The sequence below is a fragment of the Psychrobacter sp. SZ93C1 genome (assembly GCF_015864635.1).
GTDB classification, from domain to species: domain Bacteria; phylum Pseudomonadota; class Gammaproteobacteria; order Pseudomonadales; family Moraxellaceae; genus Psychrobacter; species Psychrobacter fozii.
Window position 1 is genome coordinate 57,672 of the sequence record NZ_JADYWY010000010.1, and the last position, 57,671, is coordinate 115,342.

Below are 57,671 nucleotides of genomic sequence, written 5' to 3' on the forward strand. Positions count from 1 at the left end.
TCGCTGACAACTCGTCCTGTCAATACGCTAGCATTGGTAGCTGTTTGATTGTTATCGCTCATGAGTCGCCTCGTTGTTTCTCGTTAATCAAAGTCTGAAGCTGTGCAATCGTACGACGATTGCCACGTACTTCATGGGTATTACCCAACTGACCAGTTGCTTTAGCCATACGAATACGGAAAGCATCAAGTTGCTTTTCATCAAGTAACTGGGTCAGTTCTTCTAATGATTTATCACGTAATTCACTGATCTTCATTACATTATCGTCCGCTTAACAATGGTAGTTTTAAAGGGCAATTTTGCTGCAGCAAGTATAAATGCTTCGCGAGCAAGCTCTTCTGAGACCCCTTCGATTTCATATAACACTTTACCAGGTTTGATTTCGCATACCCAATACTCGACTGGACCTTTACCTTTACCCATACGTACTTCTAATGGCTTGTTGGTAATTGGTTTGTCAGGGAATACACGAATCCAAATCTTACCGCCACGCTTAATTTTACGAGTGATGGTACGACGTGCTGCTTCAATTTGACGGGCAGTCATACGACCACGAGTCAAAGATTTTAGACCAATTTGTCCGAATGCAACGGTGCTTCCACGATGAGCTAGCCCAGTGTTACGACCTTTGTGCATTTTACGAAACTTGGTACGTTTTGGCTGTAACATAGTTTAACCTCTGTCTGAGTTTCGACGATTTCCGTTTCCACGACCACGGCGTTTTGGCGCACGAGCCTGCTCTTCTTTAACGGGATTATATACACTGTTCATACCGTCAAGGATTTCGCCACGGAAAATCCAAACTTTAACACCGATAGTGCCGTAAGTTGTCTCTGCACGTACTGACGAATAGTCAATATCAGCGCGGAGTGTATGCAGTGGCACACGACCTTCACGGTACCATTCAGTACGAGCAATCTCAGCACCGCCAAGACGGCCAGACAACTCAACTTTAATACCTTTAGCACCAGAGCGCATGCTGTTCTGTACAGCGCGTTTCATCGCACGACGGAACATAACACGACGCTCAAGCTGGCTACTGATACCGTCTGCTACCAAACGTGCATCAAGATCAGGTGACGTGATTTCTTCAATGTTGACCTGAGCAGGTACGCCCATGATTTTGGTCAATTCTTTTTGAAGTCTTTCGATATCTTCGCCTTTTTTACCGATAACAATACCAGGGCGCGCAGTGGCGATGGTAATCTTAGCAGCGCCAGTAGGACGCTCGATCATGATGTTGCTGATCATAGCGTTGTCTAGCTTTTTGCGTAGATATTCACGAACTCTAATGTCGTTGATTAGGTATTCTGAGTATTGTTTAGGGCTAGCATACCAGTTTGCGTTATGCTTTTTTACAACACCAAGACGAATTCCGATTGGATGTACTTTTTGACCCATAACTTATTCCCCTACCTTAATAGTGATGTGACAGGTACGCTTACTGATACGATCAGCGCGGCCTTTGGCACGTGGTAGGATACGTTTTAGCGTAATGCCTTCATCAACGTAGATAGTTGATACTTTAAGAGTATCGATATCTAGACCGTTGTTGTTTTCGGCATTGGCGATAGCTGAGTTAAGACATTTCTTAACAAACACAGCGCCTTTTTTATTACTATACGTTAGGATATCCAAAGCACGCTCGATAGATTTGCCACGAACTTCATCAGCAACGAGTCTAACTTTTTGTGCCGATATGGCGGCACCGCGTAATTTTGCAGTTACTTCCATGATAAGCACCTTATTTCTTAGCTTTTCTGTCAATGCCATGACCACGATACGTACGAGTCGGGGCAAATTCACCTAGTTTATGACCAACCATCTGTTCGCTCACGATAACCGGTACATGAGTACGGCCGTTGTGAACAGATAAAGTTAGGCCAACCATTTGTGGCAAAATCATCGAGCGGCGCGACCAAGTCTTAATTGGCTTGCGTGAGTTGGTGTCTAATGCATTCTCAACTTTAGCAAACAAATGCGCGTCTATGAATGGACCTTTTTTCAATGAACGAGGCATGAAATTCTTCCTTTATTTCTTCTTGGCGCGACGGCGGATGATCATGTTGTCAGTACGCTTATTGCTACGCGTTTTAAGTCCTTTAGACTTCTGACCCCAAGGGCTAGTTGGATGGCGACCTTTGTTACGACCTTCACCACCACCATGTGGGTGATCAACCGGGTTCATAGCGACACCACGAACTGAAGGACGAACACCACGCCAACGTGAAGCACCGGCTTTACCAAGTGATTTCAAGTTGTTTTCAGTGTTAGAAACTTCACCGATAACAGCACGGCAGTTCACGTGTACGCGACGAGTTTCGCCAGAACGCAAACGTAGAATAGCATAAATACCGTCACGACCTAATAACTGAACACTAGCACCCGCTGCGCGAGCCATCTGTGCACCTTTACCGATTTTAAGTTCGATATTATGAATCACAGTACCCAATGGGATGTTTTTCAGTGGTAAACAGTTACCTGGACGGATTGGTGAAGTTTCACCTGACATTACTGTATCACCAACTGCTTGTTTTTTAGCAGCGATGATGTAACGGCGTTCGCCATCAGCGTACTTAAGTAATGCAATATGTGCAGTACGGTTAGGATCGTATTCAATACGCTCTACCGTGGCTGGGATATTGTCTTTAGTACGTTTGAAATCGATAATACGATAATGTTGCTTATGACCACCGCCAATGTGACGAGTAGTAATGCGGCCATTATTGTTACGACCACCGGTCTTGCTTTTTGATTCTAGAAGCGCTGCAAACGGACGACCTTTATAAAGGTGTGGATGCACTACTTTTTCAACAAAACGACGGCCTGGTGATGTTGGCTTTGCTCTTACGATAGGCATGAGTGTAATCCTTATTCGTTATTCGCTGTTTCACTAGTAGAAGCAGTCGTGTTCGCGACCTCTTCACCAGCATCAGCCATTTGTACATCTTGACCAGCTTTTAAGGTAACATAGGCTTTTTTGTAGTCATTACGACGGCCGATGCTTTTACCAAAACGCTTTGTCTTACCTTTAACATTCAAAGTGTTTACTTTTAATACTTCAACACCTTCAAACATCATCTCAACTGCTTTTTTAACTTCAAGCTTAGTAGCCTTAGAGTCAATTTTAAATACCTGCACACCAAGTGAGTCGCCAAGCATTTGAGATTTCTCTGAGAATACAGGTCCTCTTAGGATCTGATAAAGTCTTGCGTTATTCATGCTAGTGCTTCCTCAAATTGTTTCGCAGCTTCAACTGACATGATTACTTTGTCAAAAGCAATCAAGCTCACTGGGTCAACTTCACTTGTATCAAGTACGTTGACATGTGGAATGTTGCGAGCGGCTAAGTATAAGTTTTCGTCAACTTCTTTAGTGACGATCAATGCACGAGGTGCACCAAGCTCATTTAACTTTGCGATCAGCTCTTTGGTCTTAGGACCAGAAACGCTCAACTCTTCTACCAAAATCAGACGCTCTTGGCGAATCAATTCGGCTAGGATGCACTGCATCGCACCGCGATACATCTTACGGTTTACTTTCTGTGACCAATCTTGTGGTTTGGCCGCAAATGCACGTCCGCCCCCACGCCAGATTGGGCTACGAATAGAACCCGCACGAGCGCGACCAGTACCTTTTTGGCGCCATGGCTTAATACCACCGCCAGAAACTTCGGCACGGGTTTTTTGTGCGCGTGTACCTTGGCGAGCACCAGCCAAATAAGCGGTGACGACTTGATGCACTAGTGCTTCGTTGAATTCACGACCAAATGCCGTATCAGAAAGCTCAACCGCAGCACCTGTAACTGTTTTTAAATCCACGTTAATCCCCTTGCTTAGGCTTTGACTGACGGACGTACGATAACATCGCCACCGGTGGCACCTGGGATAGCACCCTTGATGACAAGTAACCCTTTTTCGGCATCAACCGAAATCACTTCTAGGCCTTGAACGGTAACGCGTTTGTTACCCATCTGACCCGCCATCTTTTTGCCTTTGAATACTTTACCTGGTGACTGGTTCTGACCAGTTGAACCATGTGCACGATGAGATACTGAGTTACCATGAGTCGCATCTTGCATACTAAAGTTGTGACGCTTTACAGGACCCTGAAAACCTTTACCTTTACTGTTTCCTGTAACATCAACCATCTGACCTTGTTCGAACAAGTCAGCAAGAATCTCACCACCAATCTCACGACCTTCAAGATCGCTTTCGTTGGCACGAAATTCCCAAACACCACGGCCAGCGGCAACGCCAGCTTTAGCGAAGTGACCTTTTTGAGCTGCTGTTACGCGGCTGTCACGACGAGTACCTGTGGTGACTTGGATGGCTTGATAGCCATCTACATCAGTATTTTTTACTTGAGTAATGCGGTTAGCACTGATCTCAACCACTGTTACAGGGATAGATGCGCCTGCTTCAGTGAAGACACGGGTCATGCCGCATTTTTTACCGACTAAACCGATCGCCATTTTAGACCTCTTTATATCTTATATTAATGGGTTGGGTGTTTATGTGCATTAACCCAAAGCAATTTGAACGTCAACACCCGCCGCTAAATCAAGCTTCATTAGCGCATCCACAGTTTTATCGGTAGGTTGAACGATGTCAACCATACGCTTATGAGTACGGATTTCGTACTGATCACGAGCGTCTTTGTTTACGTGTGGTGAAGTTAGAACGTTGAAGCGCTCAATGCGAGTCGGCAACGGTACAGGACCACAAACTTGCGCACCGGTGCGCTTTGCAGTATCAACAATCTCTTGTGCAGATTGATCAATCAGACGATGATCAAAAGACTTAAGACGGATACGGATTCTCTGGTTAGCCATGCCAGCAAGCTCCTAATATGTGCTTTTGTCATTCTTGCTTTGCAAAGATATGATCAAAAGCCGTTTGGTTAAATATTTACTTAAAGCTGCCTTCTGTTCTTAACCAGAATGAGTTCTTTATTGGAACTTATAGCCTGCTAAAAGCAAAATAGTTTAAAGCCCCACCAACCCTTCCATTATCGGATGTTAGTAGAGGCATAATGAAATAGTGCTAGAAACGATGCTCTAGCTGTCATAGCGCCAGCTGTTTGATTGGCTGCGCATATATAATTCAGTGGTGTATATTATACATAGTATTTCGTTCATTGCAAGGGCTATATCTATAGCGAATCCAGATATTACGCTTGATAAACAAAGCTATCTATTTCTAATAATTACTTTTATCTCTGTCAGCAGTAACAAGAGTATCAATCCAAAACGATGTCGTATTGCTCTTGAGTGTAAAGATTTTCTACATCAAAAGTGATAACTCTACCTAATAAATATTCTAAATCTGCGACTGTGTCCGACTCTGAAGTTAATAGCAAGTCAATAACGGCTGCATGTGCCACTACGGTGAACTTTTTGGGAGAATTATAAGTACGGGCACAACGCATAATTTCACGGAATATCTCAAAACAGACCGTCTCGGCAGTTTTTACAAACCCACGACCTTGACAGGTCGAACATGGCTCACAAAGCTGCTGCCCTAGTGATTCCCGTGTGCGTTTACGGGTCATCTCTACCAAGCCAAGCTCACTAACTTGCGTAATCTTAGTCTTGGCATAATCTTGCGTGAGCTGTGATTGTAAGCTCTCGAGCACATCATCTTTATGCTGTTGTTCAAGCATATCGATAAAGTCCAAGATGATAATGCCACCTAGATTCCGTAGGCGCAACTGACGGGCAATGGCATGAGTGGCCTCTAGATTGGTTTTATAAACCGTGTCTTCTAAAGAGCGGCCACCAACGAAAGACCCTGTATTGACATCTATCGTCGTCATTGCTTCAGTCTGGTCAATAATGAGATAGCCACCCGACTTTAGGTCGACACGGCGCTTCAAAGCATCCTTTAAGTCATCTTCGACACGGTGTACATCAAAGAGTGATTGCTCAGCGGTATAGTGTACGATTCGGTCATACACAAAAGGAACAAACTCTTTGGCAAAGTATCTGACTTGCTCATAGATTTGCGCATTATCGATGATGACTTTTTCGGTATCGGCATGTACCAAGTCACGGATTGAGCGTAATGGTAATGCTAACTCTTGATAAATCAGCTCTGAGCTTTGATGGTGGTTAATCTCTTGGCGACGGGCACAGATAGTACGCCAAAGCTGCAATAGGTAGTAAATGTCTTCTTCGAGCTTATCAACAGGAACACGTTCAGCAGCAGTGCGAGCAATCAGTCCACCTTTTAGATTGACCGTCTGCATCAAGCTAGTCAGCTCAGTCTTTAGACGAGTACGTTCCTCTTCACCATCGATGCGCTGAGATATACCGATATGTTCACTTGATGGTAGATAAACCAAGTAGCGTGACGGTAGTGATACATTGGTGGTTAGACGAGCGCCTTTGCTGCCCAATTGATCTTTTGTCACCTGTACTAAGATACGTTGGCTTTCGTGTAGCCGATGCTGAATGAGTGTTTTAGAAGCCTGTATAACTTCCGTACTCTGAGTGTTGGCTATCGGTAGTGTGACGTCCAAATCATCAGTAGCACTTTCTGTCACGGCACTAGTTTGATTTTTGGCAGTGTCAGTCGCTTTCTTTACTGCACGAGGCTCACGCTGCATATCGTTGACATGTAAGAATGCTGTGCGCGACTGGCCGATATCAACGAATGCTGCCTGCATTCCAGGTAAGACACGTACGACTGTACCTAGGTAAATATTACCCACCAACCCCAGTTTATGATGACGTTCAATGTAAATCTCGCCCAAGATGCCGTTGTCTAATACTGCGACACGGGACTCCATTGGACTAATATTAATCAGCAGCTCTTCGGACATAATGTTTTCTCTTATCTCTCAGCTTTCTTGTTAGACGTTCATCGCCTATTATCTTTATAGTGTAACAAATGCGGCTTGCTCTCGCCCATTACTCTCACGTGTCATTATGTGCAGAGAGTTAGCGACTGATTTCTCGCTAATAAAACCTCTCTACACAGATTTATCTTATCTATTTAATCGAGATTCGCATCGGTAAGCGTTTTAATTAATGCCAGCGTTTGCGAAAGCGGTAAACCAACAACATTGGTATAGCTGCCATTGATACGGCTGACCCATGCCGCACCCAAGCCTTGAATACCATAACCACCGGCTTTATCAGCAGGCTCACCACTATCCCAATAGTTACTCATCATCTGTGGTGTCAGCGGGATAAAGCTCACTTCTGTACGTTCAGTGATTTGCTGCTGCTTGATAATCTGGAAAGCTGGGTGGGTCGTTGATGCATTATGTTTTGACACATCGTACTCTGATGTTATGGGCAACAGCTGTATGTGAGTTGCTTGAACCGCGGTCCATACTTCATGAACACTATCAGACATTTGCTGCCACATACTATAAGCATGCTCGCGATCGATTGGTTTGACCAACACCGTTTTACCGTCTGGCAGTACACCAATGGTGTCAGACGTTAAAATGAGAATCTGCTCAGCAAGGTCGCTCTTAGTTGCATTGCCCGTCTCATTTAGCTTTTGTATCGCAGCCTCGGCTTTGGTGATGACCATACGCTCGATATAGTCTTTTGGCGACTCATTATCATATTGCGTTTCATCAATATCCACGCTCAAGATGCTAAAATCCAGTTGCGCTATTTCTAATAGCTCACGACGACGCGGCGAACCAGATGCTAAAACGATATCCATCGCAACTCTCTTTATATAAGTTCATGTGTATTGAATACTAAAAATTTTTATTAATAGGCGTGTCAGAATCGGCCTGAACAATCGCTATCGCTCTATGAGTTGTGAACGAGCATTATTATTCATAAGCACTGTTGTTCATAAACGTAGTGATTAACGCGCAAACTTACGTAGAGCGAATAGAACCAGCGGCCAGCTCAGGATGCTCATTAATAATGATAGGGTGGATTGAGCGACAAAAACATTTTGGATGAACATCTGTAGCATCCACAAGTTCAATTGATAAATAATCAATCCAAAGCTAGCTACTAGCCATGCACTAGCGGTGTTCATTTGTCTGATATATACACTGGTAATTTTGATAAAGAGAGCGACGACCACTGCGGCAAAGGCCTGCTCTCCCAAATGGGTATCCATCAGTAGATCAGCAATAATACCGATGATAAATGCCGTAAAGATGCCAACATAGCGCGGTTGAAACAACAACCAAAAAATCAGCACCATAATCATGACCATAGGACGCAGCGTGGCCATACTAGGGCTCAATGGATATACATTAAGTGATGAAGCAACGATAAAGCTTAGAATAATCGTAACAATGAGTACTACCGTTGCATTCTCAGAATCAGGATACGACATGAGTACTTACCTTAGCGGGTGTTAGCGGCGGCTATTAGAGCATAGCTAGGCATTAATGGGATGAACACTGTGATTGAGAATATACCGATACATAGGCTATTCGGTGGGTATCAATGAGTGAGTAGATAAATGATGCTTATCTAGCGCTCATCGAGAACAATATCATTGCTGTTGGCTCGTTTGTCTTGCAGTATGAGAACATACGCATTGTCAATAAAGTTAGCTGCTGGCGTGACTTCTATGCTTCTAAAGTTGTCCGCTTGTCCATCTTTGACATGAGCGACACGGCCGACACGGTAACCCGCTGGAATACGACCACCGAGCCCTGACGAAACCAACTCATCCCCCACACGCACGTCTGAGGTTTTGAAGACGTAATCGAGGCTCAATGACGTTGGTATCCCTTTTCCTGTAACGATAGCACGTTGGCCTGTACGCTTAACAGTAACGGCAACCGATTGCTGTTCGTCAGTAATCAAAAGTAATCGACTGGTATTAGGATAAACATTAATAATTTGTCCTAAGATACCTTTTTCGTCAATGACCGTTTGTCCGACTTGCACACCATCTTGTGCGCCTTTATTAAGCATCACAATTTGTCTGAGCAAATTGGTATCTGTGCCGATAACTTGTGCAAGAGTGAGGTCAAACTGCTCAGGCTCGGTGGTCGACAGAATACCTTGCAGGCGCGCGTTTTGTGCCAAAATATAATCTTGCTGCTGGAGCTTGGCTTGCGCGTGTATCAATTGAGACTTCAGCTGTATGTTTTCGCGGCGTAGGGCTTCTTTAGATTGCAAGCTTCCACTCGCCCAATGCTTGGCATAGCTCGGTAATAACGACAACTCATAGATAGGCTGCATAGCAGCATGGCTAGTATTACGTATTGGCTTAAACCAGTCTGAGTTTTTGCTATCGAACCACATCAACACTAAGGCTACTATCAATACGATGGCAGTCTTGCGAAGTGCTAATGGCTGGCGCGCAAAAATACTTGGAATCATAAGTCGTCTAACTCAGAGGTTATAAAATAAGCGGTAGCCAGTACGGAATTCTAGCATTGAATAATGTGATTAAAGGTAGCGCAGCGGGCTACCTTTAATTTTATATCTTTATAACCTGTTACTTCATTTTAACGATAACTAAGCACTGTGTACTATCAAAAACGATAGGACTTAGTTAATGTAACTTAAACAAAAATCATGTTTAAGCTTTTGTTGTTGATAAAGTCAAGAGCAATACCACCACCACGGCTGACACAAGTCAGTGGATCTTCGGCAACAGTCACAGGTAGACCTGTCTCTCTTGAAATCAACTTGTCTAAATCACGTAATAAGGCGCCGCCACCCGTCAATACAATACCGCGCTCTGCGATATCAGATGACAGCTCAGGTGGTGTTTGCTCAAGCGCTGCTTTTACTGCGCTAACGATACCACTCAATGGGTCACTCAGTGCTTTTTGCACTTCTTCTGAATTGACTGTGAACGTTTTTGGCACGCCTTCTGCCATGCTACGACCACGCACTTCTACTTCTAACTGGCCTTCTTCGTTCAATGCAGAGCCAACTTCTTTTTTGATACGCTCAGCAGTCGTCTCACCAATGACACAACCGTGCGTACGGCGTACATGGGTAATGATTGCTTCATCAAAAATATCGCCGCCGATACGGATAGACTCAGCGTAGACGCAACCAGATAGAGCGATAACAGCAATCTCAGTCGTACCGCCACCGATATCAACCACCATAGAACCACTGGCTTCGTGAACTGGCATACCAGCACCAATCGCTGCCGCCATTGGCTCCTCTAGCAATAATACTTTGCTAGCGCCTGCTGATGACACTGCCTCACGAATCGCTTTACGCTCAACTAGAGTAGACTTACAAGGCACACAAACGACCACATTAGGCTGTGCCATAAAACGCTTGGCTTTTACCTTCATGATAAAATGCTTGAGCATCTTTTGGGTCACTTCAAAGTCAGCAATCACGCCGTCTTTTAGTGGGCGAATCGCCGTGATATTGGAAGGTGTACGACCAAGCATCTGCTTGGCATCGATACCAACAGCAGCAACAGTAGGGTTTTGCGTACGATTACTTCGTAGCGCCACTACCGTAGGCTCGTCAAGTACGACACCTTTATTAGGAATAAAAATGAGGGTGTTCGCAGTACCGAGGTCGATAGCGATATTATTTGATAAAAATCCAAACAGGTTCATGACTAATATATCCAGCGTCTTACGAATGAGGCGAATGAGATTGACTGAGGTGTTACTCGTCAGTGTTGAGCAGGTCGTCATTAGACATTACCTGAAGCGAAAGCTGAACATCGCAACAAGCCAAACCTAAGCAATAATGATGAAATGAAAAAATCGAGCTAAATTATACCTATTTAGCTCAAAAAAAACACAGGTATTTGCATCAATAAGTAAGGAATTTAGTCTTAAACGCTAAAAGTTGTTTCAAAGTTTGAAATAGCAGTCTCTATCGCTCAATCTAATGAAACACCATTTAATTCAATAACTAACAAGGGTTCTACAGGCAGATGAGGTTTTGCTTAATAGCACAAGTGCATACTGTAACGTATTTCAGAACATAATGGGGAAGCAATTGAAAATCTACCGTGAATTATTCAGTCAATTTTGCAAATCACTTGCTCTTGGTTGATATTGTGCATCAATCAAGCGTCATGCTCTGTAAACTTAGGTCAGATGCTTTATAATAACGTAACTCTATATCAGATTTTATCTTAGTACCTGTTCAGTATCTAATCTATTATCTAAATCTAACTAGTACCCAAATCTAACAAAAACTGTCCTTCACTGGAGAAACTATGTCACAGCAACCAACAACGTCTGACAGCAACGTCAGTCGTGAAGAAATCCTAGAAGTTGCCAGCCTTGCGCGTTTAGGTGTCGATGAGACTACGGCCGATAACTATGCCGACGACATCAGTAAAGTACTAAAGCTTATGCATACTCTTGCTAACGTAGATACCACTGATATCAAACCATTATCGAACATCCATGAAGCCTGCCAAGAGCTGCGTGTCGATGTGGCCAAACATGATATCAACCGCGAACGCAATCAATCGGTCGCGCCAGCCGTTGAAGACGGTTTGTATCTGGTACCACAAGTGATTGAATAAGCGAACGGTTATCTCTCTTCCTTTATTCCATTCGATTTTATGTTATTAACATTTTGACGGACGACACCTTATGTCTGAACTTCATTTATTAAGTACTCAGCAGCTTATTACGGGCTTACAAGACAAACAATTTAGTAGCCTTGAGCTGACAGAACACTATATCAAGCGTATCGATGCGCTAGACAGCAAGATTAACAGTTTTATCACTCATACCTCTGAGACTGCACGCGCGCAAGCAAAAGCGGCAGACGAGATGCGGGCACAGGGCGATCAGCGTCCATTACTCGGCGTCCCAATGGCACACAAGGACATCTTTTGTACCCAAGGCGTACTGACGACTTGTGGCTCAAAGATGCTCCATAACTTCATCTCACCTTATAGTGCTACTATCGTCTCTAACATCGACAAAGCAGGCATGATTAGCTTAGGCAAGCTCAACATGGATGAGTTTGCGATGGGCTCAGACAATAGTAGCTCATACTACGGCACAGTACAAAACCCTTGGAATCTAGAACGTGTCCCTGGTGGCTCGTCAGGTGGTAGTGCTGCCGCTGTTGCCGCTGGTTTCGTCCCTGTCGCGACTGGTAGTGATACTGGTGGATCTATTCGTCAGCCTGCTTCATTCTGCGGCTTAACCGGTATCAAACCTACTTATGGCCGAGTGTCACGCTTTGGTATGATTGCCTACGCTTCAAGTTTGGATCAAGCTGGTAGCATGGGACGCAGTGCTAGAGATTGTGCTTACCTGCTACAGCCAATGATTGGTCACGATCCACGCGATGCGACTTCTATCAAATATGACATGCCTGACTATGTACAAGACATCAACGATGCAGAAGCTGCTGCTGGTGACAAACCATTTGCTGGCTTGCGTATTGGTGTGGCTAAAGAATACTTCGGTACAGGACTTGATAGCGAAGTTGAACAAGCAGCACGTGCGGCTCTGAAGAAATATGAAGAGCTTGGCGCAACGATTGTAGAAGTAAACATCACTGATCCTGAAATCACGCTTGCCACTTACTACATGCTAGCCCCTGCCGAAGCATCATCGAACCTATCTCGCTTCGATGGCGTACGTTTCGGCTATCGCTGTGAAAACCCAACGGATCTGATTGATCTATACACGCGCTCACGCTCTGAAGGCTTTGGCCCTGAAGTACAGCGTCGTATCTTGACCGGCACTTATGCGCTCTCGGCAGGTTACTTCGATGCTTACTATACGAAAGCACAAAAAATTCGCCGCTTAATCGTCAAAGATTTCGATGAAGCCTTTGCGAGCTGTGATGTGATTGCCAGTCCAACCGCACCAACCGCTGCATATAAGCTCAGTGATAATCTTGACCCTGCGACCATGTATTTAGGTGATGTTTATACCATCGCGGTCAACTTAGCGGGTCTGCCTGCGCTTAGCCAACCAGTTGGTTTGACTACAGAAGGTCTACCAATTGGCTTACAATTAATCGGTAAGCATTGGCAAGAGAGTCAACTGCTCACGACCGCGCATCTGTTCCAGCAGCATACGGATCATCACCTACAACACTCTGCCATCGCAAAGGAGACGGTATAATGAGTACAGCTACTACTGATAACAACGCCGTCCGCGAGCACGCTGTTCGTAAAGAGCTGTTCGTTGATGGTTATGAAGTCGTCATCGGCATCGAGATTCACTGCCAGCTCAATACGGAAAGTAAGATATTCTCAAGCGCGCCGACTGACTTCGGTCACGAGCCAAACAGCCAAGCAAGTATCGTAGATTTGGGTCTACCTGGCGTGTTGCCAGTACTAAATGCTGGCGTGGTCGATCGTGCCTTAAAATTCGGTATCGGCGTCAACGCTGAGTTAGGTCTATTTAATACGTTTGACCGCAAAAACTACTTTTACCCTGATCTGCCTAAAGGCTATCAAATCACTCAGATGGCCAATCCTATCGTCGGCGAAGGTTACATCGATGTCGTGGTCAATGAAGGGGATAAGAACGAATACCCTAAACGTATGGGTATCACCCGCACGCATTTGGAAGAAGATGCTGGTAAATCTGTCCATGATGCCGTCGATGGTATGACTGGCGTCGATCTCAACCGTGCTGGTACACCGCTGATTGAAATCGTCTCGGAACCTGATATGCGCTCGGCTCATGAAGCACTTGCCTATATTAAAGCCATTCATCAGTTAGTCACTTGGCTCGGTATTTCTGACGCTATCATGGCAGAAGGCTCGTTCCGCTGCGATTGTAACGTCTCTGTGCGCAGACCAGGTGATGAGCTTGGTACGCGTACCGAGCTAAAGAACTTAAACTCGTTCCGCTTTATCGAACGCGCCATCAATCGTGAAATCGAGCGTCAAATCGATATCTTAGAGGACGGTGGTAAAGTTGTCCAAGCGACGATGCTATATGATCCAGAGCGCGATGAAACTCGTGTGATGCGTACTAAAGAAGATGCCAACGACTATCGCTATTTCCCTGATCCTGATCTGCTACCTGTCCGTATCGAGCAGCATACGGTTGATTCGATTAAAGCCGCCATGCCTGAGCTACCTGTAGCCCGTCGTGCGCGCTTTGAAGAAGCGCTTGGTCTATCAGAATATGATGCTCGTATCTTGACTGGTAGCCGTCAAATTGCTGATTACTTCGAAGATGTGGTCGCTGAAGTAGGACAATCAGATGCCAAAATGGCAGGCAACTGGGTCATGGGTGATCTACTGGGCGCTCTGAATAAAGACGACAAAGACATCGTCGACTCCCCTATCAGCGCCAAGCAATTGGCTGGTATGCTGAAACGCATCAAAGACGACACGCTATCTGGCAAACTGGCTAAGAAAGTCTTTAGTGCTCTATACGAGCGTGAAGGCGGCGATGCTGATGATGCAGCCGATAAGATCATCGAAGAAAAAGGCCTCAAGCAAGAAACCGACACTGGCGCTATCAAAGCCATCGTTGAAGAAGTCATTGCGAAAAACCAAGCGATGGTTGATGAGTATCGTGGCGGTAAAGAAAAAGCCTTCAACGGTCTAGTCGGTCAAGTGATGAAAGCCAGTCGCGGTAGTGCCAATCCGCAGCAAGTAAACCAAATCCTAAAAGAGTTATTGGGTTAAGGCAAGCTACTGGTTGGTTCAGCTGACTGTAATAGGCAAAATAATGTGATAGATTTTGGCTACTATAAATAGCCCTTGCAATATGCATAATTTTGCGTAAAATAGTCAGTCATTCGGGGCGTAGCGCAGTCTGGTAGCGCACTACACTGGGGGTGTAGTGGTCGCAGGTTCAAATCCTGCCGTTCCGACCAAACATAGTAGTAAAGAGAAAAGCCAATCATTGTTTTCAATGGTTGGCTTTTTTTTGTGCTAAATTTGGAAAGTGATTTTGTAATGATTAAACAAAGACATAGTAGAATTTGGGCAGGGCTAGGATTCATTACGTAAAGGTAAAGTGCAGCTATTTACACTCTTATACTTTCGTAGCTTCTTATTTATTTTGATTTAAGAATGTTAAGGTCTGAATTGTGAACGATAACGATATAGCGTTAAGCTTTGATACTGCAGAATATTATAGCTTGCTAGAAGCTTGTGACTACTTAAATAGGAAGTATAAAACTGATAATTTAACGCCTAAGAAACTACTGAAGCAGATATACAGTAGGAAAATAAATGCCTTTATTCATTTCTGTATGCATGACCTATCTAAACAAATATTGCGCTTTCAAGTAGAGAGTTATGGCTCAAATATATTTACAAAAGAGATTTATGAATTACATAAAGGAGAATTAGAGTCGCTTATCGAAAAGGTAGAGCAGGTAGAAACCATTATATCTAATCGTCTAATAGATGGATTATCTATGGGCTTGGTGTTATTTAAAATATATGAGAATTCTTTATTCAATATGTCATTAAGCAGCAAATCGAACAATGAAAGTCGATTGCTATTACTAGATGGCTTTGTTTATATGCCCAATATCAATGACGATCCATCTAAGCCCAGCCAACTAAGTGAATGGACGATAAATAAGGATGGTAATGAGTATTTTTTTACTGAAATTGGAGCAGTTACCCTAGTCATTGATTCTACCAATGATGATGATTTAGCCGAATTTTCCGAAAAATCACCTTTTTTATGTTCGTTTGATAAAAGAGATGATTTCTCTTTCCCTGAACTCAACATCAAACTCAATGACATAATAGTCTTACATAAAGACTTATTAATTCTTGAAAGAGAAATACTGAATAACAAGTCTATTAAGGATAAAAGCAAGTTTGAAACTAGAAAAGGCATCAGTCATAAGAAAATATTAGCAAAAGAATTTGCCAAACACGTAGCGGACGAGCATTGGAAGCAAGATATTGAAAATCAGATAAAAATTGGTGAAATGTGTGAAATAGTATGGGCTAAATTATTAGATTCTAGTTTCGACAAAGAGTTACCTGAACATAGAGAGAACTTAAGACCATGGATTAAAGAAGTAGCACCTAGCTATGCTAGTGAAGCAGGCAGACCAAAGTCATGACTTGAATGCATTTCAACCTAGCTTAATCTGTATAAACCTAAGTTAAGGGAATTTTCTTAATCAACTCTATTTCATAAAATAGCTTCATACCAACCGTATCAATCCAGTTACGGCAAATATGGAGCTGAATAATGACCCAGCAAGATCCTACCCCACCTAATCTAGAACAACAGCCACCGCATAGCGTACCTAGCAACTTCTCAAAGTGGATACTGCCAATACTAAAAACGGTACTTAGCATTCTATTGCCTTACTTACTATCACCACCTGATATCAGCATTCACATTCATCACATTAATATCATGTTTTAAAGCCAAAAAACTGAGGACTACTCTAGCCGATACTCGTATCCTATAGACTTTTATAGAGCGAGCCGTTAGGGTAAATGCTACAACGTTACGACGGTTTACCTTATGTCCGAGTCTATCGCTCAGCCCACACCTAACTGCCTGATAGCTGATGCCCCTTGGGAGCGTTACCGCCGACCTTATGTGCGGGATTTGGCTTATGCGCTTGTTTGTCCTAACGTATTAACTCAGTGGATAGACTTTGCACCGCATGAAAATACACATGCTATTTCAGTTCATAGCGCTCACTTTTGGCAAGCACAGTTTGAGGCGTATGAGCAGCGGTTAACAGAGCTGGATACCACTAATGACTATCAAGCGCTGACCCGTTATTTACTCAAGCGCCCAAGTCCCAATCGATTGGGTTTTCATTTTGAAGGGTTGCTGTCATTTTGGTTAGAGGATGGGTTTGCACGTAAGTTGCATCCGTACGAGACGCTCGCTAATAACGTACAGTTATTTAACGGCAAGCAAACGACTGGAGAAATAGATCTAATTTTATACAATCATCAAGACAAGCTGATTGAGCATTGGGAGCTGGCCATCAAGTTTTTTATGGGATCAGCCCCTTTTGAACCTGTGAACTGGGTTGGCATTAATGCCAAAGACAATCTACAGCGCAAGATGACGCACATGCAGACCAAGCAATTCCGGACAGTGTGGGTAGATACGGAAAATCATGGGCAAGTTAAAATTGATAAGCGTTATGGCATTATAAAAGGGCGATTCTTTTTGCCAATAGGCATCAATAACTTTAACTACCCTACTTGGCTAGCACCGAGCTTTCCGATGCATGAATGGTGCGATAAGAATAATATAGCTAATCTCGCTAGCATCGACATGACACAATTACGAGCCGCGCATTATATCGAATGGTTTACCAAGCGCGGCTTTTATGATGCGTGTCAAACGCAAACAGCTTGGTCAGATAGTGAGCCGCCTGCGACAGGATTATATTTTGTGGGAGATAGACCAATCGTGATTTGTCCCAAACAACCAAACCAAATGGATGAAGCGTCTTAGCTAACCTAGGGCGTGTCATCAATTAGCACATTAATAAATTTAGTGGCCTTAAAATGGCTAAATTTTGCTAAACATCGTCAGCAATTTTGCCAATATGTTCATATTGACGGCAATTTCTTCCTTGTTTATCTATAATTTTTCTCATTTTAAGCCTCACAATCTAATTGATAACACGCCCTAGATACTTAAAACGGAAAAGCTTAATAATTTTCAATCACCTGCATCAGCTCATATCTAAGCATATCTGCACTGGGCATACGCTCCGCATGAAAGCGCACCATCGCAATACCTGCACTGGCAAGCGCCTTATCCTTCTTGTCATCCGCTTTTTGGCGCGCTTTACTACTATGCGTCCAGTCATCCAGCTCGATGGCAACTAGCGTGGTCTGTGCATCGACATCTACGAGCACGTAGTCAACGCTTTGGCGACAGATACGATTAAACCAAAAGCTACGTTCTGATGTCTCACCACTATTGGCTTCAATGATTCGTGATAGCTGAACTTGGACAAATATGTGATATTCAGGCAGCGCGTTTTTTAACTTATTAAAAAATATCACTTCAGTATCCGTCATAATCGGCATCGGTGCAAACGGCCAAATAGCCAACTCATCGCCGCGTACAGGCTTTGGATCAGGCTCGACGACTACACGTTTTTCTAACAGCTTTGGTACGGTAATTAGCCCTAAAAATCCAACGGCTAAGATTAAAAATATAACACCAAATGACATGGTTTTACCTTATACATGATTAAAGCGGTCAGATAGTTATGGTGACTCTGTGAAGAGTTGACACATAACTGACCACGGCAAGGCAGCCCTTATAGACTGACAGGTTATAAAAAGAGAAGTAGAGAAAAACGGTGCTTATCGTAACCAAGCTTACCTAAATCAGCAAACGATAAAACAAAAAACACGACAATAGATGTCGTGTTTTAATGATAACGGTATGGTCAATTCTATACACTGGAATACAGACTTAGTAAACCAGTTATAAAGCTATCACCAGTATAAGACCCAAGCGCCCGTTGTATTCACTTTAGGGTCACTATTAATCTTATCCTTTAGCGCCAAGGCTGCGATTTTACCACGCTCAGGACCGACGACGACTCGGACACCGCGACTGGTACGACTGGTTTTAACCTGATAGCCTGCTGCTTGGAATTTTTTGACCAAATCATCCGCTCTGTTCTGATCGTTCGCCAAAGCCACTTGTACCCCAAAGCTACCCTTCGCATCGGTCTCTTTGACTTCTTTACGAGCTTCGCTGAGTTTCTGCTGTGCTTCACGCTTGGCTTCTGCTGTTTTCTTAGCTAAGGCAGCTTCCTTTTGACGCTGGGCTTCAGCAGCGGCGGCTTCACGTTCTAATCGCTGCACTTGAGCACGTGATGGAATCGTTATATTTTGACCCAATTGTAACGAGGACAGTGGCGAGATATTATTGGCTTGAGCCAATACTTCTACCGGCATGTTGTATTGTCTTGCTAGCTTAATGAGTCCATCACCTCTTTTTACTTCATAATCAGAAGGTGATTTTGGTGGCTCTTTTTTAGCCTTGGCCGCTTCGGCAGCTATTCGCTTTTGCTCTGCTAGTGCTTCAGCCTGCTTTTTTGCCTCTGCTTGTGTTTTAGCTTCTGCTTGTTTCTTTGCCTCAGCCGCTTTTTTACTATCAGCTAACTTTTTAGCAGCGGCTTCTGCTTTAATTTCAGCTTGTCGCTTTGCTTCTTGTTGCGCTTGAGCAGCTTTTTGCTGTTCAGCATCACTAGACCTCTTATCATCAGCAGCCGATTCACTATCCGTACGAGGTTGGACGGTTAGGTCTTTAGCGACCTCTTTTGCCGCTTCTGTACTTTCAGTCTCGTCAACGACTGGTGCACTATTGGCCACATATTGTTGGCTTTCAGCACGTGCTTTCGCCAATGCTTCTGCTTCGGCAGCTTCTTGTTCTGTCAAAAATTGCTGTGCACGCTTTTCTTGTTCTGCGACACGGGCAGCACGCTCTTTTTGTTTCTGTGCCAAGATGCGTTTTTCTGTCTCGATGTCAGTCGTTAACGGTTGTGCGGCTGCTTGTTCAGTACTTGGTGTATCTACCATCGCTGAGGTTGGCGCAGGCTGCTCATTGCTGCTGTCGCCAATCTGTTGCACCATAGCGTATAGCATCACGCTACCGCCTAAAATCATCCCAATGCCCAATAAGGCTTGTCTCGAAAAATTCATCCGTTTACGTCTCTTAGTTGGTAATAAGGTTGATTGAGCGGCGCAGCTGTCGTCTCAAAGTTATATCGTAGAGAGCTATATCATAGAGAGCTTTGATGACTAGCGATTGCCGCGGGTTACATGTATCAATTTTCAAATGCACTATCGATCTTTTAATGTCAGTGCTCTTAGTTTCAATGCTCTGAAGCATTTTGATTATAAAGCATATTTTCTATACTGTCTGCCATCACGCTACCGTTAAGATTAACATTAAATAGCGGCTGGTTTAACTTAAATTGTCAGCATCCAGTGCAGATAGCGCCTCTCCTATTGTATGGAAAGAGCCGCATACTACGATTAAGTCTTGCGGTCGACTGGCCGCTCTCACTGCATAAGTCGCGGCTTGTAAACGCTCAAATTCATGTACTTGAGCATCATCGACATGATTTACTAGTATACCCTGCAAATGCTCAGTACTGGCTGCCCGTGGATAGTCAATTTCAGCGATAAACCATTCACTAATTGGCAATCCTGCCTCGGTCAAGCGCTGTACGACTTTTTCAATGTCTTTATCAGCCAACATGGAAAACAGCATTTTAATGGTGGCAGGCGTGCTATCAGCATGTTCAGCAGTATTTTGGTCTGCGACATGCTGCTGCCAAAGCGGTAGTAATTGCGCTAATAAAAACTCAACACCTTGCTCGTTATGCGCCACATCAAATAACCAATGACGATTATCTATCTCGCGATAATCAAATCGACCTGCTAACTTGACCGTTTGCAACGCTGCCTCGATAGCATGGGTATCGACATTCAACGGACTTGCGAGTACTGCTGATAATGCATTAGCAGTATTGGTCAACGATAATGCTGGGCGCGGCAGTTGCATAGTGACAGCAGCATTACTGTATTGCCACGTCGCTGCATCAATGTCGCGGTGGCTAAAGTCTTGCCCTACTTGATAACAGTTTGCCTGATGCTTATCAATCGCTAGCTGAACGCTATTTGGCATTTCGATAGCACCATAGATTAGGCTGATATCATCACGCAATATACCTGCTTTTTCCGCGCCGATATCTTCCACATTGTCACCTAACCAGTCGACATGATCGATTGCAATATTGGTAATCACGGCCATGTCAGGGTCAATAATATTGACCACATCTAGACGACCACCTAGCCCAACCTCTAACACCCACACATCACAATCTGCTTCAGCAAATATTAACAATGCCGCCAGTGTCGTCATCTCAAAAAACGATAAGGTCAACTCACATTGTAGCCGTGCCGCTTCTACTTTGCTAAAGGCAGCAATCAAGACTTGGTCACTGACCATCTCGCCATTGATGCGCACGCGCTCATTAAAGACACTCAAATGCGGTGATTGATATAAGGCTGTTTTATAACCTGCTGCTTGACACATTTGTGCGATGACAGCGGTCGTCGAGCCTTTACCATTGGTACCTGCCACCGTAAACACGTAAGCATCATCTTTAGCTGACTGCACTACACCTAATGCTTCAGCAACTGGCAACACGCGCGACAACCCCATGTCTATCGCCGACACGTGTATCTGCTGCATGTAATCAAGCCATTCGGTCAAACTGGCATTGTCATTAGGGCTATTCGGGTTAGCAAGTGAAGTGTCAGACATAGATTAAACCTATATTGAAATATTCGAATAGAAAATTGGTGATTAGAAAGCTATCGATTAGAAAGTCATCGATTAGAAGATATGCCCTAGTATATAACTACCTGACCAAAACCAAAAATAGCATTTACCGTTATATGACGATAAATGCTATTAGGGAGTTCTGCATATTTTAGAGATAGTAGCACGCTACTAGGCAGTTATACTAACCACCTGCTTATTTGGAAGGAAGCATCTAGAATGTATTAAGCATCAACATTAGGCATGCGGCTTAACTTTGCCAACAAGCGATAGATCGTTTCAATCATCTGATGACGATGTACCACTTCATCCACTACGCCATGCTCTAACAGAAACTCTGCACGCTGGAACGGTTCTTCCAATGTCTCACGTACCGTCTGCTCAATCACGCGCTTGCCCGCAAAGCCAATCATCGCCTTTGGTTCGGCTAAATGAATGTCACCAAGCATAGCAAGTGAAGCAGTCACACCACCATAGACAGGATTGGTCAAGACAACAATATACGGAATACCGGCAATTCTCAAACGCTCAATCGCAGCAGCCGTTCGGGCCATTTGCATCAATGACAGTAGGCCTTCTTGCATACGTGCGCCACCAGAAGCAGCGAAACATACTAAAGGTACTTTATCTTCTAGCGCTTTTTCGGCAGCTTGCACGAAACGATCACCAACGACTGACCCCATAGAGCCACCCATAAAACGGAAATCAAATGCACAAGTGACCACATCGAGGTTACGTAGCTTGCCATACAGCACAATTAGTGCCTCAGACTCACCTGTTTTTTCTTGGGCTTCAGCCATACGTGCAGGATATGGCTTACTATCCACAAAACGCAGCGGATCTTTGGCAACGAATTCTTGTCCGAGTTCACCGTTGACCTGATCAAGTAGCCAGTTTAAACGCTCACGAGCACTCATCGGTAAATGATGATCGCAATGTGGGCACACGTAACTGTTAAAAATCAGCGATGTATTGGTAATCATCGAATGACAGTTACTGCATTTGGTTGATGGTTCAGTTTCTACTGCGCTCAATGGTGCGGTCAATTGCTGCTTAACGCCTGGTATCGGGCGATTAAACCAAGATTGCCCAGCAACGTTACTGTTAGGCTCAGCATTATTAGAAGTAGTCATATCAGGTTTTGTTATCGTATCAGTCATATTATTCGCCATTATCAAAGGCTTATCGACAAGCTGGCTCATTCACTTGTCCCTAAGAGTAAATTTAAAAGTCACATACAGTCATAACATGAGCAGTTATAAGGCACGCCTACGCGAAACTGTAACAATTTATGTGTGAGGTTAGTTTACACACGTAAACTAACTTTAGCAAAGTCATTTGACAGTGTCTTTATAAACATTGTTATTTATAAACGCTACTGTTTATAAATAACGCTATTAGCACTATAACGAAAACTTAAATAACGATAATTTAACGTTGCTTAACTCAGGCACTCAAACTATCAAGCGCACTGCGTAACTCGTCCATTTTTACCATGATTCGTTGCTGAGCAGCTGCAACAGTATCGGCATCATTAGCATCTATATCAGCAAAGTTCTGTACCAGCGCACTGCCAACAATCACACCATCTGCATGAGTACCAATAGCCTTGGCAGAGGCACCATCACGGATACCAAAACCGACGCATACCGGCAAATCCGTCTCAGCTTTGATGGCTTTGACTTGAGTCGCAACAGCGTCAGTATCGAGCGTGGCAGAACCTGTCACGCCTTTTAATGACACATAATAGATATAACCACCACAATGCGTCAATACTTGCTCACGGCGCTCAGGCAAAGTCGTTGGCGATAGCAAGAAAATCTCATTCATTGAATGATCAGTCAAGTGCTGCGTGAAGCTACCTGCCTCGGCTGGTGGCAAATCAACCATCAAGATACCGTCAACGCCTGACTGCTCACATAGCGCGACGAAGTTATCATAACCGATGATTTCAACTGGATTGAGATAACCCATCAGGATAATTGGCGTCTGCGTGTCTGTTTGACGAAACTCTTCGACCATTTTTAGGGCATCACGTGTACTTGTACCGGCAGCCAATGCACGCTCACCAGCCAAAGCGACCACAGGGCCGTCAGCCATTGGGTCAGAGAATGGCAGACCAACTTCGATCATATCTGCGCCGTGCTTGACTAAGTCATGCAACAGACCTACGGTAGTTGTTGGATTAGGATCGCCTGCCATCACATAAGGGATCAGGGCTTTTTTATTTTGTGATTTTAAAGTTGCAAAAGTGCTTTCAATTCTAGTCATAGTGGTCTCTTAATTATTAAATTCATATTGAAATAACTGTCTAATATTTTGATTGCCTCTATAAGTACAAACAAGTGTAAGCAAGACATTGATCTTAGAGTATCCAAAGATAATTCGCGGCTTAATATTCTCATTGATAAAATCCCCTAAATGGGAAGCTATAGCCTCTATATCTAAATGCTGACGTTCAAATGCAGGTATTATTAAAATAAAATTAATCCTATTACAAGAATTTAGCTGGCCAGACATAATTTTCAATTTTTTGAGGATTGAATTTTCTAATGAGTTATATCCAGTGTCATCTAAGTACTCTAGACTTATAAGTTCTTTTCTTTCCCAGTCATCTACAGCTAAAAAATCATAGAAATACTCTTGATTACTCTCTTGGATATAAAAATAATTCTCTTTTAACCATCTGACAACCTGCTCACGTATATGAAAACCTTCTATATTTTTTTGGATATTGCTATTAACAGATGATTCCACAAAAATACTTTGAATATCCTTGATAGTTTCATCCTGAATATCGGTTTCAAGGTATTCTTTAGAATAATCTAAGAAACCTTTAGTGTCATATATATAGAAATTTTCTACACTGGCTTCTTTAAATATCTCAGATACTAGCTCTGGTCTAGCACTAATTGTCTTTTTGCCATGCGAGTTTATGATTCGCATCCAGTCTTCTTTCTTATCATCAGTAACGAAGATAATATTTTTCTTCTGGTTTTCATGAGCAAACTCAATTATCTGTTTCCAAACGATAAGGTCACCAAATCCTTTCTTATAGTTTAGCCCTTCAAAAGCATAATACTCTTCATCGCTTTTTTTCTTTTGAGCTTCCAAAATATCTTCAAAGCTTGGTGGAATCTTATTTTTTGCTCTAAATTCTCCATCCTTATATATAGTCTCCAAGACCTTTTGGTCTTTAGGAGGAGAACCTAAACTTCCCTTATTGGCACTAAACAATTTTGTTAATTCAGTTAGAACCACATCTTCATCGATGTCGTTAGTCAGTTTTTTAGCCTTAATCTCATCTAGCTCGTTAATAACACTTTCAGATAATTCTCTGAACCTTTCGATGAAAGTTGATGTTTTAATCTCACTATGCCTTTTATCTAAGTCTAAATCTTTGCACTTTTTCTCAATACTATTTATAGAGTCTCTAATAGAGTTTTTGATAGTTGATAAATTAGAATTTTGCTCACCTAATACAGTCAATCTATTTCTATGAAACTCCAAACCTACTTGGTAAGGTATCCAAATCCTACCTTCTATTTGCCTAATGACATTTAGGACTTCCTCTCTCGACTCTATTTTATAGCGGTATAGATTGAGAAGTACGTTTGTATCAAACACAAACGTACCTTCTTCCCATAGCTTTTCAAACTGTTCAGGCGTTGGTTGATAATAGCCTTTGAATAAGCTTTCCATAGTTTAGTCTCTACAACTCAATCCCTTCTGCTTTCATCACTGAATGCAAATCTTTATCACCGCGACCTGACATATTAACGATGATCGTTTGATCAGGTGTCATTGTCTTCGCTAGCTTTAGTGCGTAAGCAACGGCATGAGCAGATTCAAGCGCAGGAATGATGCCTTCTTTGCGCGTGACTTCATGGAAGCCTTCTAACGACTCTTTGTCCGTACAGCCCACATATTCAACACGCTTCATGTCTTTTAGAAAGCTGTGCTCAGGGCCCACACCAGGATAATCCAGTCCGGCTGAGATAGAGTGAGTTTCTTGAATCTGACCTTCGTCATCTGCCATTAGGTAAGTGCGGTTGCCGTGTAGCACGCCGATACGACCAGCCGCTAGTGGCGCTGAATGGCGACCTGTTTCGATGCCATCACCTGTTGCTTCGACGCCGTACATTTTGACATCAGTATCATTTAAGAAATCAAAGAACAGACCAATCGCGTTTGAACCACCACCGACACAAGCAACCAAGGCATCTGGTAATTTGCCTGTTTTTTCTACATGTTGAATGCGTGCTTCTTTACCAATGATTGCTTGGAAGTCACGCACCAGTAGCGGATAAGGATGCGGACCTGCAACCGTACCAATGATGTAGTACGTACTATCGACGTTGGTGACCCAGTCGCGCATGGCTTCGTTCATCGCGTCTTTGAGCGTGCGTGAGCCAGAAGTCACTGGCACTACTGTCGCACCAAGCAAGCGCATGCGATAGACGTTCATCTTTTGACGCTCAACATCGTCCGCACCCATATAAACGATACACTCAAGTCCTAAACGGGCTGCAATCGTCGCCGTCGCTACACCATGCTGTCCTGCGCCAGTCTCAGCGATGATTCGTTTCTTGCCACACATTTTGGCAAGCAGTGCTTGTCCGATGGTGTTATTAACTTTGTGTGCGCCAGTATGGTTTAAATCTTCACGTTTAAAATAAATCTGCGCACCACCAATCTCATCGCTCAGGCGTTTGGCATGATAAAGCGGCGTTGGGCGACCGACATAATTGACCAAATCATTGTGATACTCTTCCCAGAATGCAGGATCGGCTTTTACTTTGGTATATAGCGCCTCTAGCTCTTCTAGGGCTGCCATCAACGTTTCAGAGACAAAGCGACCGCCGTGCACGCCAAAATGTCCACGGGCATCAGGGTATTGATTGAAATCCTGTACGTCCGCTGGATTGGTAAAGGTATTGATAGCTTGTGCGGTAGCAGATAAATTATTGTTATCGACATGACTCATGGTAATTCCTACTGTAATAAGTGGTATTTTTTAGGATAAATCAGGGAGAAATAGTTTAAGTAACGAGCTATTGAGCTGATATAAAGCTAGTTACTTGTGTTCGAAGGTTCGCTAGGCGTCGCGTTTTGCCATCGATCGCGTTTTACCGCTTTCATAAAGGCGCGCATTTTTGCAGGATCTTTTTTACCTTTATCTATCTCAATACCGCCGCTGACATCGACTGCATAAATGGGCAGCTCTAAAGTCGCAGCGACATTATCAGCAGTCAAACCACCCGCTAAGATAATTGGTAGCGAGCTGTCTTGCGGTATGAGACTCCAATCAAAGCGTGCACCTGTACCACCATACTTATGCTGATGGTAAGCATCTAATAAGATACTGCTCGCCCCTGCTTTGGCAAACTCATCAATCTGAGCGCGCACGCTAACAGCACTATCCGTATCAGCATTGACACGCAACGCTTTAATCCAGCGTTTATTGACTTTACTTGCCAGCTGTTGACATTGCTCAGGGCTCTCATCGCCATGGAATTGTATAATATCAAAAAGCACATTGTCTGCCAGCTCGACCAACTCATCTTGAGGCATATTGACCACCAACGCCACCACGCTCACAAAAGCAGGCAAGGCAGTACTTAATATCTGGGCTTGCGCTAGCGTCACGGCACGCGGACTGGGCGGATAAAACACCAAGCCGACCGCATCAACACCTAACTGTGTCGCAGTCTGTATATCACTAAGCTGAGTAAAACCGCAGAACTTGACGTGCATTTTGTGACCTTGCATTTCATGATACTAAATATGACACCGATTATAACGGCATCAGATAGGTTCAAGCTAAAGATAAATCGTTATATGTGATGAGGTTTTGTTAATCAAACAGCAAAGCCATTGCATCCAAAAACTTATCCTAGCATACTTTTATTCCCAGTTTTGTTTATGATTGCGATTGATTAATACAGGAATACTTGAATGTCTAAGACTGCATCGGCAACGGCCAATCCAACTGACTGCAACGACAGTGATAGTGGTAAAGCAACTAGTGCAAATCCGCCACATTACTTGATGTGGTTTCGTCGTGACCTACGAGTTCATGATAATACCGCCTTGGCTGCGATTTGTGAACTGGCAAACGAAGATAATGCTCAAGTCAGTGCTGTGTTTTTTCTCACGCCTGAGCAATGGCAAGCACATGATACATCGCTTGTGCAAGTCGATCACATCGCCCGTACCTTGCCTATCCTCGCAAAAAAACTGCAAGAACAGTTAAACATCAGCTTAACAGTACAAGTTAGCCCAAACTTTTCTGACTCAATTGACGCGCTATTAACTATCTGCAATGCCAATCATGTCAGCGCTATCATGGCCAATCATGAGTATGAAGGTAACGAAATCGATCGTGATGAACAATTAACTGAGCAACTGGCAACAAGCGATATTGAGTTTGTACGCTGGCATGACCAATGTATCTTGCCACCACAAACGATTACGACCAACGATGGCGACAGCATGTATCAAGTGTTTACGCCGTTCTACAAAAAATGGCGACATACGTTGGAGGTGAGCGAGATACAAATGCATGAAGCACCCTCTATTATTAACAATAATAACGTGACTTTCGAGCTAGCAAAAAACACTGCAAACACGGTAAAAGAGATAGAAAGTCTCAGCACAAAAACGGTCAACGCCTATCAGAAACAGTTAAACAGCAATGAAACTGATAATAATACAGATGCAAGCACCCAACTCGAACATGCTCGTGACGCCTATCCTGCTGGTGAAACAGCGGCTTGCCAGCGTTTAGAGGACTTTATCGCTGAGGATATCAATAATTATGATGTGAGTCGTGACGTACCTAGCTTGCATGCGACCAGCCAGCTATCCGCTTATCTCACTATTGGCGCAATCAGCCCCAGACTTTGCTATCTACAAGCACATAAAGCCCAAGAAAAACTGCACGGTAATGATAGCGACAACAACGACATCAATCGCTGGATAAGTGAGCTAGCATGGCGCGATTTTTATCGTCATGTCTTGGACTATAAGCCAGAGCTGATTCGCCATCAAGCGTATAAGCATGAGACCGATACTAAGATTAATTGGTCATACAACACTGATGACTTTAATAAATGGTGCAAAGGCATGACAGGTGTACCGTTGGTTGATGCCGCGATGCGCTGTCTAAATGCAACAGGGTTTATGCACAATCGCCTGCGAATGGTGACGGCGATGTTTTTGACCAAAGACCTATTAATTGACTGGCGCTGGGGCGAGCGATACTTTATGCAGCAACTGATAGATGGTGACTTTGCGTCTAACAATGGCGGCTGGCAATGGAGCGCTTCTACGGGCACTGACTCAGCACCCTACTTCCGAATTATGAATCCCTTTAGCCAAGCCAAGACCCATGACACAAAGGGCGAGTTTATTAAGACTTGGCTACCTGAGCTAAAAGACATCCCTGCTACTATCCTGCACTCAGAAGAGAAAATGCGTAAAACACTCAGTAAAAAAGGAGACTTTGCCGATACGGGCTACCCTGTGCCAATGGTTGAGCATAAAGCAGCACGCCTATTGGCAATCGCCGAATTTAAGAAAGAAGGCTAATTTGAGGGAAAATAAACAGTAGATTAGCCATTCGTAACCGACGGAAACTGACATGCACCTGCACCTTGTGTGGTCACTGTAACGACTGCACCTGTCAGGGCAAACAGTTGCTGCAACTGCGTCTGCGCATTTTGTAGAGCCATCGTCATTACATCACCGCGGCAGGCACGCTCTAAGACTTCTTTTTTAGCCATGCTCTGCGCTTGGTCAAATATCTTTGGATCGACTTGCATCATACCAAACGCACCAGTCTGCCAATCATAAATCTCAATATCATCTAAATACACTGAGAATATCTCTGATGGTGGCAAGGTGATATTGATTTGTGGCATGGTCGATGCTGTGGTGTTAGCTTCCGATGTTTGGTCATCATTTACATCAGGAGCAACAGGCTGAACCACTCGTACCATCTCAGGCGTCAATGCACTTAGGTCAACCCCTGCCTCGACACGTCCATGCGCAATAAATAATCCTTTTTGCTCATCTTGCCACAGTTTTTGCCAACTACCACCACGCTGGCTGGTGATAACGGTATCGACACTAAACGACACCGTTTCTAAACGATTTAGGTTTTGGATTTGAGTAACCACGCCTTCACGAGTGATGGTTTCTATTGGCGCTTCTTTGGTACTGTTTTGAACACTATAAATCGCAAAAACGATAGCTATTAAACCGATAAGCAACACAATCCACGACATCGTTGCGATGGGTTTTTTGCCTTGTGAATTGGTCTTATTAGCATTAACAGAAGATCGATTATCAGGACTATTCATCTAAGTATCCTCAAAGTTTTGTCGTATGAAGCACATGACAGATTGGTATATAAAATATAAATGCTATATACGCGGAGTAACTTCAAGTAATAGCTACCAATACCTTACATAATTACTGATGCGTTGCTAGTCAAAAAATTCGTCAAGATTTACTAAAAATAGGCTCAAAACTGGTAAATAATCGAGTTATAACAACCTCATCGCTACCTTTATGCAATGTTCGGTCTTAAAAAACAGAAAGTCATTGCGTCTTAGGCAAACTTTACCTAACATAGTCAGATTGTATGAATAAAATGTCAGTATCAAAGTATTTATCAGGCTTTTGGCCTGAATATTTTGTATTTCAGCATACTGATGCATCAATCAAGATTTCCCCTCTTCTATATTATTAGAGTGGTTTTACTAAGATGCTCTTTATAAGCATTTTATTCGCTAAATGTTAGTCACTAGGAAATGCCCTAGATTATTGCTAAGTTATAAAGGTAAGCTTGCGGCGGCCATGAAACGATTAGCCATACGCTCAACATCCTACTATTTCTTCTTATTTTTTATCGTTGATAAGGTTACGCTTTATTTATGAAAGCCAGTCAATTTTTATTTGCCACACTAAAAGAAACCCCAAGTGATGCCGACATCGCCTCAAGCCAATTGATGGTGCGTGCTGGTCTTATCCGAAAGATTGCTTCTGGGTTATATATTTGGCTGCCCATGGGGCTACGCATCTTGCAAAAAGTCGAGCGCATTGTTCGTGAAGAGATGCAGAATGTCGGTGCACAAGAAGTGCTCATGCCGATGACTCAGCCTGCTGAACTTTGGCAAACGACCGGACGTTTTGACGATTATGGTCCTGAGCTATTACGCTTCAAAGACCGTCATGATCGTGATTTTGTGCTTGGTCCAACGCATGAAGAAGTCATTACCAATCTTGCCCAAGGTGAGCTACGTAGTTATAAACAACTACCGATTACTTTCTTCCAAATTCAAAACAAATTCCGTGACGAGATTCGTCCACGCTTTGGTGTGATGCGCGCGCGCGAATTTACGATGAAAGATGCGTATTCATTCCACGTTGACCAAGCCTCATTGGCCAAAACGTATCATGATATGTATGACGCTTATACACGCATCTTTACCCGTTTGGGTTTAGATTTCCGTGCAGTACAAGCGGATACAGGTTCTATCGGTGGTTTTGCTTCTCATGAGTTCCATGTATTGGCAGACAGTGGTGAAGACGATATCGCGTTCTCAGATTCTTCTGATTATGCAGCTAACGTTGAGCTGGCTGAATCGGTAAGCACTGCTGAGCGTCAACCGCCAAAAATGGAGCGCGAAGACGTCTTAACAGAAGATATGACCAGCTGTAAAATGGTAGCTGAACATCTAGATGTGCCGTTAGAGAATACGGTCAAAACCTTAATCGTCCACGGTCATACCGAAGATGATGAGCCACAACTGATTGCTGTCGTGTTGCGCGGTGATCATCAGCTCAATACTATTAAAGCTGAAAAAATTGAAGAGGCCAATGTGCCACTGACATTAGCTTCTGATGAAGAGCTAAAAGCGGCTGGTTTGCACAAAGGCTATATCGGTGTTGACCTAGACATGCCTGTCTTTGTCGATCGTTCTGCAGCTACGTTGTCAGACTTTGTATGCGGTGCCAATGAAGTGAACAAACATACCATCGGTATGAACTGGGCTCGTGATACACGTATCACACGTATCGTCGATGTTCGCAACGTGCAAGAAGGCGATCCATCTCCTGATGGTAAAGGTACGCTAAAAATCAAACGTGGTATCGAAGTCGGTCACATCTTCCAGTTGGGTGATAAATACTCGCAAGCCATGAATTGCCGCGTTTCTGGTGAAGATGGCAAACCAGTCACGCTAATGATGGGTTGCTACGGTATTGGTGTAAGCCGTATCATCGCTGCTGCTATCGAGCAGAACAACGATGAAAACGGTATCATGTGGCCAACCACGCCAACGGTTAATGATTCAATTGCTCCTTTTGAAGTCGCTATCATACCGATGAAGTCAAAAGAAGAGACCGTCATGCAGACAGCAACAGCGCTGTATGAAGAACTCAAAGCGCAAGGCATTAACGTGCTATTGGACGATCGTAACGAGCGTCCAGGCGTTAAGTTTGCTGATCTAGAATTGATTGGTATTCCACATCGTATCGTGGTTTCAGACCGTAACTTGGCTGAAGGCAAGTACGAATACGTCAATCGCCGTGAAGCAGAAAAGCAAATGCTAAGCCGTGAAGAGGTCATGGCGAAAGTAAGCGGTAAATAGTTCTAATCTTAAAAACTGTGCCATAAAAAGCGCCTATTTCATTCAATGAGATAGGCGCTTTTTTCGCGTATGATTTAGCTAAAAAAACTACTTAATATTATATCTTTTGGCCATGACCTTGCTACGTTTCTGTGTCTCGTTAGCGGTGCAGACATCAGAATTAATCATGGCATATACCACGGTGTTATTCATGGGGCTGTCATGCTCAAAGTCACACTGCTCGCTGCGAGCTTTTAGCCATGCTATCTGTTCTTTATCTAACTGCTCTTTTTCATGTTTATCTAAAGTACGATATGCAGTCATGTATATTTTATTAAGCCTCTTTTTTTCTACTATAACGGCCTCTATCGCACAATCATATGACTGCTCCATGTATAAGCTTTCACAAACATAATCTCTGTCAGCCGCTGCTGCATGCGCTGATGATATCGTAGACAAAGATAGCACAGCTACGCCCACTACCGTTATAGCATAAGTTATCAATTTCATACTGGTATCCTTACCTTAGATGAAGAAAGTTAATTGATTATAGGACGTAACCGCAACTCATGAAATCGATATTTATTTACTGACGAATTAAACGGCTTGGCTTAGGCAATAGACTGATATCACTAACACGGCAAGGGTTGATATCAATACCACCACGGCGCGTGTACCATGCGCGAACCATCAATGCGCTTGGCTCATAATATCGACTCAAATCAGCAAATATCTGCTCGACACATTGCTCATGAAAGCCATTGTGCTGACGGAAACTCAAGATGTAGCGCAATATATTAGCTGTATTAATAGGCTTATCCGTCGTAATCGACACTGCTAATGTACCCCAGTCTGGCTGATTGGTCACCGGACAGTTACTACGCAGCAAGTTAGAATAAAAAGTATAAGGCTGAGTGCTGTCACTTATCATGCTCTCGCCACTCGTCTCTGCTTCATTATCACGCAGCAGTGATGCATCAGGATGCTCACACAGCGCTACTTTTTCACTGCTATTTGCCAAGGCATCATCAATACAAACGCCTTCAGGCTGTGCAATTAATAATCCCGACTTCTTATTGCCTTGCTCATCATCTAAGCCAAATAGCTCAACAGTGACTTCTGCTTGTACACAAGCGGATAAGTCTTTGGCAATCAACGCCTGCACCTCTGCCCAACTGGCAAATTCGGTAAAATTAATACTGTTTAAATATAATTTCAACGACTTTGATTCCACGATAAACGGTGAGCTAGCAGGAATCGCAAAGCGCGCGATGGCCACTTGCGAAATACCTTGCGTATTCAACCAAGACATCTCAAATGCCTGCCACCAATCAACGCCAACCGTTAATTTATCATCTTGCCAGCCAATCACATTACGCCCCATGCTTCGAGCGATAGGATATAGCGTCTCTGGGCTATACTCAGTTGGATAGTCCGTAGTTTGCTCACCTAAAATACCGTGGATACTCATAAGTTACTTACCTTTCATGCCTAAATACAATGAAATAAAAACCATTCATTTTACAGCAATGGGTTATTTTATGGGAATCATTTGCCAGTCTGAGGCAGGCTCTGTCCTCACGTAATTAAATCGTACTCGATAAGCAATAGTGTCATGTTCATTCATATTAAAATAAAAATCTACTAATAAGCTATCATCGGTAACCCATTCAAGCTTTACACTATAAGGCCGTAGATTATCCTCACGACTGTTATAAAACTTGAAATGTTGCCTAAATTTATCATAATCTATATTGCTTTGATCATATTGATAGTTACCGTGTTTGTCTTTTTTCCAAATGAGAACATCTTCTTCTCCTGGAAACTCATCCTTAACAGTGGCTGCATAAGTCATATCTGGTGAAAATGTCAAATGCGATCCCTCAAAATCTTGTGTAGCGCCCGTGTTTAGATCAACAAATACTGTGTTGTTCGTTTCATAGACTTGTCCAGATAGATAAAGCCAGTTTTTATCCTCATCGTAGCGATTTATGAGATAAACATATCTAAGGCCGTCCCCGTCTTCATCTTGTACAGGCTTATCGGTCAATATGATAGGCGCTTCATGATTGGGTATCGTAATAGTGGTTTGGTTTAGCTGACGAGAAACATATTTTGATAACTGTAGTTTTTCGATTAGATTTTGATTATAAATCATCGCACTCTGATCCAAGCAATCTCGATATTTCAGCTCATTTTTACTATTACAAGTCTCACCCAAGTTAGGATAAATAGGGGCTTCTATGACCTCCCAAACATAATCATCCATTGTTGCAAATGGGGCGGCGATTGCAATGCTTGTAATTGTACTTAATAACGTGGCTGTGAAAGCCTTACTCATACTTCTTACAGAAATTTTAAGCATAAAAAAAGAGCCCAACAATATTAGGCTCTTATGATAAGGTTATCAGTCTATTGATTACAAGCTAACTATGACAAATGACGACTCATAAAACTAATGGCTATCATATTATAAACGTACAATTTACAAGCGCACACGTGAGCCATTACTGAGTAAGCGATAGGCGATAGTATAGAATATTGCACAGAATACGAAAATAGCAGCCATCGAGTACCAGACATTCACATCAGAATAACCAAGGATACCGTAACGGAATGAATTGACCATATAAACAATAGGGTTTAGTAATGAGATGTTTTGCCAAAATGGTGACAAATTTTCCATCGAATAAAATACACCACCAAGATAGGTAAGTGGCGTCAATACAAAGCTTGGAATGATAGAAATATCATCAAATGAGCGAGCAAACACGGCATTGATAAAGCCACCAAGCGAAAACAAGATAGAGGTGCCCAGTACCGTAAATATGGTCACGAACACATGCTCAATACCGAGGTCAGTAAAGAATAGCGCAACGATTGAGACAATAACCCCAATGGCCAGTCCACGGAAGATACCACCGCTAATATACCCCATCAGAATCGCATGTTTAGATACGGGGGAGACCAACAGCTCTTCGATACTAGAGGTGAATTTGGCACTAAAGAAGCTCGAGACGACGTTTGAATAACTGTTGGTAATGATCGACATCATAATCAGGCCAGGCACGATAAACTGCATGTATGGCACCCCGCCCATCTCACCGACACGCGAGCCAATCATTTTACCGAAGATGACAAAATAAAGACTCATAGTAATAACTGGTGGCAGCAATGTCTGTGGCCAAATACGCAAAATCCGGCGAACTTCTTTCAACAATATAGTGCGAAAAGCAATCCACTTTTTGCTCCATGACATGGTTTTATTAGGATCTATCATTTCTTGACTCACAATCCCGCCTCCTTCATGCTGTCTGCACTTTGAATATTTTTGTCTACCAAACGCATAAATAGCTCTTCTAATCGATTGGCTTTGTTACGCATGCTTCCCACAGTGATGCCTTGCTCTGACAACTGGGCAAAGACATTATTCATCGACTCACCTTCCGTCAAGGTCACTTCAAGTGTCTGATCATCCGGCTGGGTTATTCCTGTCACACCTGTCAAAACCAATTGACTAGTAACGGGCACTTCCAAATCAAAGACGAATGTTTCCACCGAGAGCTGTGCTAATAAATCTTTCATTTCTGTATTGATACGAATTTCACCATGATCTAAGATAGCAATGCGCTTACACAGTTGCTCGGCTTCTTCTAAATAATGAGTGGTTAGAATAATCGTGGTCTTTTCTTCGATATTAATCTGCTGCATAAACTCCCACATAGAGCGGCGTAGTTCGATATCGACCCCTGCCGTTGGCTCATCCAAAATTAATAATTTTGGCTTATGAATCAATGCGCGTGCAATCATCAAACGGCGTTTCATACCACCTGATAGCTCACGCGATTTACTATCACGCTTATCCCATAGACCAAGCGCTGTTAGTAGTCGTTTCGCTCGTGGCTTGGCTTCTTTGGCAGGAATACCGAAGTAACCTGCTTGGGTAATCAGAATATCTTCGACTTTTTCGAACATATTAAAATTAAACTCTTGCGGTACGATACCAAGGTACTGTTTCGCGACAGAAGGGTTTTCCAACAAGTCAGTACCGAAAATATGCACGCTGCCTGTGGTCGGCTTAAACAGCGAACTGATGATACCAATCATGGTTGATTTACCTGCACCATTGGGACCCAATAATGCAAAAAATCCACCTTGTGGCACAGTTAAATCGACTCCTTTTAGAGCCGAAAACCCATTATCATAAGTTTTGGACAAGTTTTTTATCGTAAGTGCTGGTACTTCTGACATGAAGACCTCTTTGTTTGTTATAAATGTATATAAAAATATTTTGAGACGACGAATAGCTAGAATAGATGCTGTAAAGTCATAAAATGAGGCTACTATTGACGAATTTCAACTACAATGCAGCTGAAGTCTCATATTGATAATATTGATGATGAAAAAAGCGCCTATCCCATTGAATGAGATAGGCGCTTTATAGATATCTATCGTAAAAGCTTAGCTAAGCACTTGTTAAAGATTAGCTTGCTGCTTCAATCATATAATCTACAGCATTCTGAACTTCTTCATCAACGATATCCGCGCCACCTTTGGCAGGCATTGCGTTGAAACCATTGATAGCATGGGTATATAGAGTATCTGTACCTTTTGCTATGCGTGGTCCCCAAGCGCCGGCATCAGCAAAGACAGGAGAGCCTAGCAAGCCCGCTGCATGACAAGTATGACATACGGCATTGTATACAGCTTTACCATCGCGAGGTCCATCACCAGGTGCTGGGCCAGCAACACGTGCCGTCACATCACACACTTCATCATCTTCGAAGCAGACGGTAGCAACAGGGTGAATACGAGCAATCAGGTTAGGATATAGTGCAATCAGTTTTTGCACTTGTGGCGTATCTTGTGGAATCGGCTCTTCAACAGCAGCAGGTGCTGCAGCGGCTGTTTCTTCAGCAGCTTCACCATCTACAGGTGCGGCTTCATCAGCAGGAGCTGCGCCATCTGTTGTATCTGCAGCAGCTTGGGCATCATTGCCTGACTGCTCAGGCGCATTTTCTACGACTTCCTGTGTGTCTGCGACAGCAGAGACAGTTGCAGGAGTTTCTACAACACTTTCAGCTTGGCTCACCGCGATACTAGCGATTCCTAGAATGGCAGCTGCCGATAACATAACTACTTTTCTCATTCGTCACGTTCTCTTATTACGTATACAAAGGCCTGCACAGCTCAGACATTCTGTCTATCCTCCTTTGATAACCTTTGGTCATCAATAGCAAACAGCCATCCCGCGTGCCAGCACACTTGTAATCGGTGATTATAAATATGAATTCTCCATGACATTATAAGGGAAAAGACAGGTAAATTGCCATGCCTGTTTAATGACTATCTTGTTTTTTCTTAAAAAACATCAATCGCTACCGTCATTTATTGGCTTTATGGTTTTTATTTGTTAGACTAAGCGGTCTTTATTTTTCGACAGTTATTCGATACTTAGGAATACAGCTGATTATTCATATCATTGATTAATATGTCGTGTTGGTTAGTGCAGTATTCATCTATCACGTGTCCGTGAATAAAGTCGTTGGTTCAGCATATTATGCGCTCGTAGCTCAGTTGGATAGAGTATCGGTCTCCGAAGCCGAGGGTCGTGGGTTCGATTCCCGCCGAGCGCACCAATCATTATGTTCCAACCTTGCTCCACCCTTCTTTAGTATTACCCTAAATTGCCCATACTCATCAAAACTACACTTCAATATGTTTGCGGCTTTTCTGTGCCCATATGCTTCTAAATCTCTCACCTATAACAGTACCTTACTCTGCATCTTGCAAATCAGCAGTCAGCTGAGCGCGGCTGGGTACACGGTGATAGTTAATAACAGGCACATCTCCCAAACGACGTTGACCAACATCTATCTTTTTATCAATCGTAATCATCGCAATTTTTTTATCTTGCTTGCTGAGTAACAAATGATTTGCCTTACGGTTTACGCGATAATCAGGGAAATACTGCTTTAATAGTGCTGAGGTTTTTTGTAGGCTGTCATTAATAGGTTTATTCGCCTTTGCACCCATTTTGTGGCTGTGTCTGTGGCTATGTTTTTCGCCCGCTTTAGCACCACGCACCTTTGCCAACATCCATAAGACCGCGATAACGGTAAACAGTATGACAAGCCACCAAATTCCATCTATCATAAGAAAAAACATCCATCATTAGCAAGGGTTGGCTCATGTTAGCAGAATTATCACCAGCGTTAATAGCAGAAGTAGCACTTGCCATTAAGTTATTGAAATCGAAACAGCGTATTTGCATTTTGACAGGGGCTGGCATTTCTGCAGAAAGCGGTATTCCAACGTTTCGAGACAAACAAACAGGGCTATGGGAAAACTATGGCGTAGAAGATTTAGCCACGCCAGATGCGTTCATCCGCGATCCAAAGCTAGTATGGTCATGGTATCAATGGCGCCGGCAAGTGGTCGCCGATAAAAAGCCAAATCCAGCACACGACGCCTTAGCACAGTGGCAGTATCATGCTCAGTCTTCCGATCAACAAGTGACACTTATCACCCAAAATGTCGATGACTTGCACGAACAGGCTGGTAGCACAGTTACCCATTTACATGGCAATCTGTGGTGCAATCGTTGTAGTCAGTGCGAGATGCCCTACCCAAACCAAGCAAGGAGCTCATATAGCGGCGAAAATGCGCTTAGCTTTGATGAAACGCTAATAACCTGTGAGCATTGCGATGGATATATCAGACCAGACATTGTGTGGTTTGGTGAAGCGTTGCCTGTAGATGAGTGGCAAACAGCTGAAAATGCTGCGACTAACTGCGAGGTGTTTATTAGTATTGGCACCTCAAGCCTCGTCTACCCTGCCGCTGGATTATCTCAGTTAGCCAAACAAAATGGCGCCCAAATTATCGAGATAAACCCAGACCCGACACCGAATACACTCGTTGATATAACGTTAGCAGAAAAAGCGGGTATTATTCTGCCACTATTAATATAAGAGATTACTGCGCTATAGCCGTAACGGTATGACAGATACTGACATCCAATATAAGGTGCTACTCAGTATTATCTCTCTTGACTGTTTCGTTGACGGCTCTCCAGTGTCACAATAAAAAAGGCTTAACGATTTATATAAACCGTTAAGCCTTGGATACTAAAACCTGATCACATTGAATTTACTGTAGTGCCAGATCCACTTTCGCTAAATATACTGCTTTTAACTCATCATCTATAAATGACGATCTAAACGAATTCTTTACTAGAGTAACGATATCAGCTTCTGTTAAAGGTAAGTTTTCACAGATATTTATAAAGTTCTGATTGATATAGCCTTTGAAATACGCTGGATCATCAGAATTGACACTGATGTTCAGACCATAATCTAGCAGCTCTTTTATATTGTGCTCTGTGTAGTTCCCGAAGACCTTAAGTTCAATATTAGAGTTTGGACAAACGGTCAGTGGCATTTGCTCATCTTTAAGCCTCTGCATCAGCTCTGGGCTTTTTATAGACTGTACACCATGATCTATTCTATTAATGTTCAATAAATCCAGTGCTTCGTAGATATAAGAAAAATCAGCCTCTTCACCAGCGTGTGCGACCAATTTAAAGCCCGCTTCTTCTGCCGTTTTAAAGACATCTTTGAACTTTGAAGGAGGGTTGCCCAATTCTGAAGAATCAAGACCGACACCGATAATGTCATCTTTAAATGCCATTGCTTCTTCTAGCGTTTTAAAAGCTTCTTCTTGTGATAAATGTCTTAAAAAACACATGATAATGCAAGAAGTGATGCCGTATTTTTCCTTGGCATCCGCGAGTGCTTCTTTGATACCTGTGATTACCGCTTCAAAAGGCACGCCTCTTTCGGTATGAGTTTGTGGATCAAAAAATATCTCTGTGTGAATGACATTGTCTTCAACACACTTAAGAATGTATTCCCATGTTAAATCATAGAAATCATCTTTGGTGATAAGGACGTTGGCACCTGCATAGTAGATATCCAAAAACGTTTGCAGATTGGTGAAGTTATAGGCGTTACGCACATCTTCTATGTCTTTATACGGAATCTCTATCTGGTTTTTTTTTGCCAATCTAAACATCAGCTCAGGCTCTAATGAGCCTTCGATATGTAAGTGCAGTTCAGCTTTCGGTAGTTTCTGTATTAAATCAATCATAGTGTTCCAGTAGTGACTTTTCATATTAGGGTGTTATCAAGAAAGGCTTTTATAAATGCGGTATTTGTATATATGCTTAAGTTATATCTCAATCGCTCTCTTTCTAGAAACGCTATTATATTTCAATTGAGGCTGAAACCATAGAGAAGCGATAAAATCTAAAAAAACGGCTATCAGATACGATGATAAACATTACTTTAAAAACACCACAGTATCAGACAACTCATTACCCGCTGGATCATGCTCAAGATGATAATACTGGCGCATTACTTGTCCCACTTCATCCAATAATTCAGCCAGACTTTCTTCTGTTTTTTGATTGGCAATGCCTGACACGGCTTTGTCGCACATCGCGCGCCAGACAGTTGGGCTAACGTGAGCACTGATACCACGATCCGCAACGATCTCTAACTGATGCTCGCAAACATTGACATAGATTAAAACACCTGTATTTTCTTCAGTATCCCAAACACGATATTCACTAAACAAATCAATCGCACGTGCGCGGCAGCCAACATGATAAGCATCTTGGATAGGCAGATGGTTTTCTACAATCAAAAACACCTCACCGCGATGCCCACGCTCTGCCTGTGTTACCTTTTCTGTGAGACGAGCTTTGGCCTCTTCTGTCAGCCACTTACTATGCAAGAGAGGGACAAACAAAACTTGACGCCACCAGCGAGCAAAACTGGGATTTGAAGTGTTGTTTTCTGCCATTATATTATTTCCTCAAGTACGTCATTGCTAATGGGGAGTTAGTATCTGTTCTTATCAAGAGTTCTAGCCAGCGTCTACCATGATCCGCCAGCACCACCGCCGCCAAATCCACCACCGCCACCGCCAAAGCCGCCGCCACCGAAACCACCACCGAAACCACCACCGCTAAAGCCGCCGCTACTACCACCGCCCATGCCAGGCAGGAATATCATGCCACCGCGTTTACGACCACCGCCAGAGCCACCTTTACCGCCACCGCCGCCACGTGAAATCAAAAACAGCCACAAAAATATCGCCATAATCACGGTCATGAAAAAGCCACCACCCAATGCGAGTGAGCCAGCAAAGAAGCCACCTGTCGTCAAGATAGAGCCAAACACACGACCGAAGATATTAGTAATAAAACTACCGAATATCATCGCCATGATAAATAAGAAAATAGGCGACGGCACTTCGTCAGAGTCCTGCTGTGTACTACGTTCAGCTGCTTGCGCATCAGCACGAGCCAAGACCTCAGGATCAGCAGTCAAGCGCGCCTTTAACGCCCCAACACCTGCCAGTATCCCAGCACCATAATCGTTTTGCTTAAACAACGGTGTAATATCTTCACGAATAATTCGGCTGACCGCAGCGTCTGGCAACACACCTTCTAATCCGTAACCTGTCAAAATATACATATCACGGTCATTAACAGCGACCACCATTAGTAACCCATCATCGATATCTTCATTACCTAGCTGCCACTTTTCAGCTACTTCTAATGCATAATCAAATATTGGCACACCATTCGTGGTAGGAACGATCACCACTGCGGCTTGGGCAAAACCTTGCTGATAAATGCTTCTAAGCTGTGCCTCTAATCGCTGTTTTTCTTGCGGGTTTAAGATATTGGCTTGGTCAACCACGGGCGAGTTCAGTATCAGCTTATCAGCATCGACACTCTCTGCATTTGACTGTATTGGTGCTTGAGCGGTTGGCTGCGAGCTTGATGTCGCTTCATCATTAGCCACATTAGGATTAATCGCCTCGTTGCCAAGGACGGCATCATTGATAGCGTCATTACCCAACACGGCATCGTTGATGGCTTCATTGGACTCACCTGCCTTGGCAAGTGCCACCAAATCTTCGACACTACGATCTTGCAAGCTCGACGTGCTATTGGTCGCAGCAACTGTATCGTTAGGCGCAGCGTGTAGCATAGGCGCACTACTGACGCTGAGTGTGAGCAGTAATACTGATAAGATTGCTTTTGAATGATTCATCTAATCTATACCACCTCAAATGACATCTTTACTATAGTCAGTTCCATATAAATTGGATATGGCGTCAGACGCGCTCAGTCTACCATCTGTAGTACTGTTACTCGCCTGTTCTATATCTAAACTACCTTTAACTAACTGTAAATTGATAGGTATTCATACTTATCAATACCTTTAAAATAAATCTGGCCGACTACTCTACACGAATAGAGCGGCTAACACGTTTCTATCGATAGCTTCATTCAATGCACTTTACTGAGCACTCGCTGCATCGTCATCACCAAAATCAACAGTCGGCGCCGTTGAGATAGCTTCTTCATTCGCCACGCTAAAGTTTGGCTTGGTATCCATACCAAATACTTTGGCAGTGATATTGGTTGGGAACTGGCGCACCGTCGTATTATACGATTGTACTTCTTGAATATAACGGTTACGCGCGACCGTAATACGGTTTTCAGTCCCTTCTAACTGAGCTTGCAAATCTTGGAATAATGCATCTGATTTTAGCTCAGGATATCGCTCAGACACAGCCATTAGACGTGATAGCGCACCAGTCATTTGTTCTTGCGCAGCAGCATAACGCTCCATCGCTTCTGGATCATTGAGCACTTCTGCCGTTACCGTGATACCACCAGCACGCGAGCGAGCTTCTGCCACCTGAGTGAATACTTCTTGCTCTTGCTCAGCATACTGCTGTACCACTTTGACTAGGTTTGGCACCAAATCAGCACGGCGCTGGTATTGGTTGACCACTTCTGACCACGATGCTGTCACTTGCTCATCTTGCGCCTGCAGGTTGTTATAGCCACAGCCACTTAGACCAACGGTAGAAGTCGCTAATACGGCTGCCAACATAATGGGTTTTACAATTGATTGACGCTTCATCGTTGTTTCTCCTAATAATGGTAAATAACAAAATACTTAGTAACACGTTTTTTTAATAATTTTTGAGTACTTATTCATAATTTTTGGATACTGATTTTTAATGCTTACACAGCTCTATATTGCTTATATAACCTTACAAAGACTGATAAGGGCATTGCTAGCGTAGTCGTTATCATACCCCTACTTATACACCTCTATCTATAAAGTGTCATATCGTCATTTGCAAAGTATGCTAACAATGATGATGCCATCACGGTACTTTTACAATTCATGATTACCAAAACACAACCGCCATATGTTTTCGCTCGTTTGCTTCTCTTACTGATTATCGAACGATAGCACCCAGCAAGCATCCCTCAAACACCACCAAAAATCTAACATTTCTACGAGCTTACCCTTTGCTTTCCTGTGGGTTTTATAGCCCGTCACAGAGGCTATTTATTTACAATTCATCAGTATATCGGTGTACCGAAATTTGAGATTTACAGAATGACGAAACATATGATGTTTTATGCTTATTTGTGACTGTACTCAACTCATCAAATATACATATATATAGTTATATAAAAAGAAAATTCTAGTAATTGGTACAAAAATATGGCAAATTGCAGTTACGTAGCCGTACGGTTTGAATACATTTGGTAGTGGACTTATAGTATGATTAGTATTAGCGAATTTCTGATTTCTATTTAAATATCAGTTAACTACTAGCTAAGTAGTTATAGTAAGTGGTTATAGATAGTTACTCGCTAAACTTAATCAGCCATGCCAATAGTGTAGTCAATCGGAACGGCTCATAGCAAATTGAATACTGTCACTACGATAAGTATTTAATTATATAACTGCCTGTTTTATCCGTTGATACTAATATTGTCAATAGCAAGCACTATATAAACGGTCAATATTGCTATTAATATACGCGGATAAACACAGAAAACTACAGTCCATTCTTAGTGGCCAAGCACGTATGAGACTCAAGTAATATGCATGAGTCGATGTAGCTAATTTAACTGCTTAACTTAAATAAGTAAGTTAACCAGTTAGCTTACTCCTAGCATACAGAGCCACTTTGAGACAGTACTAGGAATATAAATATGGAAGGTTTAGTTAACTTAGTAAACGGAATTATCTGGAGCCCTGCGCTGATCTATCTGTGCTTAGGTGCGGGTCTGTTTTATTCCATCTTAACGCGTTTTGTACAAGTCCGCCTATTCGGTGAAATGATTAGATTGCTGTTTAAGGGCAAACCTGATAATGACGGTATCTCATCATTTCAGGCATTAGCTGTTTCTCTAGCCGGTCGTGTAGGTATGGGTAACATCGCTGGTGTTGCTGCTGCCATTGGTTTTGGTGGTCCAGGTGCCGTATTCTGGATGTGGGTTGTGGCCTTCTTAGGCGCTTCAACCGCTTATGTTGAATCTACCTTGGGTCAGATTTATAAAGAGCGCGATGTTGTCACGGGTGAATACCGCGGTGGCCCTGCTTACTACTTCGAGCGTGCGCTTGGGCAAAAGTGGTATGGTATTTTATTCGCCATTGCTTCTATCGTTTCTTGTGGTATCTTCTTACCTGGTGTACAGGCGAACGGTGTTATCAATGCTGTGGCTCAGGTCGCCGGTGAAGGTTCAGTCATGAACTTCATGGGTATCGAAACTGGCACAACTCGTATTATCGCCCTTGGTATTATCTTAGTGGTATTAGGATTTATCATTTTTGGTGGTATCAAACGTATTGCGACCTTTACTGAATACGCTGTACCATTTATGGCAGTAGGTTATATTATCTTAGCCCTACTTATCATGTTCTCTAACTTCAGCATGATCCCTCACGTATTTGGTTCAATCATTGGTGATGCATTTACTGCTCAAGCAGGCTTTGGTGCTGCTATCGGTTGGGGTGTGAAGCGCGGTATTTACTCAAACGAAGCTGGCCAGGGTACAGGTCCTCACGCTGCCGCAGCTGCTGCGGTTGATCATCCCGCACAGCAGGGTTTGGTACAAGCATTCTCAGTTTATGTTGATACCTTACTTGTTTGTTCTGCGACTGCCTTCATGATTTTGTCTACAGGCATGTACAATATCCAAGGTACACTACCTGAAGGTCAGTTCTTAGTCCAAAACGTAGCGGCAAATATCGAGATTAACTCTCCTTCATTCACCCAAATGGCGATGGAATCAGTCTACGGTACTTTTGGTAATACGTTCATTGCCATCGCTGTATTCTTCTTTGCCTTTACAACTATCTTGGCGTACTACTACATCGCTGAAGTCAACATCTCGTACCTTACCCGCTCTATGGGCAAAGGCGCTAGTAAAGCAGGTCAGTTCGTTGTTAAGCTTATCATCATGTTTATGGTTGCTTATGGCGCACTAAACAGCTCTGGATATATCTGGGGACTTGGCGACGTTGGTGTTGGCCTGATGGCTTGGTTGAACATCGTTGGTATCATCGTGATCTTCTTTGTCGCACGCCCTGCTATCGATATCCTACGAGATTACGAAGCACAGCTTAAAGCTGGTGGCGGTACGACTGCCAAAAGATTCGTTTTTGATCCTAAGAAATTTGGTATCAAGAATGCGACTTATTGGGAAGAGCGTCATGCAGAAGAGCAACAAAGATTGGCTGCAAATCCACTCAACAAAGAAGCTAAGTAATACGTTTACTGAAACTCTTTAAAGTAGTGGTTTTTTAAGCCTCTAAAAAAAGCCCAAGACAAGTGTCTTGGGCTTTTTTATTTGTGTAGTCTCAATGAATAAATATAAAACAAGCACTGCTAAAATATAGATACAACAGAGCTAGTCATAAGATACGTACCTACTCTCTTATGTACTTATACAGATATGGTGTGCCTCTATCTTTACCTCTGCGCACTCATAAGACATCCACTCTACTACTCTAACCGCAAGTCTTAATGCGTAAAGACTATGGTCAAAATAGTGATACCAAAAAGTGCTAACGTTGATCTCGCTAAAAAGTTCGATATCTCTGCCCTTATCATCAGCTATCTAGACTCACAGTTGCATTGAATCAGCTGTCAATTTCATGCGACAGACTTATAGCAGTGCTACGATGAACTGACGATAGATAACCTTTAGGCACAAAAAAGCCCAGCTAAAAGCTAGGCCTTTTCGATATCATTGATAAAGTATAAACAGATAGATTAAAAACTTACTCAGGCATTAATACTGCATCGATAGTGTGTACTACACCATTCGTTGCCATGATATCTGTACCAGTGATATTAGCAGTGTTACCAGTAGCATCAGTGATTACATTGTCTTCGCTGATAGAAATAGTTGCACCGTTTGCTGTTTTGATATCAGTACCATAAGGGATATCAGCAGCCAATACTTCTGACGCTAGCACATGGTATGGAAGTACTTTTTTGAGCAAATCAGTGTTAGCCAATAGCTCTTCTTTAGTTACGCCTAGCTTCTCTAATACAGGAGCAAACGCATCATCAGTTGGTGCAAATACTGTATGCTTGGTTTCTTCCATTAGCATAGTATCAAGACCAGCTGCTTGTAATGCCGCAGTTAGAATCGTTAAGTTTTCGTTGCCTGCTGCGATTTCAGCGATGGTTTGTGTAGCCATCGTGTCTTCCATGCCATCAGTTTCAGCCATAGGATCAGTTTCACCCATTGCATCAGTTTCAGCCATTGGCTCTGCTACAACTTCTTCAGTAGTCGCTTCTGGTTCTACTGGATCAGTAGTGGCTTCTTTGTCAGCACAAGCAGCGAGTGACATGGCAGCGGTAACAACAGCGATAGATAGTAGATTCTTCTTCAACATAGGTATTTCCTTATCAATGAATGTTCAATTAAGTTATTTGATGAACAAATAAGTTCTCTCAGTTAATGAATATAACAGTTAACAACTTATTTATTGCAAGCGATACCAATTGGTTGGAGTCGATCACATCAAATCTGCTATACCAATAACTACGATTCTAACTGATTAATTTTGAATTAATGCTTACTTAGGTAGCAACACTGTATCAATCACGTGTACGACACCATTATTAACTTGTATATCGCCCACTATGATACTAAAGATACAGATACTTTTAGTAAAACGAATGCTTTTAATAAAATGGACGCTTGTAATAAAACAGCCATCTTATGACAGATAAAAGCTGGTATTCATACCAGCTTCATCATATATAGGTATACGGTTATCACATCTTAACTAAAGCTATTTTATAGTCGTACTTTATTTAGGTAATAGTACTTTGTCGATTACGTGTACAACACCATTGGTAGCAGCAATATCAGTTTTTAGGATGTTAGCTGTACGGCCGTTTTCGTCTTGCAGCTGACCTTTCGCTGTCACCATTAGCGTGTCTTTGCTAAGCATGGCAATGTTGCCTGGCTTCACATCTGCTGCATATACTGGCGCTGCACCATTAATTACATGGTAGCCCAAGATTTTGGTTAGCAATGGCTTGTTGGCAAACAGTTGCGCTTTGGTCATGCCTGTTTCTTGTAATACTTGTGCAAACGCTTCATTGGTTGGTGCAAATATCGTAAAGTTAGCGTTAGGATTAGAGAGTGGCTCTGCAATACCAGCTGCTTGTACAGCTTCAACTAGTAGTGAGAAGTCAGCATTACTCTGTGCGACTTGTACTACGTTCATGTCTGACATTGCTTGGCTGCTAGTAGGCGTTTGCGTTGCTGCATTTGTGCTATCACTTGGCGTCATGTTATTACATGCGCTCAAGCCTGCAACTGAAAGGGCTAATGTACCGATTGCAGCAATTTTAGTAAGTTTCATAATTCTATCCTTGACGATTAAGTAGTAGTAATTGAATGTTTTTAGACGATGATAGTCTTATCTCATTAACTAACTGGTATTTCGTAGGCGATCATTACATCGATATAAATATTCATATCTGATAAAAGCGATGAACACTCATTAGTAAGTATTGCTTACGAAATACCAGTTCTTCTGAAATCAAATTAACATCTCAAAAAAGTTTATCAAGATACCTTTGCGCTGTTTTTGTAGCGGCGCTGTAAACTCTGTCTGACTTTTAAGAGTAATGTCTGACTTTTGAGAGTAATGTCTAACTTTAATTTACAAAAGCAAAGCTTTATGTAATCGACAAGCGAATAGATATTCATTTGTGCCTACCTGTTTTATGCAATAGACTCTAATGTTCGTATCGAACAAACAGACAATATAGTCCATCCTCTATAAAAGAGTGACAGCGTTGACCTCTCTTGAAGTATCACCTATACCTCTACACTCGGTTGCCTCGTATCTCTTTTAAACTGAATCAACTATATGTGGATGATATTGCCAAAGAGGAATAAGTACTATCCCTCGTGCTGTGTAATTTTCATGCTAAAATAATGCGACTTTTTCGACGCCTTTTATATATATTTACACCCTATTTGTTATCCCCTCCTTTTATAATATTGACGATATAAGCAGCGCTCCTATGACCCAAACAATGACTTCAAACACTGATGCCACTTCTATCTCATCACAATCTGCTGATGACTTTATACTGACGCCACCTGCCGTGTTTCCGTACAAAGAGCAGCAGCTAACAGCACGTGCCCGTATCACTGAGCAAATGGCCTCAAGAATTTTGATGTTAGACGGGGCGATGGGTACGCAGATTCAAACCTATAAATTAGAAGAAGCAGATTATCGCGGTGAGCGCTTTGCGGATATAGACCAAGACGTGCGCGGTAATAATGATTTGCTCGTACTCTCGCAACCACAAATGATTATAGATATCCATAACGATCATTTGACTGCTGGCGCGGATATCATCGAGACCAATAGCTTCAACGGTACGCGTCTATCCATGGCCGACTACGATATGGAGTATTTGGTACCTGAGTTAAATAAGACGGCAGCTCAACTTGCCCGCAGTGCAGCAGATGCGTTCACTGCCAAGACACCTGATAAACCTCGTTTCGTCGCTGGTGTCGTAGGCCCTACCTCACGCACGTGCTCGCTATCACCGGATGTCAATGATCCAGCCTTTCGTAATATTACCTTTGATGAGTTGGTATTAAACTACCGTGAAGCGACCTTGTGCTTGATTGAGGGTGGTGTAGATCTTATCCTAATCGAAACTATTTTTGATACGCTGAATGCCAAAGCAGCGATATTTGCCATTACTGGCGTGTTTGATGATATTGGTTTTGAATTACCGATTATGATTTCGGGTACGATTACTGATGCGTCAGGTCGTACGTTATCAGGACAAACCGCTGAAGCATTTTATAACTCAATTCGCCACGCCAAACCATTATCGGTTGGCTTCAACTGTGCACTTGGTGCCGATGCGCTGCGTCCACACATTCAAACGCTATCTAATATCGCCAATACTTATGTGTCAGCGCATCCAAACGCAGGCCTGCCCAATGAGTTTGGTGAATATGACGAAACGGCTGATGAGACGACAGCATTGCTTGAAGGCTTTGCCAAAGCAGGTATCTTGAATATTGTGGGTGGCTGCTGTGGTACGACACCAGAACATATCCGCCAAATCGCGAATATGGTAAAAAACTATGCGCCGCGCGTGATTCCTGAAATCGCCCCTGCCTGCCGCTTATCGGGGCTTGAGCCATTTACCATCACAGCAGACAGCTTGTTCGTCAACGTGGGTGAACGTACCAACGTGACAGGCTCCAAAAAGTTCTTACGCTTGATCAAAACTGAAGCCTATACCGAAGCGCTCGATGTCGCCCGCGATCAGGTAGAAGGCGGCGCGCAAATCGTCGATATCAACATGGATGAGGGCATGCTCGACTCCAAGCAAGCGATGATTCACTTCATCAACTTGGTATCAGGCGAACCAGATATCAGCCGCGTACCGCTCATGATTGACTCCTCTAAATGGGACATCATCGAAGAAGGCCTAAAACGCACGCAGGGCAAATCTGTCGTCAACTCTATTTCGCTAAAAGAAGGTCATGCTGAATTCGTCGAGCGTGCCAAACTGTGTATGCGCTATGGTGCTGCCGTTATCGTTATGGCATTTGATGAAGATGGTCAAGCCGATACTTACGAGCGTAAAGTTCAAATCTGTCAGCGCAGCTATGATGTGTTGGTTAACGAAGTCGGTTTCCCTTCTGAAGATATTATCTTTGATCCGAACATTTTTGCCGTTGCCACTGGTATCACTGAGCATAACAACTACGGTGCCGATTTCATTAATGCCACTAAGTGGATTACGGACAACTTGCCAAACGCCATGGTATCGGGCGGTGTGTCTAACGTGTCGTTTAGTTTCCGTGGTAACCCGATTCGTGAAGCCATCAACTCCGTCTTCCTATTTCATGCGATTACCAATGGCCTGACAATGGGTATCGTCAACCCAGCCATGCTTGAGTTATACGATGATATTCCAAAGGAAGCCCGTGACGCTATCGAAGATGTCATGCTCAACCGCAATCAAGGCGAAACAGGTCAAGACGCGACTGAACGCCTAATGACAGCTGCTGAAAACTATCAAGACGGTGGCAAGAAAAAAGAAAGCACTATCGACATGAGCTGGCGTGAAGGCACCGTCGAAGCCCGTATTGCCCATGCGCTAGTAAAAGGTATTACCACCTTTATCGAAGCCGATACCAAAGAAGCGTGGGAGAAATATCCCAAGCCGCTAGAAGTCATCGAAGGCCCACTCATGGACGGTATGAATATCGTCGGTGACCTATTCGGTGCTGGTAAAATGTTCCTCCCGCAAGTCGTGAAATCAGCCCGCGTGATGAAGCAATCTGTTGCGTGGCTAAACCCGTACATCGAAGCCGAAAAAGTCGAAGGCGAAGTCAAAGGTAAAATCCTGATGGCGACCGTCAAAGGCGACGTGCATGATATCGGTAAAAACATCGTCGGCGTGGTACTTGGCTGTAATGGCTACGACATTGTCGATTTGGGCGTGATGGTACCTTGTGAAAAAATCCTTGATACCGCCATTGCAGAAAAAGTCGATATCATCGGCCTGTCTGGTTTGATTACCCCAAGCCTCGATGAAATGGTCTATGTCGCCAAGCAAATGCAAGAGCGCGGCATGACGCTACCATTGATGATTGGCGGTGCCACCACCTCTAAAGCACATACCGCCGTCAAGGTTGAGCCACAGTATCAAAACGATGGTGTCATCTACGTCACTGATGCCTCACGCTCAGTCGGTGTGGTCACCAAGCTGCTATCAAAAGAGCATCGTCAAGCGCTGATCGATGAGACACGTGAAGAATATGTCAAAGTACGTGAGCGTCTGGCCAAGCGTCAGCCAAAAGCGGCCAAGATTTCTTATGCGAACTCGGTCAAGATTGGCTTTCAGTACGATTGGGAAAACTATGTGCCACCAGTGCCTAATAAGTTAGGCCAAGTGATATTGGATGATTACCCTATCACCAACCTACTGCCATATATCGATTGGACGCCGTTCTTTATCTCTTGGGGACTGGTCGGTAAGTATCCGAAAATATTGCAAGACGATGTGGTGGGTGAAGCGGCACGTGATTTATTTGAAAATGCCAATGAGCTGATGCAAAAGATGATCGATGAGAAATCACTCGTGGCCAAAGGCGTGTTCAAAATCATGCCTGCTCGCCGTACTGGCGCAGATACCGTGACTGTATATGACAATGCGCCTGCTGATGGTGGCAGCCCAACGTATCAGTTTGAGCACTTACGTCAGCAAAGCGACAAGGCAAGCGGCAAGCCAAACTTTAGCTTGGCAGACTTCATCTCGCCATCAGAGACGCATACCGATCACTTGGGCGGCTTTACCGTCTCAATCGTCGGTACAGAAGCACTCGCTGAACAATATAAAGCGGCAGGCGATGACTATAATGCCATTATGGTACAGGCACTGTCTGACCGATTAGCTGAAGCATTTGCTGAACATCTGCATGAGCTCATCCGTAAAGAATATTGGGGCTATCAACCGACTGAGTCACTCACCAATGATGAGATGATTAAAGAAAAATACGTGGGTATCCGCCCTGCGCCTGGCTACCCTGCCTGTCCTGAGCATACCGAAAAAGGCAAATTGTTTGATTGGCTCGGTACGGTAGATGCTATCGGTACGACTTTGACCGAAAGCTATGCGATGTGGCCTGCGTCATCAGTGAGCGGATTCTATTACTCTCATCCGGATAGTGAGTACTTCAACGTCGGTAAAATCAGCCGTGATCAGTTAGAGAGTTATGCTGAGCGTAAAGGCTGGGATATGAAAACGGCTGAGAAGTGGTTGAATCCGAATTTATAAGGTTGGTGATAAGCGGGATTAGTTATTGTAGCTGATCCTGCTATCTATCCCTGTCTTAGCTTACAAAAGACGCGGTCGCTAAAAGTAAGTGTCCGAAACCCTGTGTCGTACCAACTATAGCCTCTACTATCGAAAGTTATTTATCATACGTATATCTTTTGTTACTCAAAACAGGTGTAGCTACGCCATTAGAATCTCTTATCATTCGTCCTGTCTCACTAATGAGATGAAGGTTTTTTTTAGCCCTTGAAGAAATTACATACATCATTTTATTAGAAGCATGATGAGGGCTGGCTTCATTTGAGTGTGGAATATATCCATTTAACAGACCAAAGGCTATAACGGTTTCAAATTCTTCACCCTTAATACCCATACAAGTGTTTATGACAATTCCACCTCTTTCTTTATAAAGTTTTTTAAAAGAATCGATATCACTTGGGACATTGTAACTTCTATCATTTAGCCTTAATTTAATATTTTTGAAATAAACTTTCCAACTCTCTCCCAAGCTAGGATATTTTTTTGAATCTAAATTTAGTTTGTTTGCAAATTGGAAAAAGCAGTCCTCTAAATAACTAACTACTTCGGTTTTATCCGATGTTATTGAATTTGTTAAACGAAGAATGTTACGTTCAATGTAGTAAGGTTCGGGAAACTCCGTACCAGTATGCTCGTGAAACTTATCAATCAACTCTTTTGCCCACTTATAGCGCAGCGAGTAGATAGTAGGGCTAGATTCTGTGAGAAATAAATGAGACAGTGTATACCAAAAATTATCACGATTTTTGGACATAGGTGCAAGTCCAGAAGCATCAAAGTTTACATCAGGTAGTAGGGATTTTAGTTTTCCAGTTATAGAAGTGATGAGCCACCACTGAGGAAATAACACACATATCTCGTTTTCAGCAATACCATTATTAATATTTTCTTGAATTAACCTAACTAGCTCATTGACTAACTCATCTTGATTGACTGTATTGTTATATGAGATAACTCCTTGTTCATTGGCATTAGCACCTTGAGCAATTATAGGAATAGGATTACTCTGAAAGCTATTGTAGTAATCAATAATTCTCTGAGTTGAGCGAAAGTTACCTGTTAGGGACATCTCAATGATTTTTTGTCCATTCAGCTCAGATTCAATTTCTGTCTTATTTTTAGCAACGCCACCCAAAGAGTGATATATCGCTTGGTCAATATCACCTGCTAGAAATAATGAAGTGTTGCCGTTATTAGCATTGATAATATTACAAATAATTGCGTATGATAAATCTTGAGTATCTTGGTATTCATCAACACATATTAGGTGAAACAAATTTGACAGTACTCTTCCGATTTTTGGATATGTAACTAATAACTGGTATGAGTAATACAATAACAAATCAAAATCTATTAGTTTCTGTTCTTTCAAATCTTGGTGATAGTAATTTAATATTGCCTTCTTTCTATTATCAGACTCAACAAAAGAACCATTCCTATCAAGCCGAGTGTTGTCAATATATAAATTTACTCGATACTTTTCCTTTAAATCATTTATTAATGAAATTTTATAAGCTTCGTCAGCTATTGTATAACCATTTTGAAGTTCAAGAAGGTAACAAGAGTATGGTTTCAAAATCCACTCTAGGCAAAAAGAGTGCAATGTTCCAGACCAAATCCTAGAACTATCTATGGACATCCTATTAAGTCGATTAAATATCTCATCAGATGCTCGAATAGTGAAAGTAACAGCAACGACTTTTTTCTTACTATTATCATCCAACCGACTAGACTCATATGCTAACTTATGAATAATAGTACGTGTCTTACCGCTACCTGGGCAAGCAGATAGTAATACATGACCATCTTGTTGGACAGCAAGTTTCTGTTCGCGTGTCAGGTTATTAAGAATCATAATGATTTAAAAGCTTAGTTAATGGGTCTTCTTGAAAGCAGTCTCTAAACTTTATCAGTAGATCTTCATCACTTTCAATTGAGTTAAAACTTGAATGTATTTTAATTAATTCTATATCTTCTTCTAACAATTCAGCAGTAAAATGAACATTCTCTAATCTATATCTCACCGCTTTAACTTTCGATGCTGAATTTATATGTGGAGAAGACCATGCAATTGCACTAAGAATATAGTCTGGCACTCCTGTATTAACGTTGACTTCTTCTGCTACTAATAATGCAAACCATCCTTTCTTTTTAGTTGTTGCTAATTTGAGAACCTCTCGTCCGGAAACTTCAACATCTTCAGAATCTAAATTACTTTTGGATTCTTTTATTTTACTCTTAGTTTTATAAACCTCATGAACTATATTTTTGAATTCATATGCATTACTTTCTAATAACATATCCACTTCAAATGTATTCTTTGCAAAAAAAGGTTTAATACACATATTTTTCTCACAAAAAATATCAAGATTATCTTTTCTTTCTACTCCACTCTTTTGTGAGTTCCTAGCTTTTTTTTGTTCTGGGTTATCATCATCTTTATTAATAGGTAAGCTAATAAAAGATTCATCGAAATCCGTAATAATACTACATCTACGATTAACTCTATCTTGATGGAATATTCTTGCGATATTCTTAAACCCCGTACTGCCAATATTAATAAGGCTGACACCAATTTCATCTAAAGACAAACCAAAAACTCTTTTAAATATCACTGGTATTAAAATTTGTTCTGCATCCCCCTCAACTAGTAGAACACCTTTTGCAAACAACAAATCACTTCTAACAGCATCTAGGTATCGTTCAATTCTAACAATCTCATTATCATCTAAATCATATGAAGGGTTGAATACAACTGACTTCTTATCTTCACGGCTTAGTATGTTAACGCTACTAATTTTACTGACCGATGATATTTGAGTCGAATGAGTAGAGACAAATATTTGCGTATTATGTTGATGCAGGTTATCGAATAGTGTCTTTTGTATATGAGTGTGAATATGAGCTTCAGGTTCTTCAATTAATAAAACATTAGCTACTTTGTCTGTTTTTATTTTTTCATACTCTAGGAGTTTCAGAGACAGAAAGATCAAGTTTGCACCGCCTAAACTTAATTCTGATATTTTTCCTCTATCTTCGTCATCTGAATCACCTACCCACAGTCTTAAGGACTGAAATAATTTATCCATTTTATTAGGCAACTCAGCTCTGATTTCGATATTAGGTGCATAAGTTGTACCTACAGCCTGTTTTAAACTATCGTCAATTCCTTTTTGTATATCAATTACCTCATTAAGACTAGCAATACTACTATTAAGTTCGTTAATACTATCAACTAAATCATTTTGAGTTTCGATTTCAATCGATTTACCTTTATCTTTTAACAATCTAACAAGAGGATTATTGGAGTATGATCGCAAGTCACTAGCGACATCTCGCAGTGCCTTAATAAAGGTACACGATATCTCATTGTATAGGTTAATTTCCCTAGGTAAATAGTCACCGTACTTTTGTTTTTGCTGTTCATTTGGATTTGGGAATATAATATTCTCAAAATCACCAACATAACTTTTGTAAATATCGTCTTTACTAAAGTTTAGATATCCTCTGCAAAGATAAACAGTCTCGTAATCAGTAATATTAATTTGGCTTAGAATGTTTTCCAGTCCACTTTTGTCTTTATCTTCTTTTTGGGAATATTCATAAAGCTCTTGTCTAATATGAGACTTCGGACGAAAGCATAATATATAGCTCCCTTTAGGTTTCTCTTCCTCAGTATCTAATTGGCCACAAGCATGTATGCTTAGAGCTTGTGATTCCTCACTTAAGTCTAACTCGCTAAAATGTGTAGTCAAAATTATCCAATGACCCTGCCAATTGCCTAAATTTCGATTGAAATCTCGTTCGCCAAATCCCATATAACGAGGTAGAGTATCATCAAGCATAAGCCGAAGAGCATAAAAAAAATTAGTTTTACCTGAACCATTTTCACCAATAATAGTATTAACACCTTCCTTAAAATTGAAATCTGCGGATTCAAAGTTTCGAAAGTTTCTTATGATGAATTTAGAAATATGCACTATTTTTCCTTAATTACGTTTTATGTATATTATTGAACTAAAAGCTCTGTAGGATGCGTTCAGCGCCTGCTACGCCATAAATAAATATTATTTAAATCTTAGCTCAACTTTTATTATCCTTCCCCCGCCGACACCGCTCAGAACAATAGATCACCTGCTCCCAATCTTTCTCCCACTTTTTACGCCACGTAAACGGGCGCTGGCAGACGGGGCAGGTTTTTTGCGGTAGATTTACCTTTTTATGTGCCATGACTTACTTTTACATTCTTCACTTACAAACCTTTAACCCTTGCTCAAAGCACTTGCTATATTTTTCTGCCATTTTAATCCGCAATTGGGTATTAGGATGACTCGATAGGAAGTCGGACAACTTATCTTCTTCAACCTCTTCAACTTTTTCATTATCGATTTCATCTTCATCGTCACCTTCATGCTGATGCGTAGTATCATCAACGTCTTTTGTGTCAGTTACTGTCGTCGAATAGTCTTCCATCCGGCTCAGGATATCCACAAAAGCTTGCGGATTAACACCAATCTCAAGCATCTTGTTAAAAGCAAACTCATCTGCTTCAGTTTCGTACTGACGTGAATAATGGCTTGATACCAATGCAGTTCCTAGCCCTGTGGCAACTTCACTGATGCCATCTGGGTTGCCTAATACAAGTATGACAATCATAGTCGTTAATGAGTTTTGAGTGAGCATCTCTAAGCCATGACGCTCTACAACATGGCCCATCTCGTGCAATAGCACAGCATCTATCTCATCATCATTTTTACTTAAATCTATAAATTTATCTGTCAGAACAATATCACCCGATGGCAATGCAAAAGCATTTGGCAAACTCAATCCATTGATATTCATATCCCTAAAATGGATCTGATAATGAATTCTATCGTCACCAGCAAAGCGTTTAAGGCGTGTCTCAAACCGTGATTGAATATCCTGCTGTTCAGCGTCACTTATTTTAGTGGGCTGTAAAAAATAACCATCTGCAAACTTTAATGACTGTTTACCAATAAAATCGCCTGTTGCTTGTGGCAAGGCATGTGCGACCGTTTGACTCGTCCAAGGAATGCCCCATTTAATAAAACTAAATACAAAAACAATCGTTAAGACCAGCATCGTTAATACGCTAGTCATTTTTGTTTCATGGCGATGTAAGCGTAAACTCCATTTTGAACCTGTACTACTACCTTGACTGCTATTGATGAAGTTATCAATAGCATCATTATCGTGAGTCGTAAATAGTGATCCATCAGCGAGTGTAAGTTTACGCTCAGTACTTCCTAGTCGATCACTGATCGCAACTTGCGACCACTGACCATCAATATTCTGGCTACTATCCAAGCTATCACTGGTCTCAACAGATACAATATTTACCTCATATCTCGTCTCAGCGAGCGTGAGTTGCGCGGTATATTGAACCGAGCTGTCTTTGGGATACCATTTGCCTGATATTAAATTTACCATTAAGTTTCTCACTGTATCCACTAGAGTCTGGCTTAGATTGCAATATCTATATCGATATCTAAAACATCGCCAATCTCTTCACCGATAGCA

55 protein-coding genes and 2 tRNA genes (2 of these 57 cut by a window edge) are annotated in these 57,671 nt (G+C 42.4%); 13 read left to right on the top strand and 44 right to left on the bottom strand.

The features are described 5' to 3' along the window. The 16 genes from rpsQ to I6E83_RS12615 form a co-directional block, all read right to left on the bottom strand. A protein-coding gene (gene rpsQ / locus I6E83_RS12540) for a 30S ribosomal protein S17 (protein ID WP_021813375.1) crosses the window boundary here: on the bottom strand, positions 1–62 show its start. Its footprint begins 214 nt before the window's first position; only the first 62 of its 276 coding nucleotides appear in the window; its start codon is at positions 60–62; its stop codon lies beyond the left edge, outside the window. Beyond that, positions 59–256 carry a 50S ribosomal protein L29 gene (gene rpmC / locus I6E83_RS12545; protein WP_110923946.1) on the bottom strand — a complete coding sequence of 66 codons (198 nt, stop codon included), beginning with the start codon at positions 254–256 and terminating at the stop codon, positions 59–61. The genes rpsQ and rpmC overlap by 4 nt, the downstream gene beginning before the upstream one ends. Next, the gene (gene rplP / locus I6E83_RS12550; RefSeq protein ID WP_110923945.1) at positions 256–669 is read right to left on the bottom strand and encodes a 50S ribosomal protein L16; all 414 of its coding nucleotides are present in this window, start codon (positions 667–669) and stop codon (positions 256–258) included. The genes rpmC and rplP overlap by 1 nt, the downstream gene beginning before the upstream one ends. 3 nt (positions 670–672) lie before the next feature. Then, complete coding sequence (gene rpsC, locus I6E83_RS12555; protein ID WP_110923944.1) at positions 673–1,401, bottom strand: 30S ribosomal protein S3; 729 nt, start codon at positions 1,399–1,401, stop codon at positions 673–675. A 3-nt stretch (positions 1,402–1,404) separates the two neighbouring features. Beyond that, on the bottom strand, positions 1,405–1,734 hold the full coding sequence (rplV, locus tag I6E83_RS12560; protein ID WP_010196689.1) for a 50S ribosomal protein L22: 330 nt from the start codon (positions 1,732–1,734) through the stop codon (positions 1,405–1,407). Between the two features lie 10 nt (positions 1,735–1,744). Continuing rightward, positions 1,745–2,020 (bottom strand): 30S ribosomal protein S19, encoded by a 276-nt coding sequence (gene rpsS / locus I6E83_RS12565; protein WP_021813372.1) that lies wholly within the window; start codon positions 2,018–2,020, stop codon positions 1,745–1,747. A 12-nt stretch (positions 2,021–2,032) separates the two neighbouring features. Beyond that, entirely contained in the window at positions 2,033–2,860 is an 828-nt protein-coding gene (gene rplB, locus I6E83_RS12570) for a 50S ribosomal protein L2 (protein WP_110923943.1), read from the bottom strand. An 11-nt stretch (positions 2,861–2,871) separates the two neighbouring features. Then, on the bottom strand, positions 2,872–3,222 hold the full coding sequence (rplW, locus tag I6E83_RS12575) for a 50S ribosomal protein L23 (protein ID WP_011279789.1): 351 nt from the start codon (positions 3,220–3,222) through the stop codon (positions 2,872–2,874). Next, a complete protein-coding gene (gene rplD / locus I6E83_RS12580) occupies positions 3,219–3,821 on the bottom strand; it encodes a 50S ribosomal protein L4 (protein WP_110923942.1) in 603 nt (200 codons plus the stop codon). Before rplD ends, rplW begins: the two co-directional genes overlap by 4 nt. Before the next feature lie 14 nt (positions 3,822–3,835). Beyond that, entirely contained in the window at positions 3,836–4,474 is a 639-nt protein-coding gene (gene rplC, locus I6E83_RS12585; RefSeq protein WP_110923941.1) for a 50S ribosomal protein L3, read from the bottom strand. Positions 4,475–4,522: 48 nt separating this feature from the next. Then, positions 4,523–4,834 (bottom strand): 30S ribosomal protein S10, encoded by a 312-nt coding sequence (gene rpsJ, locus I6E83_RS12590; protein WP_010196670.1) that lies wholly within the window; start codon positions 4,832–4,834, stop codon positions 4,523–4,525. A gap of 407 nt (positions 4,835–5,241) precedes the next feature. Then, a complete protein-coding gene (locus tag I6E83_RS12595) occupies positions 5,242–6,825 on the bottom strand; it encodes an Rne/Rng family ribonuclease (protein ID WP_197102324.1) in 1,584 nt (527 codons plus the stop codon). A gap of 173 nt (positions 6,826–6,998) precedes the next feature. Next, entirely contained in the window at positions 6,999–7,685 is a 687-nt protein-coding gene (locus I6E83_RS12600; RefSeq protein WP_197102326.1) for a Maf family protein, read from the bottom strand. A 150-nt stretch (positions 7,686–7,835) separates the two neighbouring features. Next, a complete protein-coding gene (mreD, locus tag I6E83_RS12605; protein WP_197102328.1) occupies positions 7,836–8,321 on the bottom strand; it encodes a rod shape-determining protein MreD in 486 nt (161 codons plus the stop codon). A gap of 140 nt (positions 8,322–8,461) precedes the next feature. Beyond that, entirely contained in the window at positions 8,462–9,322 is an 861-nt protein-coding gene (gene mreC / locus I6E83_RS12610) for a rod shape-determining protein MreC (RefSeq protein WP_197102330.1), read from the bottom strand. A gap of 185 nt (positions 9,323–9,507) precedes the next feature. Then, positions 9,508–10,536, bottom strand: a complete 1,029-nt coding sequence (locus tag I6E83_RS12615) for a rod shape-determining protein MreB (RefSeq protein WP_110923995.1) — start codon at positions 10,534–10,536, stop codon at positions 9,508–9,510. A 614-nt stretch (positions 10,537–11,150) separates the two neighbouring features. Between I6E83_RS12615 and gatC the strand changes: the two genes are divergently transcribed. The 7 genes from gatC to I6E83_RS12650 all read left to right on the top strand — a co-directional run bounded on the left by gatC (position 11,151) and on the right by I6E83_RS12650 (position 17,334). Then, positions 11,151–11,465, top strand: coding sequence for an Asp-tRNA(Asn)/Glu-tRNA(Gln) amidotransferase subunit GatC (gene gatC, locus I6E83_RS12620; protein ID WP_110923936.1), 315 nt, complete (start codon positions 11,151–11,153; stop codon positions 11,463–11,465). Between the two features lie 70 nt (positions 11,466–11,535). Then, positions 11,536–13,032, top strand: a complete 1,497-nt coding sequence (gatA, locus tag I6E83_RS12625) for an Asp-tRNA(Asn)/Glu-tRNA(Gln) amidotransferase subunit GatA (RefSeq protein WP_197102332.1) — start codon at positions 11,536–11,538, stop codon at positions 13,030–13,032. Next, complete coding sequence (gene gatB / locus I6E83_RS12630; protein ID WP_197102334.1) at positions 13,032–14,558, top strand: Asp-tRNA(Asn)/Glu-tRNA(Gln) amidotransferase subunit GatB; 1,527 nt, start codon at positions 13,032–13,034, stop codon at positions 14,556–14,558. Before gatA ends, gatB begins: the two co-directional genes overlap by 1 nt. A gap of 114 nt (positions 14,559–14,672) precedes the next feature. Further along, positions 14,673–14,749, top strand: a tRNA-Pro gene (locus I6E83_RS12635). 216 nt (positions 14,750–14,965) lie between these two features. Continuing rightward, entirely contained in the window at positions 14,966–15,964 is a 999-nt protein-coding gene (locus I6E83_RS12640) for a hypothetical protein (RefSeq protein WP_197102336.1), read from the top strand. A gap of 131 nt (positions 15,965–16,095) precedes the next feature. Next, positions 16,096–16,275 carry a hypothetical protein gene (locus I6E83_RS12645; protein WP_197102337.1) on the top strand — a complete coding sequence of 60 codons (180 nt, stop codon included), beginning with the start codon at positions 16,096–16,098 and terminating at the stop codon, positions 16,273–16,275. 102 nt (positions 16,276–16,377) lie between these two features. After that, positions 16,378–17,334 carry a DUF1853 family protein gene (locus tag I6E83_RS12650; protein ID WP_197102339.1) on the top strand — a complete coding sequence of 319 codons (957 nt, stop codon included), beginning with the start codon at positions 16,378–16,380 and terminating at the stop codon, positions 17,332–17,334. Positions 17,335–17,534: 200 nt separating this feature from the next. On the opposite strand, the gene I6E83_RS12655 is transcribed toward I6E83_RS12650, so the two are convergent. From I6E83_RS12655 to I6E83_RS12690, 8 genes are all read right to left on the bottom strand, one after another. Beyond that, complete coding sequence (locus tag I6E83_RS12655; RefSeq protein WP_197102341.1) at positions 17,535–18,065, bottom strand: DUF2726 domain-containing protein; 531 nt, start codon at positions 18,063–18,065, stop codon at positions 17,535–17,537. 270 nt (positions 18,066–18,335) lie between these two features. Next, positions 18,336–19,550 carry a LysM peptidoglycan-binding domain-containing protein gene (locus tag I6E83_RS12660; RefSeq protein ID WP_197102343.1) on the bottom strand — a complete coding sequence of 405 codons (1,215 nt, stop codon included), beginning with the start codon at positions 19,548–19,550 and terminating at the stop codon, positions 18,336–18,338. A gap of 265 nt (positions 19,551–19,815) precedes the next feature. Continuing rightward, a complete protein-coding gene (locus tag I6E83_RS12665; protein WP_197102345.1) occupies positions 19,816–21,183 on the bottom strand; it encodes a bifunctional folylpolyglutamate synthase/dihydrofolate synthase in 1,368 nt (455 codons plus the stop codon). Between the two features lie 242 nt (positions 21,184–21,425). Then, the gene (accD, locus tag I6E83_RS12670; RefSeq protein WP_197102438.1) at positions 21,426–22,334 is read right to left on the bottom strand and encodes an acetyl-CoA carboxylase, carboxyltransferase subunit beta; all 909 of its coding nucleotides are present in this window, start codon (positions 22,332–22,334) and stop codon (positions 21,426–21,428) included. A 313-nt stretch (positions 22,335–22,647) separates the two neighbouring features. Continuing rightward, a complete protein-coding gene (gene trpA / locus I6E83_RS12675; RefSeq protein WP_197102347.1) occupies positions 22,648–23,472 on the bottom strand; it encodes a tryptophan synthase subunit alpha in 825 nt (274 codons plus the stop codon). 9 nt (positions 23,473–23,481) lie between these two features. Beyond that, positions 23,482–24,903 (bottom strand): PIN-like domain-containing protein, encoded by a 1,422-nt coding sequence (locus I6E83_RS12680; protein ID WP_197102349.1) that lies wholly within the window; start codon positions 24,901–24,903, stop codon positions 23,482–23,484. Positions 24,904–24,913: 10 nt separating this feature from the next. Next, positions 24,914–26,188, bottom strand: a complete 1,275-nt coding sequence (gene trpB, locus I6E83_RS12685; RefSeq protein WP_227680946.1) for a tryptophan synthase subunit beta — start codon at positions 26,186–26,188, stop codon at positions 24,914–24,916. A gap of 86 nt (positions 26,189–26,274) precedes the next feature. Beyond that, positions 26,275–26,958, bottom strand: coding sequence for a phosphoribosylanthranilate isomerase (locus I6E83_RS12690; protein ID WP_197102351.1), 684 nt, complete (start codon positions 26,956–26,958; stop codon positions 26,275–26,277). A gap of 201 nt (positions 26,959–27,159) precedes the next feature. On the opposite strand from I6E83_RS12690, the gene I6E83_RS12695 reads away from it, so the two are divergent. After that, positions 27,160–28,794 (top strand): cryptochrome/photolyase family protein, encoded by a 1,635-nt coding sequence (locus I6E83_RS12695; RefSeq protein WP_197102353.1) that lies wholly within the window; start codon positions 27,160–27,162, stop codon positions 28,792–28,794. A gap of 23 nt (positions 28,795–28,817) precedes the next feature. Here the strand turns inward: I6E83_RS12695 and I6E83_RS12700 are convergent, their stop codons facing one another. Beyond that, positions 28,818–29,567, bottom strand: a complete 750-nt coding sequence (locus I6E83_RS12700) for a DUF4230 domain-containing protein (RefSeq protein ID WP_197102355.1) — start codon at positions 29,565–29,567, stop codon at positions 28,818–28,820. A 576-nt stretch (positions 29,568–30,143) separates the two neighbouring features. On the opposite strand from I6E83_RS12700, the gene I6E83_RS12705 reads away from it, so the two are divergent. Then, positions 30,144–31,862 (top strand): proline--tRNA ligase, encoded by a 1,719-nt coding sequence (locus I6E83_RS12705; RefSeq protein WP_197102357.1) that lies wholly within the window; start codon positions 30,144–30,146, stop codon positions 31,860–31,862. 87 nt (positions 31,863–31,949) lie between these two features. Here I6E83_RS12705 and I6E83_RS12710 read toward each other — a convergent pair whose 3' ends face one another. The 6 genes from I6E83_RS12710 to I6E83_RS12735 form a co-directional block, all read right to left on the bottom strand. Beyond that, complete coding sequence (locus tag I6E83_RS12710) at positions 31,950–32,351, bottom strand: lysozyme inhibitor LprI family protein (RefSeq protein ID WP_197102358.1); 402 nt, start codon at positions 32,349–32,351, stop codon at positions 31,950–31,952. Between the two features lie 76 nt (positions 32,352–32,427). Beyond that, positions 32,428–33,312, bottom strand: coding sequence for an NADPH-dependent 7-cyano-7-deazaguanine reductase QueF (queF, locus tag I6E83_RS12715; protein ID WP_197102360.1), 885 nt, complete (start codon positions 33,310–33,312; stop codon positions 32,428–32,430). A 63-nt stretch (positions 33,313–33,375) separates the two neighbouring features. Continuing rightward, on the bottom strand, positions 33,376–34,206 hold the full coding sequence (locus I6E83_RS12720) for a hypothetical protein (protein WP_197102362.1): 831 nt from the start codon (positions 34,204–34,206) through the stop codon (positions 33,376–33,378). Positions 34,207–34,326: 120 nt separating this feature from the next. Next, complete coding sequence (locus tag I6E83_RS12725; protein WP_110923992.1) at positions 34,327–35,100, bottom strand: ABC transporter permease; 774 nt, start codon at positions 35,098–35,100, stop codon at positions 34,327–34,329. 29 nt (positions 35,101–35,129) lie between these two features. Continuing rightward, positions 35,130–36,092 (bottom strand): ABC transporter ATP-binding protein, encoded by a 963-nt coding sequence (locus I6E83_RS12730; RefSeq protein ID WP_010196588.1) that lies wholly within the window; start codon positions 36,090–36,092, stop codon positions 35,130–35,132. 232 nt (positions 36,093–36,324) lie between these two features. Beyond that, the gene (locus I6E83_RS12735; protein WP_197102364.1) at positions 36,325–36,990 is read right to left on the bottom strand and encodes a c-type cytochrome; all 666 of its coding nucleotides are present in this window, start codon (positions 36,988–36,990) and stop codon (positions 36,325–36,327) included. 413 nt (positions 36,991–37,403) lie between these two features. Between I6E83_RS12735 and I6E83_RS12740 the strand changes: the two genes are divergently transcribed. Continuing rightward, a tRNA-Arg gene (locus I6E83_RS12740) sits at positions 37,404–37,480 on the top strand. A 136-nt stretch (positions 37,481–37,616) separates the two neighbouring features. On the opposite strand, the gene I6E83_RS12745 is transcribed toward I6E83_RS12740, so the two are convergent. Then, the gene (locus I6E83_RS12745; RefSeq protein WP_197102365.1) at positions 37,617–37,997 is read right to left on the bottom strand and encodes a hypothetical protein; all 381 of its coding nucleotides are present in this window, start codon (positions 37,995–37,997) and stop codon (positions 37,617–37,619) included. Positions 37,998–38,032: 35 nt separating this feature from the next. Here I6E83_RS12745 and I6E83_RS12750 point away from each other — a divergent pair, with 35 nt between their 5' ends. Further along, a complete protein-coding gene (locus I6E83_RS12750; protein WP_197102366.1) occupies positions 38,033–38,815 on the top strand; it encodes an SIR2 family NAD-dependent protein deacylase in 783 nt (260 codons plus the stop codon). A gap of 178 nt (positions 38,816–38,993) precedes the next feature. On the opposite strand, the gene I6E83_RS12755 is transcribed toward I6E83_RS12750, so the two are convergent. The 4 genes from I6E83_RS12755 to I6E83_RS12770 form a co-directional block, all read right to left on the bottom strand. Next, positions 38,994–39,992 (bottom strand): adenosine deaminase, encoded by a 999-nt coding sequence (locus I6E83_RS12755; protein ID WP_197102367.1) that lies wholly within the window; start codon positions 39,990–39,992, stop codon positions 38,994–38,996. Between the two features lie 192 nt (positions 39,993–40,184). After that, positions 40,185–40,709 carry a TPM domain-containing protein gene (locus I6E83_RS12760; RefSeq protein ID WP_110923900.1) on the bottom strand — a complete coding sequence of 175 codons (525 nt, stop codon included), beginning with the start codon at positions 40,707–40,709 and terminating at the stop codon, positions 40,185–40,187. 74 nt (positions 40,710–40,783) lie between these two features. Then, positions 40,784–41,971: a TPM domain-containing protein gene (locus I6E83_RS12765; protein ID WP_197102368.1), complete on the bottom strand. Its 1,188-nt coding sequence runs from the start codon at positions 41,969–41,971 to the stop codon at positions 40,784–40,786. A gap of 249 nt (positions 41,972–42,220) precedes the next feature. Beyond that, a complete protein-coding gene (locus tag I6E83_RS12770) occupies positions 42,221–42,853 on the bottom strand; it encodes a LemA family protein (protein WP_197102369.1) in 633 nt (210 codons plus the stop codon). A gap of 1,094 nt (positions 42,854–43,947) precedes the next feature. On the opposite strand from I6E83_RS12770, the gene I6E83_RS12775 reads away from it, so the two are divergent. Then, positions 43,948–45,507: an alanine/glycine:cation symporter family protein gene (locus tag I6E83_RS12775; protein ID WP_197102370.1), complete on the top strand. Its 1,560-nt coding sequence runs from the start codon at positions 43,948–43,950 to the stop codon at positions 45,505–45,507. A gap of 514 nt (positions 45,508–46,021) precedes the next feature. Here I6E83_RS12775 and I6E83_RS12780 read toward each other — a convergent pair. The 3 genes from I6E83_RS12780 to I6E83_RS12790 form a co-directional block, all read right to left on the bottom strand. Further along, entirely contained in the window at positions 46,022–46,645 is a 624-nt protein-coding gene (locus I6E83_RS12780; protein ID WP_110923896.1) for a fasciclin domain-containing protein, read from the bottom strand. 183 nt (positions 46,646–46,828) lie between these two features. Next, positions 46,829–46,960: a fasciclin domain-containing protein gene (locus I6E83_RS14985; protein ID WP_197102442.1), complete on the bottom strand. Its 132-nt coding sequence runs from the start codon at positions 46,958–46,960 to the stop codon at positions 46,829–46,831. 105 nt (positions 46,961–47,065) lie between these two features. After that, positions 47,066–47,626: a fasciclin domain-containing protein gene (locus I6E83_RS12790; RefSeq protein ID WP_194198004.1), complete on the bottom strand. Its 561-nt coding sequence runs from the start codon at positions 47,624–47,626 to the stop codon at positions 47,066–47,068. A 670-nt stretch (positions 47,627–48,296) separates the two neighbouring features. On the opposite strand from I6E83_RS12790, the gene metH reads away from it, so the two are divergent. Further along, positions 48,297–52,091: a methionine synthase gene (metH, locus tag I6E83_RS12795; protein ID WP_197102371.1), complete on the top strand. Its 3,795-nt coding sequence runs from the start codon at positions 48,297–48,299 to the stop codon at positions 52,089–52,091. A gap of 136 nt (positions 52,092–52,227) precedes the next feature. Here the strand turns inward: metH and I6E83_RS12800 are convergent, their stop codons facing one another. From I6E83_RS12800 to I6E83_RS12820, 5 genes are all read right to left on the bottom strand, one after another. After that, a complete protein-coding gene (locus tag I6E83_RS12800) occupies positions 52,228–53,985 on the bottom strand; it encodes a UvrD-helicase domain-containing protein (RefSeq protein WP_197102373.1) in 1,758 nt (585 codons plus the stop codon). After that, the gene (locus tag I6E83_RS12805) at positions 53,975–56,110 is read right to left on the bottom strand and encodes an ATP-dependent nuclease (RefSeq protein WP_110923892.1); all 2,136 of its coding nucleotides are present in this window, start codon (positions 56,108–56,110) and stop codon (positions 53,975–53,977) included. Before I6E83_RS12805 ends, I6E83_RS12800 begins: the two co-directional genes overlap by 11 nt. A gap of 103 nt (positions 56,111–56,213) precedes the next feature. After that, on the bottom strand, positions 56,214–56,360 hold the full coding sequence (locus I6E83_RS12810) for a DUF2256 domain-containing protein (RefSeq protein WP_110923891.1): 147 nt from the start codon (positions 56,358–56,360) through the stop codon (positions 56,214–56,216). 18 nt (positions 56,361–56,378) lie between these two features. After that, a complete protein-coding gene (locus tag I6E83_RS12815; protein WP_110923890.1) occupies positions 56,379–57,581 on the bottom strand; it encodes a M48 family metallopeptidase in 1,203 nt (400 codons plus the stop codon). Between the two features lie 32 nt (positions 57,582–57,613). Further along, on the bottom strand, positions 57,614–57,671 hold the 3' end of the coding sequence (locus I6E83_RS12820) for a YjgN family protein (protein WP_110923889.1). It continues 1,127 nt past the right edge of the window; the window shows 58 of its 1,185 coding nt (coding positions 1,128–1,185); the start codon falls outside the window, past its right edge; the stop codon is at positions 57,614–57,616.

Bases quoted from the DNA above. Each gene is read 5' to 3' on its own strand.
- metH (WP_197102371.1), top strand. From the start codon at position 48,297: ATGACCCAAACAATGACTTCAAACACTGATGCCACTTCTATCTCATCA.
- rplV (WP_010196689.1), bottom strand. From the start codon at position 1,734: ATGGAAGTAACTGCAAAATTACGCGGTGCCGCCATATCGGCACAAAAA.
- I6E83_RS12700 (WP_197102355.1), bottom strand. From the start codon at position 29,567: ATGAATAGTCCTGATAATCGATCTTCTGTTAATGCTAATAAGACCAAT.
- I6E83_RS12780 (WP_110923896.1), bottom strand. From the start codon at position 46,645: ATGTTGAAGAAGAATCTACTATCTATCGCTGTTGTTACCGCTGCCATG.
- I6E83_RS12810 (WP_110923891.1), bottom strand. From the start codon at position 56,360: ATGGCACATAAAAAGGTAAATCTACCGCAAAAAACCTGCCCCGTCTGC.
- rplB (WP_110923943.1), bottom strand. From the start codon at position 2,860: ATGCCTATCGTAAGAGCAAAGCCAACATCACCAGGCCGTCGTTTTGTT.
- I6E83_RS12600 (WP_197102326.1), bottom strand. From the start codon at position 7,685: ATGGATATCGTTTTAGCATCTGGTTCGCCGCGTCGTCGTGAGCTATTA.
- gatC (WP_110923936.1), top strand. From the start codon at position 11,151: ATGTCACAGCAACCAACAACGTCTGACAGCAACGTCAGTCGTGAAGAA.
- I6E83_RS12720 (WP_197102362.1), bottom strand. From the start codon at position 34,206: ATGCTTAAAATTTCTGTAAGAAGTATGAGTAAGGCTTTCACAGCCACG.
- rpsC (WP_110923944.1), bottom strand. From the start codon at position 1,401: ATGGGTCAAAAAGTACATCCAATCGGAATTCGTCTTGGTGTTGTAAAA.
- trpB (WP_227680946.1), bottom strand. From the start codon at position 26,188: ATGAGTCATGTCGATAACAATAATTTATCTGCTACCGCACAAGCTATC.
- I6E83_RS12735 (WP_197102364.1), bottom strand. From the start codon at position 36,990: ATGAGAAAAGTAGTTATGTTATCGGCAGCTGCCATTCTAGGAATCGCT.
- I6E83_RS12730 (WP_010196588.1), bottom strand. From the start codon at position 36,092: ATGTCAGAAGTACCAGCACTTACGATAAAAAACTTGTCCAAAACTTAT.
- I6E83_RS12800 (WP_197102373.1), bottom strand. From the start codon at position 53,985: ATGATTCTTAATAACCTGACACGCGAACAGAAACTTGCTGTCCAACAA.
- rpsS (WP_021813372.1), bottom strand. From the start codon at position 2,020: ATGCCTCGTTCATTGAAAAAAGGTCCATTCATAGACGCGCATTTGTTT.
- I6E83_RS12775 (WP_197102370.1), top strand. From the start codon at position 43,948: ATGGAAGGTTTAGTTAACTTAGTAAACGGAATTATCTGGAGCCCTGCG.
- I6E83_RS12615 (WP_110923995.1), bottom strand. From the start codon at position 10,536: ATGAACCTGTTTGGATTTTTATCAAATAATATCGCTATCGACCTCGGT.
- I6E83_RS12595 (WP_197102324.1), bottom strand. From the start codon at position 6,825: ATGTCCGAAGAGCTGCTGATTAATATTAGTCCAATGGAGTCCCGTGTC.
- rplP (WP_110923945.1), bottom strand. From the start codon at position 669: ATGTTACAGCCAAAACGTACCAAGTTTCGTAAAATGCACAAAGGTCGT.
- rpmC (WP_110923946.1), bottom strand. From the start codon at position 256: ATGAAGATCAGTGAATTACGTGATAAATCATTAGAAGAACTGACCCAG.
- trpA (WP_197102347.1), bottom strand. From the start codon at position 23,472: ATGACTAGAATTGAAAGCACTTTTGCAACTTTAAAATCACAAAATAAA.
- rpsJ (WP_010196670.1), bottom strand. From the start codon at position 4,834: ATGGCTAACCAGAGAATCCGTATCCGTCTTAAGTCTTTTGATCATCGT.
- I6E83_RS12815 (WP_110923890.1), bottom strand. From the start codon at position 57,581: ATGGTAAATTTAATATCAGGCAAATGGTATCCCAAAGACAGCTCGGTT.
- I6E83_RS12755 (WP_197102367.1), bottom strand. From the start codon at position 39,992: ATGATTGATTTAATACAGAAACTACCGAAAGCTGAACTGCACTTACAT.
- I6E83_RS12655 (WP_197102341.1), bottom strand. From the start codon at position 18,065: ATGTCATTTGGTGTTATATTTTTAATCTTAGCCGTTGGATTTTTAGGG.
- I6E83_RS12665 (WP_197102345.1), bottom strand. From the start codon at position 21,183: ATGTCTGACACTTCACTTGCTAACCCGAATAGCCCTAATGACAATGCC.
- accD (WP_197102438.1), bottom strand. From the start codon at position 22,334: ATGACTACTTCTAATAATGCTGAGCCTAACAGTAACGTTGCTGGGCAA.
- I6E83_RS12690 (WP_197102351.1), bottom strand. From the start codon at position 26,958: ATGCACGTCAAGTTCTGCGGTTTTACTCAGCTTAGTGATATACAGACT.
- I6E83_RS12705 (WP_197102357.1), top strand. From the start codon at position 30,144: ATGAAAGCCAGTCAATTTTTATTTGCCACACTAAAAGAAACCCCAAGT.
- I6E83_RS12750 (WP_197102366.1), top strand. From the start codon at position 38,033: ATGTTAGCAGAATTATCACCAGCGTTAATAGCAGAAGTAGCACTTGCC.
- queF (WP_197102360.1), bottom strand. From the start codon at position 33,312: ATGAGTATCCACGGTATTTTAGGTGAGCAAACTACGGACTATCCAACT.
- I6E83_RS12760 (WP_110923900.1), bottom strand. From the start codon at position 40,709: ATGGCAGAAAACAACACTTCAAATCCCAGTTTTGCTCGCTGGTGGCGT.
- rplC (WP_110923941.1), bottom strand. From the start codon at position 4,474: ATGGCGATCGGTTTAGTCGGTAAAAAATGCGGCATGACCCGTGTCTTC.
- I6E83_RS12650 (WP_197102339.1), top strand. From the start codon at position 16,378: ATGTCCGAGTCTATCGCTCAGCCCACACCTAACTGCCTGATAGCTGAT.
- I6E83_RS12680 (WP_197102349.1), bottom strand. From the start codon at position 24,903: ATGGAAAGCTTATTCAAAGGCTATTATCAACCAACGCCTGAACAGTTT.
- I6E83_RS12765 (WP_197102368.1), bottom strand. From the start codon at position 41,971: ATGAATCATTCAAAAGCAATCTTATCAGTATTACTGCTCACACTCAGC.
- I6E83_RS12745 (WP_197102365.1), bottom strand. From the start codon at position 37,997: ATGATAGATGGAATTTGGTGGCTTGTCATACTGTTTACCGTTATCGCG.
- I6E83_RS12770 (WP_197102369.1), bottom strand. From the start codon at position 42,853: ATGAAGCGTCAATCAATTGTAAAACCCATTATGTTGGCAGCCGTATTA.
- I6E83_RS12695 (WP_197102353.1), top strand. From the start codon at position 27,160: ATGTCTAAGACTGCATCGGCAACGGCCAATCCAACTGACTGCAACGAC.
- I6E83_RS12645 (WP_197102337.1), top strand. From the start codon at position 16,096: ATGACCCAGCAAGATCCTACCCCACCTAATCTAGAACAACAGCCACCG.
- rplW (WP_011279789.1), bottom strand. From the start codon at position 3,222: ATGAATAACGCAAGACTTTATCAGATCCTAAGAGGACCTGTATTCTCA.
- I6E83_RS12660 (WP_197102343.1), bottom strand. From the start codon at position 19,550: ATGAATTTTTCGAGACAAGCCTTATTGGGCATTGGGATGATTTTAGGC.
- gatA (WP_197102332.1), top strand. From the start codon at position 11,536: ATGTCTGAACTTCATTTATTAAGTACTCAGCAGCTTATTACGGGCTTA.
- mreC (WP_197102330.1), bottom strand. From the start codon at position 9,322: ATGATTCCAAGTATTTTTGCGCGCCAGCCATTAGCACTTCGCAAGACT.
- I6E83_RS12725 (WP_110923992.1), bottom strand. From the start codon at position 35,100: ATGTCATGGAGCAAAAAGTGGATTGCTTTTCGCACTATATTGTTGAAA.
- I6E83_RS12710 (WP_197102358.1), bottom strand. From the start codon at position 32,351: ATGAAATTGATAACTTATGCTATAACGGTAGTGGGCGTAGCTGTGCTA.
- gatB (WP_197102334.1), top strand. From the start codon at position 13,032: ATGAGTACAGCTACTACTGATAACAACGCCGTCCGCGAGCACGCTGTT.
- I6E83_RS12790 (WP_194198004.1), bottom strand. From the start codon at position 47,626: ATGAAACTTACTAAAATTGCTGCAATCGGTACATTAGCCCTTTCAGTT.
- mreD (WP_197102328.1), bottom strand. From the start codon at position 8,321: ATGTCGTATCCTGATTCTGAGAATGCAACGGTAGTACTCATTGTTACG.